This window comes from Bradyrhizobium sp. 154 (assembly GCF_023073875.1).
Lineage (GTDB): Bacteria > Pseudomonadota > Alphaproteobacteria > Rhizobiales > Xanthobacteraceae > Bradyrhizobium.
Genome location: NZ_JADPKG010000014.1, coordinates 1 through 57671, shown reverse-complemented (window position 1 = coordinate 57671; position 57671 = coordinate 1). Strand labels below are relative to the sequence as shown.

Below are 57671 nucleotides of genomic sequence, written 5' to 3'. Positions count from 1 at the left end.
AGGACGGCCCCGATATCGCCCGGCAATACGCGGACCGCCTCGCGCTGGCGGAGGCCTACGACCGGCTCGGTTTCTATGCCTATCATCTGGCGGAGCATCATTGCACCCCCCATGGACGCGGTCCATCGCCGAACTTGTTTCTGTCAAGCGTCATACAACGCACACGGCGACTTCGCGTTGGTCCATTGGTCATGCTGCTCAACCTCTACCACCCGTTGCGGGCATTCGAGGAGATCTGCATGTTGGATCACCTGAGCAGCGGCAGGGTCGAGGTCGGTCTTGGTCGCGGCTCCCTACCGATCGAACTGAGTTATTTTGGGGTTGGAGCCGATGTTGCCTCAAGCCGTTACGAGGAAGCTTCCCAAATCTTCGTTAACGCGATGAATGGCGGCCCGCTCTCGTACGAAGGGCAACATTTTGCGCTGAGCGACGTTCCTTTGACGCTTTCACCTCATCAGCGTCCTTGTCCCCCGACATGGATTGCCACAAATCGGCCAGAGTCCGCGCATTGGGCGGCGGCGAATGGCGCTAATCTGGCGTGCATGGGGCCCTCTTCTGCCGTTCGCAAGGTAACAGATCGCTATCGCGCTCATCAAAACGCCAAGCATGACGCCAACGGTTCAGCACCATTTCTCGCATTACTCCGCATGATCGTAATTGCCAGCTCTGAAGCAGCCGCCCGCTTCCTCGCCGCGCCAGCCTACGAAACATGGCTCAAGAGCTTTAAGTTCCTGTACGAGCTCAATGACATCCCGCCTCCATCCAACCTGCCCCTAACCTTGGATGCCGCAATTGAGAGTGAACTGTGCGTTGTCGGAACGCGCGCTTCGGTGCGCCAAACTCTTCTCGATCATGTGGAAGAGGCAGGCGCCAACTATCTCCTTTGCCAGCTCGCCTTTGGATCTCTGTCACTGGATGCCTGCCTCAGCACAGCAACTGCGATTCACTCCGAGCTCATAGCGGCAGAGCACTGACGGTGACCCAACATCGAATCCAATAAGTTCGTCCTTGACCAGGCAATAAATGGCAACACCGAGGGCCATGAGCACTGCAGCTGGATGCATTTGTCAAGCCGCTCTTATGGTTCAAATGGCTCTTACGCGCATGAGACCCTTTCGACTACATCACCAAACACTAGGCTCAACGGCAATAAATGCCCTGCCTCCCATTTTGGGTGCGTTGACATTGCCCGAGCAGTGGTTTGCCTGGACAGGTGAGTTGGCTCACGCTCATCCCGCTTTGGCGCGCCAGTTCGTCCATTGCATTCCACACGAATCCAAGGTTTGGCTTATCGCCCGGGGGGTTGTCGTGACGCGGTCCTGGCAGCGCTCCGACCAGACGGAGGAGATCGCGCGAGCTCGAGATCGTGCTGGCGGACTTGGCTTCGCTGCGCATTCTGCTGGCTGCGCACGGAATTAGCACCCCTCCACCTCTGCATGAGGACTACCTCACTGTTCAGCGATTCGCAGCGATGAACCACATAAGCTCCGAAGGCGTGCTCTCTCGGATCCGCCGCGGCAAGTTGCGCGCGGAGAAGCGCGGTGGTTGCTGGTGGGTGAAATGCACGGTTTGCACAGCATAGCCGTGCAGTGGCGAGGACAATAAGACAGACGAAATGAACCAATCCGAGATCGCAGCGGACATGTATCCCAGTCATTCGCCTGTTCAGGGTCGCCTAGGCGCCGCTGTCAAAGGGGACAGGTCTGATTTCGCTGGGATGGTCGCCAGAATCTGGCTGGAGAAGGAGATAGCCAATGATGTCACCAAGACTGATGTCAGTCCTCGGGTCGATGGTAGCAGTCGAGCGCATGTTTTGGAAACTTCGAGAATTGATCGATGGCGACAGCTCGATCTCACCTGAAGTTCGAGAGACGCTTCATGTAATACTAGATGCAAAGCTTCTTTCCGCAAAAGATAAGATTATGAGCGACGCGCGCGCTGCGATTGACGCAACTCCTGGTATGCCTCAGGCGGTCCGCGATCGAGCATACAGGTCGCTCGACTTTGCAATGAAAATGTTCATGACCAGAACCGCGCCGCCCTAAGGACCTTTTAAGGAAGTCGGTATCTGCAGCGCTCGTCCCAAGATGCATTGATCCATGCCCCGCTCCAGCGAGCGCTTGCCCGGACACTTTGCTGTGCAGCGTTGGTTAGCCGAGCGGCTTCGATTGAGCTCCTGAGCAGCTATGAAGCTGATGGGAATGGAGCAAGCTTGGGTGCGCAGCTGCCGAAATGCTGCAGGTTGTTTTTCTCGAGCATCCCGAACCAGGCTTCTCTGGCCATCTTTAATGGTCCGCTGCTTCAAGCCAATGTGCGAGTCCCCCTCAGCTCTGTAACTTGATCATCGAAAGGACCGGCCAGGTGTCGTCATTAGGCAGCGGCGTAGGCTCGACTCTGCTCGTGGGAAGCAGCGCTTGAGTTGATCCAGCTCAAGCATCATGATTCGCGTTCCCGAGATGGTTCGATGCCTGGACCTTCACCGAATGGACGGTCGCATGCTGAGCCATTCTTCGGCATGCGCCTGAGCAGTTGACTCAAGAGGATCGGCTCACGCAATCAGTGTTGATGGATCCCTCTTGGCCCATTCACAGCACGGATACCTCGCATCAAAACAATAGATTTTACCAATATTCTCCAAATCCACATAGCTAACCGCCAGCTTTCTGATCCCGGATGGCGGCGCTTGACGCGCATCTGGCCGGTGGCGCGCGTTGTCAATTGGCCCTTTAATTGCGGGTTGTTGTCAAGCTGCTTTCTTTCTCCCCAGTGGCACGCCGGTAGCGATTGCTCCGTCGGAGCTGGTCGGGTTGCGGAGACGGAGCGATCGCGGATGGCGAGACGATCGCCTAGTGGCATTGAATAATCGATGTCGTTGGCGGCTTCGGCGTAACTGGATTGATGTCGTAGCTGGGGTCATGGTCCTTTCCGAGGTCGTGAGCGCGCCTCATGATGATGCCCGGATCGAGCGCCTCAACGTTTGCAGCGGAGTGCGGACGAACCGCCACCAGCCGATTGACCGAGGTCGCCACGACCACCGTCCCAGCGGGACATCGCCGGTCCGGCGGAGCCGGACCAGGAGCTTGGAAAACAGGATTATGCGTCCATCGCCTGGCCCCAGTCGAACGATGTGCCATCGACCCAGATGCAGTGCAGGATTACGGCGATCTTCCGGGCAATCCTCAAGCCAATCCGCTTTGCGAGCTTCATGCCCCAGGCCTTGAGGCAAGACCATTTCTTTGTTCGGTACAGCAGAACTGTTGCGGGTTCGAATAGGTAAGTTCGTAGAAGTCGATCGCCCCAACGAGATATCTTGCCGTTGGTATCAGTTTCACCGGATTGGTTGCGTCGCGGCGTAAGCCCCAATAGGCGCCAACTGTCGAGGCCTGTCGGAAGCGCGAGGGATCATCGATCGTATGACGGAAAGTTAGGGCAGCACGACGCCAACGCCCCGGACCGTCATCAGAAGGCGCGTCGTCTCGTCCTGCTTTGCCAACCGGCGGACTTGATCATCGGACCTATCCTGTTGCTGACAGACGTTCTCATGGATCGACAAGAGCGGCGCTATCACGCTCAGGAGCTGATGATCATCGCCCAAGAGCTCGTGGACCTGGTGGCGGAACTGCAGGCCGATTGCGCGAGGGAACAATACTCCATACTCCTTGATCAGGCTGCGAACCTGGTTCTCGATATCCCGGCGAATGGTCACGAGGCGAGATCGCGCAACGCGTATCGCACGAATCTTCTGACTTTCTTTGCTCTTGACCTTCACCTCCCGGTACGAACCGACCCGCACCAGTTCGGCGAGGCCTCGCGCGTCGTTTTGATCACTCTTGTTCATGCGAACCGACAAGGGTGCGTGCGCATGCCGAGCGTCGATACAGACAACGGGAAGATCAACCCTGCGACGTTCGTGCCACAGCCAACTCGCCATCGCGCCAGTCTCGAATCCGATGAGCTCGGCATGGGGCGCATGCTTGCGAAGCAGGCTGGTCAACGCGCCCGGATCGCATTTGGCCTTTCCTCCGGAAGACATGTCTGGCACGCGAGTTAGCGCTTGAACTGAATGCGACGGCGAGCACGACAGCATCGACAAGGAGCACCTTTCACTCTCCCGCGGCATCTACGCCGCTTCGATGCCCGGGGCTATCTGCACTGGGCGAGAAGAGAGATCCAGAGTTATCGCACGACTTCGACTTTCATCTCGCGCAGGATCAGCACCGCATTGACCGTGACAAATGCTTCCTGGCCGAGTTCGATTCACCTGAACTCGCCTACCTAAACTGAGAGGTTTCGAAGGTGAGGCTTCCCTCCTAGAACTCGATCCGCGATAGTCAGTACAGCGGATGCATCATGAAACCTGACGAGCGCCTAGCCGAGGTCCTTGAGAATAGCGGGTGTTTTGATGATGAGGCAGGGGAGGTGTGGGCACAGTGCCTCTCACCCACTGAGCGGCTGGCGTATATTCGCAAGCATCGCTCTCACTTCCGGTTCGCAGATTACGATGAAGTGACAGCTGTTGTACGGGGTCGGCGCTTCACCGGTTGCTCATCGCAGCTCCTTCGATGGCGTCACAGGATCAGAGCAAGAGCGTTGCAAAGCGCTTTGCTCTTTTCGGTTGCGGTGTGGCTGGGCGTCATGTGGCTTGCGGTGCGCTTCATCCGCTGAGATCAGCAACCCGCTTTTCGCCCACGCTTACGCAATCTACGTTCGCACGCGAAGGAGCATAGCGAGGCAGTTGAAGATGATCCGCAACGCCGCAACCTGACGCAGGGTTCGGTTCAAGCATTCCTTTCGGCCCAAATGTTGCGATGCAGCTACAGCTATTCGCGCGGATGTTGTTAAGACGCGCGAGGCTCGGGGCACTCAAGACATGAGAGTAGAAATGAAGAACTTGTTGCTTGCGACTGTAAGCATTGTGGCGCTTGGCGCGGTGGCGCCCGCATTCGGTGCGGATCTGGCTGCGCAGCCCGTCCAGCCTCTCTATACCAAAGCTCCGCAGCCTGTTGCGGCTACGATCTACGACTGGAGCGGCTACTACGTCGGTATGAACGGCGGCTTGGGCTCAAGCTCGAATTGCTGGGACTTCAATGGCGGCACGCCTGAGGGCTGCCATGATGCGACCGGCGCTACTGTGGGTGGCCAGATCGGCTATCGAAGGCAGATGGGCCAGATCGTGCTTGGTGTTGAAGGCCAGGGGAACTGGGCTGATTTGACTGGCTCGAATGACAGCGTCGCGTTTGCGGATATCAACAAGACCAAGATTGATGCGTTCGGCGTGGTAACGGGGCAGTTCGGTTATGCCGTGGACAACGTATTATTTTACGCCAAAGCTGGTGCCGCAGTGACGAGCAATACCTATCAGATTAGCCCGACCCTCACGGGCGCGCAGCTTGGGAAGAGCGACCACATTTTTTGGGGTGGTGCATTGGGAGCTGGGATTGAGTACGGTTTCGCGCCGAACTGGTCGGTCAGTCTCGAGTACGACCACCTATTCATGCAGCCCGGAGCGGTGCACTTCCCCACGCCCGCAGGCGGAACCGATCGCATCCGCCAGGATCTCGATCTTCTGACTGCACGGCTCAACTATAAGTTCGGCGGCCCGTTTCTTCTGAAATATTGATCCGCAGTACGAACGGCGGAAGCCCCGGCCCATGGCCGGGGCTTGTTTTTTGCGAGGGCGGGTCCCAGGCGACTAGGTTGTCGCAATTCAAGCCCAAAAACTGCTCCCATATTGGACGAGTGGCGGCATCCACAACCAACCAGCTTGCGAAGATCACTGTCGCACGCGTGTCATCGATGCGGCGAATGGTGTCCCGTCATGGCCAGTCCACGTCGGATTTAGGCAATCGTGCGAACCTCTCACGCATCGAAGACACAAACAACCCTCGGCGGGATGCGCATCGAGGCTCCCGAAGACGATCGAGATGACAGGCTTGTCAGCTATTCGCGGCAACAGCATCTTCTGCACCTTGGGCTGAACGTCCTCGCTGCTATTGTCATATTGTCACGCTGGTCAGATCGCTCGCTCGTGACTCCGGCATAGCTCGATACGGGGCAGCGGCGCCGAAACGTCAGATAAGACCGAGGCGAATCGCCTTAGCAACGCAATGGGTACGGCTGTTCGTCTCTAGCTTTCGCATCGCGTTCTTCAGGTGAAAGTTCACGGTATTTTCACTTACTCTCAGGATGACTCCGATTTCCCAGGATGATTTCCCCTCTTCCACCCAGCGGAGGCAATCCTTTTCTCGTTCGGATAGGGCCACTTGGATTGGATATGGCATCTGCCCTCCGATGACGGCGCGATTTCTGCAAATGCATGATGAAACTGCTAAGCCAATGCGTTGAGACGACTGAGGCGATACTCAGGGTCGACATCGTCGAACCTGGATGCAAAGGATGCGACAGATAGTTGTCCAAATGGTCCGAACAGTGGTACGGTTACGCCGTGCTTCAGACCGGCCTCTTTGGCCTCGTTCAACACACGCATTTCGCCGGGTTGCAATTGATATTTGTGAGCAAGTTGATCCCATAGAAACGGAGCCGACTGCATCGTCGTACGCCGAACCACGGGATCGATGGCATTGTATCGGCGTTCAGCATTGCGCTCGCACCACGCGGAAGGAAAGTTCACTGTCACGGCGGCTGGCAGATACTCTGGCCGGCGGGTCGGCTCCGCGTCCGTCAGCGCCCCGTAAGCGACTTGACTGAAGCCCTGTTCGCTCGAACAGCTCACAAGCAGATTGAACAACACCTCGGGAGATCGACTCTGTTTTGCGCATTCGATGAAGCAAAATAGATCGATTTGGTGCCTCCGCCACCGACCTAGGCAACCGGTGCTGCGTCTTTTGAGTGGATCGATTTGGGCAGGGGCCCTGCGCCACTTCAGCCTCCTCTCTGCGAAGTGCCCGACCGAACGCGACAATCATACTTCTCGTCATGAGCTGCAATCGACTTGGCTGAGATCGGATAGTTGCTCGATAAAGAACATTGTGCATGCGCTTCTTCGGGAGGAGGCGGACCTGAAGCGTCCAGCAAATGTCGTACCAGCTGAGGCGCCAGGAGCAGTGCCGCAAAAGCACGAGTGCTGGAGAACTGGGGACGCAACGTTCACTGTTAGAATTCGGACATTCGTCGCAAGAGAGACAACCTTGTTCGCGCTAGCTGAAAAATATATGTTGCATCGGCAAGTACGCGAACGATCGTTTACGCGTTGGTCAGCCTCCCGCCCCTGCCCCGGGGGCCAGCCGAGCTAGCTAGGCCCAGCGCCCGCGTCATAGGGCGCAGAGGCAATTAGACGCAGAAATGGCATGCATCCGCTGCGATACCGGTCTGCCATGGCGGTCGCGCCGTACCGAACGCAACCCTGGAGATCCCCGGTTGCGCGATCGCGTATTGCCAAGCGCTCGTGTTCAAAAGCACCCGGACATGTTTGGGCGAGCGAATCATCCGAATACGGCAATGGCACCTGCGGCTTAAATGACATTCACCTGACCGCACATCATGGGCGTTCTGTTCACGCACATTGACAGACAGAAGCCGTGCGCATGGTCTTCCTGCACGGGGCTGGTGCTCCACCTCGGAGATGCACGGCCATAAATCCGCTTTACAAATGGTAGATCATCGGTCCGCTCGGCCAACATGCCCAGAACTCGCGACCGTCTGCACTACTGACATCTGCTCGGATTCCAGTTGCCGCGTTTCGGGCGGAGACGAGTTCGGGCGTGATCTCGCGACGATAGTGGCTCGTTGTGCGGTAAGCATAGCACCCCCAAGCGTCGCTTTTATCGGTCTCCTCCGCGCCATCAATACTGCCCTTGAAATCACCCGTCTCTGCTCTCATCCTGGTAAGCAGCGTCGCTCACGCAGTGTTCGCAGGCGGCTTGCAGCGCCTGATGCATGTCCGCAATGAGATCACTCGGCCCCTCGATGCCGGCGTGAATACGAATCAATGGTCCATCAAATGAAACCGTTGCTTCCGTTCGTTGAGGACCATCGACAGGCAGCACAAGGCTTTCGTACCCACCCCACGACAATCCGATTCCAAAAAGGCGCAGTTTCTGGAAGAAAACCGAAAGCTGGGCCTTGGAGATAGGCTTCAGAACGACGCCGAATAGGCCACTTGCACCCAAGAAATCCCGCTTCCAAATATTGTAGCCAGGATGGTTTTGGAGCGCAGGGTGTAGAACCCGGCCCACTGCCGGGTGGTCTTCCAGGCTTTGAGCCAGCTTGAGGCCATTTTCGTAATGCTGCCTCATGCGAACGGCTAGTGTGCGCAGTCCACGAAGAGCTAAATAGATGTCATCTGGCCCAGCAATCTCCCCGAAATGATGAGCGCTTTGCTGCAGGAGCGGCCACGCTTCCTTGTTAGCGGTAGCAATGCCCAGAAGGGCGTCGGAATGACCAACGATATACTTGGTCGCGGCATGGATCGAGATGTCGACGCCATGGAGAAAGGGTTTGAAATAGAGCGGCGTCGCCCAAGTATTGTCCATGAGCACGAGCGCACCCGATTGATGTGCGATCGCGCACAGCGCGGGCAGATCCTGTACCTCAAACGTCATGGACCCCGGGGATTCCAGGTACACAGCTCGCGTTTTTGTCCCAATCTTCGCGAGTAGATCCGAAGGCTGAGTGGGATGGAAGTACTCCACCTTGACCTCAAATCTAGTTAGAACCTGGTTCGCGAACATCCTCACCGGTTCATAGACGTTATCGCAGATCAAAACATGATCTCCGGCCTTCAGGATCCCGAGAAGTGCGTGGGAGCACGCAGAGAGCCCCGAAGGGAACAAGATCGAACGATACCCGCCCTCCAGTTCACAAATGGCAGCCTCGAGAGCACGGGACAACGGTGAGCCGAATCGTCCGTAGTTCGTCACTGGATTCTGCTTGCGCCTATCCCACTCTTCGAGGGTTTCCGAAACGATCGTGGAACCTCGATAGACAGGAACATTGACCATCCCGGCGTGTTTAGCGGGCGCGCGACCGAGATGAGACAATTGCGTGTTGGGCTCTGGCAAGAGTTTATCCCAAGCGATGCGATCCATACCTCTCCTATCTGGGATCGCGTCGCTTAAATGCGCGGCGAATGCCCACTACTATAAATCTGCAACTCGTCTCAGGCGCTACAACTCGAGAACTCTGTATCGTATCCCAACCTTGGAGCAGCTCTCTTCCCAGATCGAAAGCGCTGTCGACCGCACAGTGAGACCGCGCCGGACCGAGCTCCCCGAAAATCGGCGGTCAGCTTCATTCAGCTCTACAGTGGGTCCATCACTACAGCAAAGGGCGGGCCAGACGCGCCGGCTGCGCGCTGCAGGCGGATTAAGCCGGACTGGTCGCATGCCTCGGCCACCAGGCGGATTTCTTGTCGGACAAAAGACGCTGCATGTGGGCTCCTCGCCAAATCGGCTAAATCGGGACGATCTTGATGTGGGTTGACAATTGCACTTCTATGAACTCGCGCGTTGGCGTTTGTTTTTGCAGCTTCCCAATGAAGGCCTAGTTGCTGCACTGCTTATAGCCAAGCGCGGAGCATGATTTGCACCATTTAAGCCACGTTGCGATCGTTACGCCGCCGTCATGCAAGTTCGTGGTGCAAGAGAATTTCGCAGCCCCACTACGCTGAATGATCACAACTAACAAGAACCGACACCTGACTGAATCGAGAGCTGGCCCTTAGCGGACTTGAATCGTACCTGGCGTCAAGTTGTACCAACCAGCGGTTCGATTCTTCGAACCGAGACACATTCCGGGCTCAAGGTGCCGGCGCGGCACATTGAGGATCTGCGAGGCGCGCTTGAGATGATGGTGGCAGCTCTTATTGTCCTTTCGATTGTCGCCGCCGGTGGGGCCAGCTACGGCGTCCGCACTCGGCGTTTTCGCAGCCGACGAGAGCGCGCGCGGCTGCATATGGCTACGGCCCGCTCCGCAGAGAGCTGCAGCAGTCACGCGCCGTCGCGCAACTCGCTCGAGCAACCCGCCTGCTGGCAACCAGAACCACATCTTGCGGACCAGAAGCGCTCGACAATAGCCCGCGAGGGCTAAACAATTCACGCGCCTGGGATCTCTTCTCATCTGCAGAATTCGCGGCCGGCCCCCTCGGCAAGGTGCAGCTGATGCGCGAGTTCTTACGTTGTGCTGCGGCGTGTCGCGGCTCCAGAACTACGACAGATGCGTTTCTTCGGCGGGGACGTCCGAACGGAGCGGCGTCCCGCAAGCGGCACGCGTTTCGACGCGCTAAGTTCAAATAATTTGAAACGCAAGCGCGTCAGACTATACCGCGAAGACGAACCCCAATCCAAGATCGGATGATGGCTGAAGCCAGGCGTGTCTATTCGATTGCCTGCATGCTAACGAAGCTTATGCGCGGTGCGAGGCTTGGTCGCCGATCTTTGCGCTGTACGATCGTCGATCCGCTCTCGGAGGCCTTAACGTTCGGGCTCATCAGCCTCATACTATCAATGATCGTGGCAAACCCCGCTTTTTCAGAAAAGCAGGTGATCAGGAATGCAGCGAGGGCGCCGATCCCACACTCTGTCTGCCGGAATGCCGCACCGGTCTGACCAGCGCTTGCGCGACGTACAGCTCGATTTCAGTGAAGGAGCTTCCGGACGTCCTAGTCAAGGCGACCCTGGCAACTGGGGGATCGCCGCTTCTATAGCCATTTCGGGATTGACCTTACCGCGATCGCGCTCTCATTGCATGCCGGCCCGGGCACAAACGCCGTGCGCTCGTCCATTACCCAGCAGGTTGCGAAGATTCTATTCCCCTCAGATGAACGCAATTTGGAAGTCAGGATTCAGGAGGCGCTTGTCGCAATTTGGCTCGAATGGCGGCTCAGCAAGGATGAAATCTTGAAGGTCTACCTAAACCCTGTGCAGATCGGACGCGGCATCTTCGGCGTCAGTGAAGCTGCGCAGAGTTATTTCCACAAGCAGGTTCAGGATATCGAACTTGGCGAATCAGCCCTGCTTGCCCGCCTGATAAATGCGCCACTAGATCTACCTTCGCATGTTGCTCTTCCGGATGCGCGTGCGCGTGCAAACCTGGTTCTGGACACCCTCGTCGAGACCGGGCTCATCACTAATGATCAGCTGTTCGCGGCAAAGCAACATCCGGCGCGCCTGATCCTTCATGCATCAGGACGCGTTGCCGAATTGAAGAAATCGAGATGAGCGTGATCTCGCGGAAGATGATTGCCATTGCCGCCAAGGAGTGGAGGGTAGCACAGCTGATTGACTGCTTGGTATCGCACCCCGTAATGTAACTGGCGGACCGCGAACCATTCATCTTCGTTCTTGCGTTCAAGTACGAGCTCTCCACTGGCGGGGTCGGCCCTCAGACGAAACACGTCATGGCCAACTATTTGCTGCTCCTTCGTATCGATTCGTAGCGGTGCAATCGGTGCCGGACCGGGAAAGCCGGCATCGGCAAGCCAGTCGCAGTCCTCTATGGTCACGATCAATGCCTGATGTGTGCGTGGGCCACCTTCCGGAGCCCCCATGCGCCCCCTGCAAAGAATGGCCCGGACCGTGAAATCGAGTGCTTCGAGCGCCAAGCCAAACAACTTGTTCAATTCGAAGCAATAGCCGCCTCGCCGGGCATTGATCAGTTTGGCCCAGATCGACTTTCAGTCAGATCGGCGATATCGCCTAGCAGAACATCAAAGTTCTCGTAGGGGATCGCACGCATTTGAGCCTGCTGTAGCGAAATCATGTCGTCTCGCCTCGCCGCGAACGCTCCGCGTTTCCAGATCCACAGGGCGCCTGGTTGCCAGATACAGGCGTGGCGTTTACGAATTGCTTGCGTTGAGCTCATCAAATATCCTAGCCGGGCGCTTTGCTTCGCTCTTGCGCGAACAAGTTGATCTGCGGGCGCTTCTGCATTTCGGCAATCCACATGATGCCCCTGGCCGTCGGAACGGCCGCTTGTCGCCACCTGATCTGCGATTACCTGCCGCGCTGGGCTTGAGATCCTGGATGATTTCGAGATTTCCACCGTGTCGGCAATATGGCCGGTCGCGCGATGCCATCCATTGTGCTGCGTAGCGCCGCCAACGTTCGAAGAATGACGGAGTTGCTCGTTAGAATAGATAGCTTTCATCTAAACTCTTGAATCGTGACGGCGAGAGACCGCTGTTCTTGAAATGCGTCCTTCACCGTCGCTGCAATCAACATGCCGAAAACCGTTATGCTAGTCTTGCTGCAAGACAACAACACCATGTGCTTTGCGAGCGCGCGCGGAAACATTTTAGCCTGATGTCAGCGGCCGGACATGAACGTCTTCAAGACGACACGGCTGAAAACAAACATAGGGGAGTCAAAACATAATACGGTCCCCTTGCCGACCTCGCTCGCGTCTGCGCCATGTGCCTGAAACTACATTCTGTGAAGTCTAGCCCAATCGTGCGAGCTTCGTTCACAAACGCCTCCTCATTTATGTGACGCTTCAATAGCCTTCACTTTGCGCATCGATGCCGTCACGGAGCGTCTACCCCTTCAAAGCGGCAACAACGGCGGACAGCGCTGTTCGCTCCGTGACATCAAGGAGATCGGAGCGCGCACGAATTCAAACAGCAAACAGGGCCCGATGGTCCCTCGGTGGGGCGTCCAGTTCGCTGAACGTCTTCGTTCTTCAGCGTACGGTTGGGACTGGCCGCTTGAGGATTGGACAAAGACATTCCCGCCGCGGCAACAGTCGCGTAACCCTCTTTGCTGCGGCTTCTAGGCGGAGCATCGCGGGATAGCCCCCATCAGGCACCGTGCCCACCAAAGCTGACTTTTGGTGGCCGCCATCTCGGAAGTCCGGCAGCCGGATCAGGGCGGCCTTTTCGAATCACACACTTCGTTTGCCAATCTCGGCGAAGTCTCATGCGCGCGAAAGAGGGCTTGGTACGAGCCTTGCTTGCTGAGGCGCGAAACCATGTGCTTCGCGCGAGCCGACGGATTACCTCCGCTCGGTGTCGGTTCTAGACATTGGATGTCTGCAACCGGACAGGGTGGAAACCAACAACCGGGCGATAGCCATAATCGTCGATCAAGGAGACATAGCATGTCCGGTGTTGCAGGCGCATTTCTGCTGCCTTCAAGCCGCTCACAAAGGACGGTTTACGATCAGCTCAAGCACATGGTGCCGAGGCTTGAAAACCGTGGACAGGAGGGGTTCGGCGTTGCCGCGTTTATGCATGAAGAACGGTTTCAACATACAAAGTCATGCCGGCCAGCAGGCACACTAGCAGGTGTTGATTTCACTGAGCAGGACGCGCATTTCAGACCGCATGTAGCTATAGCACACGTTCGCACTCCCTCTCACAGAGAGAAGAGTGACGCCGACTTCCAGCCCTTTGACAATCATAAAACCTCCTGCCGCCGTTTGACGGTTTGTTTGAACGGGGCTCTGGTCAACGCTGATGAACTTAGGAAAGAACTGCACGCCGAAGGTCATTCCATCAGCGGCAACACCGATGCGGAGCTCTTGCTCAAGCTTATCGAGAACATTTGTCAAAGAGATTATTGGCAGCACGGTCTGCCGGTTAACTACGAGAAGGTTTTCCAAGACATTGACAAGGGTGTTGACGGAGCCGTCAGTGCACTCTTGTTGGATGGCCTAGGAAATCTGACCGCCTTCCGCAATCGCAGGGGTTTGCGGCCTTTGGAATTCATGCAAACCGAAGATGGTTTTCTACTTTTTGCCTCAGAAAACAGTGCTTTCTCTGGTCTACAAGGCCGAGTCGACGAAATTCGGCCAAGTCACATCAAGCATGTGAACGGCAGAACGGGAGACTGCCTTGATCACTTTGTGGGCCAGGCTCGGCACAGTCCCAAGCTTTGCGCCTACGAAACGCTTTATCTGGGAAATGCAAGAACGTTGGTGCAAGGGCAATCTCATCTAGCAACTCGTCATGATATAGGCATGACCTTGGGCCGAATTGTCTGGCCGCGATTAGCGGTCGAAACAAGCTCCGCTCCCATAATCGTTTCTTCCATGCCGCGCACCGGGACACCGTATGCCGACGGTCTATTTGCATCGCTGGCCAAGCAGCAAAGTGCGCTCGTCCAACGGCACGAGGTGATCGCAGTAAACCGCTCTCAGCGCACACTTATCGGGTCTCTTGGCGAGCGCAACTCGCTCATCTGGCAAAAGTACCGCGTCGCAACGAACGACGTCACGGATAGAATCATCGTCGTAGCCGATGAAGCTCTTATTCGTGGCGATACAAGCCGCGCAGTGACGGAGATGCTCCTTGCCGCTGGGGCAAAGGCTGTGCATTGGGCAATCGGTTCGCCGCCTATCGTTGCACCAAATTACTACGGCATGGGTATCGAGACCATAGATGAGCTAGCGTTTTGGAAAATATGGAAAAGCCTGGCACCCGAAACGCGGCAGGATAGCCTGCGCTTTCATAGGATCGCGCCGCAAACGCTTCGGGTGATCGAACGCACAATTGCTCTATCGATCAACGCTGCTACCATTACGTATTTGCCCTTTGAAGATCTGCTTTCCTTGCTGCCGCGGGGACATGAGGGAATCGATCTTTCTGCGTTTACGTTCGAGATGCCGACCCCTGGCGGGCAAAAACGCGCAGACGACAATTTGAATAGATTGATCGACGAGCTCACCTCAACGAAAACGTCTGCAGCATGAGGCCATAATGAAACCTGCTCTTGTATTCGACTGGAACGGCACTCTCCTCGACGACGCCGACGCCTTGCTACAAACGACGAACACCATTTTGGGTCGCTTAGGCCGCGCTGCCATTGATATGCAAACGTTTCGGGATCATTTCGATGTTCCACTTTCGGTTTTTTTCCGCAATCTAGGAATGTCGCAGAGTGAAATAGAAACGGTGGATAGCCATGACAGTGCTATTTTTCACGACACCTACGAACCACTGGCGAGCAAAGCCGATCTGCGCGACGGCGCGCGTTGCATTTTGGAAACGGCACGTCAACAACACGTTTCCAGCATTATTGTCAGTAACCATATAGTCGTCCCCCTTATTACCCAATTGCGAAGACATGGAATCGAAGATTGTGTCGCGGAGGTTCTGGCGTTTGAAAGCCGCGCTACTCAATATAAAGGCATAAGCAAAGGAGAGCGGCTTCGTCTGTATATGCGAGCATACAATCTGGACCCCAGCTCAACTTTCATCGTCGGGGACATGCCGGTCGAAACGGATATTGCACGCGAACTTGGCTTGATCAGCGTAGCCATTACGGGCGGATTTGTTTCCGAGACGCGTCTGCGAGCGGCGCAGCCGGATTATCTCATCGAGGACCATCATAAGCTGCTGCCCATTCTGCAGGAGCGTGGCCTTTTTCAGAACTCATAACGACGCAGAACATGACTGAAACTCCGTCAACTGAAACGCCTGGGAAAGTCGGACAACGAATCGGCCTGATCGGCGCGGGGCGCATGGGAACAGGCATAGGAATCAGTCTTTTGCGTCATGGCACTCAACTGCATATCAAAGTCAACAGAACCCGTGTTGGCGCGGAACGCTTGACTGGCATGGGTGCTCATGAGCACACCGCAATTTCCGAATTGGCCCGGCATGTAAGTGCCGTCGTTTTATCCCTGCCCTCAAGTTGCGAGGTCGAGGAAGTCTGCCTTGGGCAACATGGGCTATTTGCACATTTGCCCCGACAAAGTTTGATACTTGACTGCACCACGTCCTATCCTGCTTCAACCCTCACTCTAGCCGAACAGGCCAAAAAGCATGCATTGCACTTCATAGATGCCCCCGTAACACGAAGCCCTGAACAAGCAGAGCAAGGGCGTCTCAACGCCATCGTTGGATCTGATCAGAACACGTTTCCTATGGCGGCTCGTGTTCTTACCGCATTTTGCGAGAACATCGTCCATGTGGGTGATATTGGACAGGGCCATAAGCTCAAACTTGTCTATAATAGCATGACGATGGGCATGGCGGCAGTGGTAGCGGAAGCTTGCCAGCTTGCCGATGCCATTGACGTCGACCTTGCAATCTTACGCTCCTTGGTCAGTCGCGGCGCGACCAACAGCGGGATATTCCAAAACTTTGCGGCCTTTTTGTTGGACGAAAAGCCGGATGCTTTGGCAATATCGATCAGAAACGCCAAAAAGGATATTGACTGCAGCGTGCGATTAGCGAACGAAACCGCGTTGAAGGTGCCAGTTCTGACTGCCGCCGCGCAAAAGTTCCAAACCTGTCTCGCCGAAGGCAAAGGTGAATTGACCTTGCCTCATCTTGCGCTTTCGTCAAGGGATGACGACTCACGGCAGAATTAGCAGCGACGCACCCAAAACAAATCTCTACAATCCATGTCTTCCTGTTCTCCAGCGTCGCCTTCACACGGATGGCGAAAGCATCGGCTAGATGCTTTTGTACTTCATAGCGATGCTCGATCCCGGGCTGCTGTTTTGAGCACGCAGGCCCGGCCATCGTTCCCGCTTTCTCCAAGCTCTTTGAAGAATACCAGGCGATCACGAGAGACCGCGATTTGGCGCAACAGCCACATACGGAAGTGAAAGCGCTCGAGGACGTCACCGGCCACAAAGCGGTTGCATAACTTTCTGACGACGCCGGAGCGGAATGGCACCGCGAACGTGTCCTGGCTGATGAGGTTGTTGAGCGGGCGTTAGGAATATGTCGATGGACATGTTTAGCCGGATGCTCAAGGAGCTGAGCATCAGACATCTCCTCAACATACCGCAAAGCTTTAAGGAGTTGAGGGTTGTTTGACGTCAGACATTGTGCGCGGCAGCATTCGATGATCACTGATGGCACATCATCGATGCGTCAAGACCATGATTGCGCAGCTCGGTGGTCGTTCCGACAGGAAACCTTCGGAAGGGTCGATGCCTTCAACGCTTTCCGAAGTTAGTCGACGATGCCCAAGATCGGAACCCGCCGCTCACGGACCGTGGACGCGCATTTCGTTGTCGGGCGCTTTGCCGAGATCTGCACTAACTGCGCTCTTTGATGCGAGCCGCCTTCTCAAGTTTGGCAGCTAACTCCCACGTGCCTGAACCAATACGCGCATGACGCTAAAATTCTGGAAATGGCGGGATTCTAGCTCCAGTACCTAACGCAACGTGAGATTAGGGCGATTTCGTTTCTGAGGAATGTTGTGCTGAAGTTACAGCAATTCACGATGATGTTGCCAAGACGCGCAGAGCCGGGCTCAAGTGTGGAATAGCACTCCAATGAAGAATTTTCTGCTTCTGACTGCAAGCATCGTCGCAATCAACGCGGCGGTCCCGCACTTGGCGCGGATCTCGCTCCACAGCCTGTCCAAACCAACGCGCCGCAGCTGTCGGTCGCTCCCGCGATCTGTGACTGGACCGGTTACTATAGTGGGCATAACGGCGGCTGGATTCGAGCCATAACTGCTAGGATTTCGCAGGCGTTACTCCCGAAGGCTGCCATGGTACGACGGCCGGCACTATCGGTGGCCAGATTGGCTATCGCTGGCAGATCTTCAATGTGGTCTACGGCGTTGAAGGCCGGGGCAACTGGGCAAACTTCAGCGGCTCCAAATATCAGCACCGCTTTCCCGTCGAACATCAATCGAACCAAGACGGATGCGTTCGGCTTGCTCACCGGCTAGCTCGGCTACGCATTCCCGTGCTGCTTTAGGCCAGGCGGTCCTGTGATGACCAGCAAAACAGACCAGACCAACTCCGACGGTCACTGGGGCGGAGCTTGCTAAAAGCGATAATGTCCGTTGGGGGCGCGCCGTAGGGGCTGGCCTGGAAAGTTAACTTCGCGCCCAGCTGGTCAGTTGGCGTCGAGTATGACCACCTGTTCATGCCGGAGAGCAACGTGACCTTCCCCGCTGTCGGGACGGATCGCATTCACCAGGATGTCGATATGATGACCCTTCGGCTTTACTACAAGCTGTTTCCGGTGGTTGGAAATGGCGATCTCAACACGTTTGCGGCGGATCGAGGAGCCCCGACCTTCGGTCGGGGCTTTTTCTTCGGAGTGCTCTTTCGCGCAGCGCTAACTGGCCGCTTTTGCCGAAGCGCCGCCTTTCCAAGTTACGCAAGGGACATGATCTTCTGCACTGGCGCCGGCGACATGCGCCCCGTCGGCAGCGGCACACTGGGTGTACGCGCCAGATCCCAGCCTTCGACCTTTGACGGCGTGGTGTGTACGGTCAAGGCTAATGACGCGATTGTCAGGTTCGAGATATCGATGTTTCCAATCTGACGCGCCCGCGCAACATGAGGCGACTAGAGAACCTTCATTTTTCAACCGGCACGCTGCTTGCTTCATTTCGTACCGCCGTCACCGATGCCGGCTGCCCGGCGCTTGGCTAAAAACCGGATGCGCGCAATGCCCTCCAGAAGGAGCTTGTCGACTAGGTCTAGAAGCTGGTCTTTTGATCGATTCATACTTGTAAGATAGTCAAGGAAGTAGCAGTTTTAAACTCATGACAAAAATCAACTGAAGCAAACCGATCAGCTCGAATCAAACTACCGATCTTCATTGGCGCCTAGCTACGATCGACTGAAACCCTCACGTCCTACGAACACCTGCAAATGCTGGACTCCCTGGCCAGACCTATTCTAACTTGCCGCTCCAAAGAATGCCCGAGACTAAGCTCGGACTTGCCGTATACAACGTGCGCGCTAGCAGCAAGTGGCTTCCTAACATGGCAGGTCGAGCTTGCTCAATGCCTTGGCGAACGATTGCCCATAGGATCGCTTTTTGTCTTCACAGCAGTTTTCATACGCAAACTGGCTCCGATACAATCATCGTCCCATCAAGATGCTCACGCAACATGGACGTCAAAGATAAGGTTGAGGCGGATCGCCACAATGGCGGCTTGGATCCGGCTGGTCGCGCCCAGCTTTCGCATCGCGTTCTTAAGATGAAAGTTCACCGTATTCTCGCTGATTTGTAATATCCTCCCGATTTCCCATGAGGATTTGCCCTCTGCCACCCACCGTAGGCAATCTAGTTCCCGCTGCGATAGCGCAACTCTCATATTGCAGTTATCTTCGGCCGGACGTGTGATCTCCACACAAGCGGTGTGAAAGTGCCAGGCTAGTGCGTTGAGATGGCCTTTGGAATGTTGAGGATCGGCATCGTCGAACCGAGATGCAAACGATACGACGGATAACCGACCCAATGGCCCAAACAACGGTACACTCATGCCGTGCTTGAGACCGGCCTCTCTGGCCTCATCAAGTACGCGCCGTTCGTCGGGCTGTAGTTGATATTGCTCGGCGAGTTGATCCCACAGAAAGGGCCGCGAAAGCGTCGGTGTCCGCCGGACTACTGGATCGATTTTGTGGTACTTTCGCTTAAAATATCGTTCACACCATTCGGGCGGCCACTTTACGGCCACCGCCGGTGGCGGATACTCCGGTAGACGAAGTGGCTCCGCGAAATTGAGCGCTCCGTAAGAGACTTCGCTGAAGCCTTCGTCGCTCGCACAGCTAACGAGAAGCTCGAAAAGCGGTCTGAGGCATTGTGTTCGCGTCGCGCATTCGGTGAAGCTGAAAAGATCCATTTGTGGCGCCTCAGCAGGCTGGCCCGAAAGGTCGGTATTGCGCCGCTCAATTGAGCTGGTTTTGAGCGGAGGCAAGTTCCAATCCGTCGCCGAGCCGCTCCGTGATCCCGAGCTCAAGGAGGCCGGTGTCACCGCCGATCTTCGGCTTGCCGGCGAGCATGAAAATTCTGCTTGGTGCAGAGGGCACTTTGCATACGCATCTCCGGAAGGGCGAGAACCTGGCGATGAGAACAGCAAGTGTCGTACCAGTTGCACCGCCCAAAAAATCGTATTTAACGACAATGACTTGAGGATTTGGATAGATTCCGCGGGCGCGTGCGTTGAAGTATTCGCGACATCAGGAGGAAAGCCGACAGCGCCATTTGGCTTGGTTGTTCGTGATGATTGCCTGACTGAATTTTCTCTTGACGTCTGATCGGTACCCCTTGTGCAAGGCACCGCTGGATCGCTCATTATTGCTGTGGCTTGCCAAGAAACTTGAAACAAGCGGAAAAGTTCAAGGGCAGCGCAGTCAGGCTATCTGACTCATCTATGAGCCCATCCGCTCTGACCGACCAATACATGCAGTTCTGAGGCACCGACAGGAGATGAGGCGCAGACGCTCGTTGGTCCACTTGCGCGCCGACGCTTCAATCCGTCACTGCGGCTTTTAGCGGCTTAGCAACGTTTCTCAGGACAGCGGCGCGGCAGTTGACAAACATCTGCTTCGTGTAATTCCCGCCGAAGTAATCCAGCACGAAGGTGCCGGTATAATCCGGATCATCGCCCACGCTGCAGATTATGCTGTCGAGAATCTCGCCGATTTCGGGAATGCGCTCGCAGTAACGGGCACGGAGAACATTAACAGCGTTCATCGAGTGAACTGCCTCGTCGGCAATCACCTCTCTCAGGCAACGAAGGAAGCTGCTGCCAAGTCGGGCATAGAACTCTCTATCCGCAGCATAGGCGCGGCAAGTACACATCTCATCAAATGCGATCATAACGATCAGAGAGAATTCGTCCTTCAAGTATTCATTGATTGCAGAAAAACTATGCGATCGAGCTTCCAATCTGTCTCGAAGATCTTTTTCGGATTCACCAGCGACAAGCTCCATGATCCGGATGAAAGCATCGGTGTGGCGCTCTTCATCCGCGGCCCAGGCACTAAAGAACGCCTCAGCTTCGTTGGTGGCGATCAGATTTCGGTTGAACAATTCTTGTTTTAAGTGCCTCGCGTCGTATTCAGTATACAACTCAGGCCACAACTTGTCCCGACGTGCGCGCACAGTCGATGGTCCGGCCGTGAACATCGCCGGCGTCAACTCATCGAAGAAGTCTTTTGGATTCCAGTTACGTCGAATCGGCGCAATCATCCGACTGTCCTTCTCTGCAAGCGGCCTAGCAGAGGACGCTCGCAAAGCATACTTGCCCTACACCAAGTATGCTGTCGCCCCCTTGTTTTGGTGGGCAATTTCGAGACGCAACTCATCAAACGGTTTGACACTCGCGATCATCAACAGAAGCTCATAGGGGCCGTCAACGGTTTTGGAGTTCGCGTGCAGTGTAGGCTGCGGTATCCCATCGCTTTCTTTGCAAACTGCGCGGCGGGATGAACCGGGGGATCTACGATTTGGCTCAATACACATCCTATCAGATCGGCTGGACTCCATGTGGAGGGACTATCGAGTGAGTACCCTGAAAGAGGCGCGCTTAGCTCGCGGATACGACTGATGTCTGAAGTGACTTACTACTTGCTTTGTCCTTCGCCCCCTCTGACGAAGGCAACGCGCCCGGAAGGCGACGGAATGTTTCAGCGCCAAGCGAGTGTCAGGCACGCCGCAGCTCTCTCGCGCAAGCTAGGTCTGCCTGCACCCTCGCCTTCTCAAGGACGACCGATCCATCGAGCGTCGAGTTGGGGAACGCCAAGGTGATTCAGAAATTGGGAATATGGAAGGACCCTCCTCTCGGTTGTGTGTTGTAGCCGCCAACTTCCCGGCTGCCCTGTGTATTAGGACGCATGCTCGAGTCTGCCAGACACACCTTCGGGAATTGGCTCCGGGCGCTGAAAGATGCGAATGCCATTGCTCAATCGCCGCCCGCATGCGCCTTCTCGAACTCGGCAATCTTGGACAATGTGAGACCAGTTGAAGGCACTTCCGAATTGCGGTTCGACGACGGCCACGGTATTGACATTAATTCCTTCAGCAGGGCAACACCGGGTCGTGTTCCCGGTGGTGGTGTAGCTCGGTAGAGCAAAGCCGCCCGGACGCGCCCCCAATAGCGCCGTAGCGGGCGGGCGGTCGTGCGCTGGTCAACGGCAGTTCTCCGGTAAGATCGGGTTGCGACACGCCAACCCAACCGAGCAACCACCGATGACCGACGGCATGATGAACCTGCGCACACTCGTAGAGAAAACCCTGATGCCGATCTGCTGCGCGAGATGATCGGCTTTGCCGCCCAGCGTCTATGGAGTTGGAAGTCGGGGGCCAGACCGGGGCGAGCTACGGCGAGAAGAACCCCGAGCGCCTGGCCCAGCGCAACGGTTACCGGGAGCGGATCTGGGAGACCCGCGCCGGCGCGGTCGAACTGTGCATTCCAAAGCTGCGCAAAGGCTCCTACTTTCCGGGTTTCCTGGAGCCGCGCCGCATGGCCGAGAAGGCGCTCACCGCATGCAGGAAGCTTATGTGCAGGGCGTCTCGACCCGTTCGGCGGGCGATCTGGTGCAGGCGATGGGCATGACTGGCATCTCCAAAGCCAGGTCAGCCGGCTGTGTGGCGAGATCGACGACAAGGTGAAGGCCTTCCTCGCCCGCCCGATCGACCGCCGAATCTCCGGCTGAAGTAAACCGCGCCGTGCTTCCATGCCCCGAAGGAAGCGACTCCATAATACCCTCAGCGCGAACATCATCCCGATCCTCGAATTAAAGCTGGCTGAAGAGCTCTCTTCAAGTTCGGGGCACTGAGCCACCAATTTTCTCAGTATGCCACCGAGGCGTCTCCCGCCCCTAGAAAGCGACGGTCGCCATGGTATGCCGCCGCTGCGGGGATCAGAATTTGGCGCACTGCGCCCTCCCCAAACCTTAAAGGCGCGCGCGTCCACAATGAATTCGCGCCCTGACTTGCTTGAGCCCGCACTCTCTAGAATGCTATCGACTTCAGAAGCCTTCGCGCAGATCGTGCAGTCTCAAAACCGCGTGGACAAATGCAAGAGCGATGATGCCGTTGGTCGGCGCCTCGACCAGGGCACAACTGTGCTTTCAATTTGTGCCATCACTCAAATGATCGGCGGAGCTTAGCAGTGATCCTCGAGCACTGCGAGACGGAACAGGTTTGCGGGCCCGATCAACTACCAACCCTCGTAATTGATCTAGATGACAGAAGCATGTCACCTATCGATTGATGAAATCGGCCGGCCTCCACGTTACGCCGGTCATCACAAGGAATTGGCATGCAACACCGATTACCATCTGTTCTCGCCAACGGCCCTGATCAATCCGCCGGTTCCTCACGTGCTGAAATCCTGCGCGCCGAAATCTGCTCCCGCAGAGAGCTATCGTTCCTCATGGAAGCGCATGATGGTCTCTCCGCCGCGATCGCTGAGCGCGCAGGGTTCAAAGGCCTCTGGGCGTCTGGCCTGTCTATTGCCTGCTCCCTGGGCTACCGCGATGCCAACGAAGCGTCGTGGAGCCAACTCGTAGACGTAGTCGAGCGGATCGTGGAATCGAGCGAACTGCCTGTGCTCGTTGACGGAGATGGCGGCTTCGGGAATTTCAACAATGCACGCCTTGTCACACGCAGGCTCCGTCAGCGTGGAGCAGCCGGCGTCGCGCTCGAGGACAGCTGTTTTCCGAAGATGAACTCGTTTGTTGGGGATCGGCACCCCCTCGCCGACATCGACGAATTCTCTGGCCGCCTCCGGGCAGTGAAGGATACAGTCGCGGACGACTTGATCTTGGTGGCAAGGATCGAGGCATTGATCGCTGGGCATGAGATGGACGAAGCACTTTCGCGCGCTCACGCCTACGCCGACGCGGGAGCCGATGCGATCCTTATTCATTCGCGAAAGAGCACCGCGGACGAAATCCTTTCGTTCGCGCGCGCTTGGCAGAACAGATTGCCGGTCGTGATCGTTCCGACGAAATACTATCGAACACCGATCTCCGCATACCGCAAAGCCAACATCTCTACGGTGATCTGGGCCAACCACTCCATGCGAGCGGCAACGGCGGCAATGCGTCAAGTCTGCGGTCGCATCATCGCTGAGGAAAGCACCGCGAGCATTGAGCCGCATATTGCCACTCTCGAGGAAGTCTTCGAACTGTTCAAGTACGACGAACTGGCCCGTGCGGAAACGCGATATTTGCGGCCCGACGCTGAACTGCGCAAATAGGGTTTCGTCGACGTAGGAGCGCATAGTCATGGTCGAAGACCTCCTGTCCTGGACTTCCTCCTAGCTGGCCAGGTTCGACTGCAATCTCAAATCCCTAACCATTGCACTGAGATGTCCTTAGATGGCGTAGCACGCCTCACTCAACCGAAATGCGCACTTTGCCATCTCGGCAGCTCGAGGCACCGGATCCAGCGCCTTCCTTCTCTCTGGAGAAAGGACCGACGAGGACCATTTGCCTGTCTTCACGCTTGTGCTCCATTTTCAGATGGCTCCCGCAGACCTGATGTCGCTTCAGCATGCCTACGCTGGCGACGAAGACGCCGTCGGTGTTTCACCTTAGAGGCGCGACGAGAAAGGAACTAAACGGTGACCGATGCTCCCAAGAACGCCGTCATTCTCGCCGCTGGCTGCGGCTCTCGCCTGCGTCCTCTGACAGATCTGCGGCCGAAGTCGCTGGTCGAGGTCAACGGCACTTCGATTCTTCACAACGCTCTGCGCAATCTGGAATCTGTTGGCGTGGAAGAGGTGACGATCGTGGTGGGTTACCGCAAAGATGCCATTCAATATGCCTGCGGTAGCCACTTTGGCGAACTCAAAATCAAATATGTCGAGTCGACCGTCTTCGACCGCACCGGAAGCGCCTATTCTTTGTGGCTGGCGCGCGACGCTCTTCTCTCCGGAGACTGCTTTCTTCTCGAGGGCGACGTATTTTTCGAAGAGGATGCGCTGCGACACTTGATGGTCTGCCGGGGGACTGACGTAGCTGCAGTCGTTCCCTTCGGTGATTCAATGGAAGGGTCGGCCGTCCTGTTGTCGCAGAACGGCTTCATCTCAGGTTTTCGATTGAAGCAAACCGCGGCAAATCTTGTTGCGGATGGCCCAAAGCTTTTCAAGACAATGAACCTCCTACGGCTTTCGGCGCCGACACTCAAGGCAACGATCGTTCCGACACTGGACGATATCATCGCCGCTGGAGCTCGGCAGACCTACACCGAAGAACTTTTGGGTTATCTGATAGAGAGGCGAGGCCTCCAGCTCGCCGCGGCGCGATGCGATGGCCTCAGCTGGTACGAAATTGATAACGCTGACGATTTGGAGATTGCCGAGCGCATTTTCAAGGACCGAACGAAGGCCTACATGGCGAGACGTGATTTGCAAATGAGGTGAGAGTGCAATGCTAAAATACCTTTGGGATCCAGCGAACGCTATAACGATCACAGGTCTTCTCATCTCCTCCGTCAGCCTGTTTTTAGCTCTCTCTGACCGCCTTGAGCTATCCGTGGCAGCAGCGCTTTGGGCCGTTCTATCGGACCACCTCGACGGGGTTGTGGCAGGTCGCACGAAAGGTCGCGATCCAGATGTCGCAAAAATGGGAGCGAGCCTCGATGGGTTTGCAGATATCGTCTATGGAGCCGTCGTGCCTGCGGTAGTTGTGGTACAAGTCAGCCAAGCTTCACAACTCGCGCTTGCGACCGCAACCGCTCTACTGGTGACCGGAGCAATAAGGCTTAGCTACTTTGCGAACTTCGGCAGATCGCGCGATGGACGCTTCTTGGGCGTCCCCTTGTCATACGACGTGCCGCTCCTGGCGCTTCTATTTCTTTTTAAGCCTCTTATTCCTGCTGAAACATTTCCTGACGTCGTAAACATTGGCTTCTTGCTGCTCGCTACAGCGCATGTCGCGCCTGTTCGCGTGCCACCACTCGGCGCAACAATGTATACGGCAATAAGCATCTTCGCCGTCGTGTCGTCGGTGGTTTTAGCCAGTCGCTCCTTTTGATTGCGGATGGAAGTATGATCCAGCGACTACCTTCTTCGTGTTGCAGGCTTCCCTCCATGCAGGTCACATGATGACGTGTAGTCTCGCCAACCGCGGCGTGCACCAGACTTGTTGCCGAGAGCATTTCCGCACCCATCGGCACTGCTCGATGCTTGTTCGCCGTGAGCTTGTTGAGAGATGGCAACCATCTTGCAATTTTCGTTTGTCCTGAAATGTTGAGCTAGTCGCACGCATGAAGAGGGCAGCACAAATGGACCCACCCCTTAGGTCGGACGAGGTCTCTGACCTGATCAACCGATTCCCCGGCGGCTATTGGAAATATGACATCAAGGACTTCGTCCTTCTGGTAAACCCTTATTTTCCGCCGCAGGCGTTCCTTGACGAACTTAAGAACGCGCTACCGCGGCTTATTACCTGCTATCCCTCTCCTAATGCGCAGATGGTCCAGCTTCTTGCGGATGCGGTGAAGACGCCAGCGAATAAACTTGTCATTTGCAATGGCGTGGCTGAACTCATTCCCATCTTCCTTGGTCGACTGGGAATGAGGATTGCTGTCCCGGTCCCAACCTTCAATCCTTATGAAACCACCGCCTTGCCCGGGCGGTTGTCACGCTTTTTTCTGTCACCGCCAGATTTTGAACTCGATGTGCACCGCTACGCAGCATTTGCGCGTACAAATGGCGTCAATGGCGCAGTCGTGATATCGCCGAATAATCCCACTTCGCGGATGGTTCCCTATGCGGATTTACTATATCTCGCTTCCGCGCTTCGAGCTCAACAGCAACTGCTACTGATCGATGAGTCATTTATAGAGTTTAGTGAGCTCGGACGAAGTGCTAGCCTGGAAAATCACTTGCTCGAATTTCCCAATGTGATCGTTCTCAAAAGCCTCGGAAAGATTTACGGGACATGCGGTTTGCGGATGGGGTATGCGGCATCCGCAAATGAACAGATGATGAAGGAAATTAGAGCGGCGCTCCCCACGTGGAATGTCAATACGGTTGGCGAGTTTTTTCTGAGCAGGCTCCCTCACCTCGCGCACGCGGCACAGCAGAGTTGGATGAGGGTAGGCAGCGACAGAGACAAACTATACGCAGACCTGCGCAGCATCGACGGAATGAGAGTTCTAAAGCCCGACGCGAATTTCGTGTTCTGCGAACTGCCGCCCCACTGGCCGGATGGGGACGTGATCGCCTCAACGCTTTTAAAAGATAGACGCATATTGATCAGGCACAGTGGCGGAAAGACGCTTCAAAATGGCAAGCGGTTCTTGCGCATCGCATGCCGCACTGAAGAAGACAATAAACTCTTGGTGGAAGCATTGAAAGAAGTTGCTGATTAGCGCAACTTGTCTTCAGTCACCGAGCATTCGAGACTTGAGACATCCTTCGGCATTGAAAGGCACAGCCTCCGCTCCGAGGGAGCGAAGCTAGTGGCCTTCCGGCGCTCGCCCCTCAAAACAGCCAGACAGCGCTGAGGCTCTACATGAAGTACCGTAGACCGATAGCCCGCCAGCGGCCGCGGCAAGGCTTCGTTGAGCACCTCGACCGCTTACCGGATCGAGAAGGATCCCCGGCTTCCATCGCAGAGAAGGCTCCCCGCGGCCGTCGCCGGCTGAGCCCGTTGGCCAGCGTGTTTGAGACAGAGATGGTGCCGATGCTGAAGGCCGCTCCCGGGCTGCGGCCCGTCGGGATCTTCGAGGAGATGTTTCGGCGCCATGCCGAACTCCGAGCCGGCACCCGTCGCACACTAGAGCGTCGGATCCGAGCCGAGATCGAACGCGTGTGGCCAATCCGACCTCAGAAACGCTTCACAAAATCGGACCCGCGTTCGGATTCCAGATCGGCTTCGTGCTGATCACGCCCTCCGCATCCGCGAAGAATACGGAGGCGTAACCAGTATCCGCGCCATAATGCCGTTCGACGCTTAGAGCAAGGAGCAAGCAGTTCAGTCAAACTTGTAGGAGACCTGTAAGAACGTGCCCCATCGTTCCATGCGATAGTCCCCCGGAAGGGGCCCAGAGGTAGCAGGAGGGCGGTTCTCCTGGTTGGCTCCGGTAGCGAGCGTCTTACGTTGGTTTGGCGTCCACATAGCCGAATAGCGGCCACCGAAGCCAACGCTGACGTTCTTAGTGATAAAGTAGGATAGGGCTGCCTCAACCTGCACACCACCGCCACCACTCCCGCGTTGATCAAGGAAGGTCGTGAATTGGCGCATCAGGTGGTTGTCGCGCCCTCGGAAGTCCGTCCACGGCAAGTAAGCAACGTCGGCACTTACGCGCCAGCGATCGAACAACATGGTCTCAGCGCTAAGGCCGATGCGCAGCGCATTCCAATCAGTGTCTTGGCTGCCGACAATCCTTCTATCGCCCGGCACAAGGCAAGGTGCAACGTTGGGGGAGGCGGTCTGCACACATCCGACCGTGTCAGACTTCTGGCCGTAGTAGCTCCAGCCCATGAACCCACCAACCTTGTAGGTGCTGCCATGCAGGAAATCGTAACCGGCATCCGCGGTGAAGTACGTGAACCTTCCGTTGCCCTGGCCCGATAGTGTGTTTTGATAAGCGAGCGGGTCCACGCCCCAATCTTCATCGTTCATCTTTCCATTGCTGAAGCGCCCAAACCCGATATTGCCCTTCAGGAAGATTCCCCAGGGGCTGTCCAGCCGTTCGAACAACTCACCGGAAATCCCATCCTGCCCATGGTAGGTGAGCTTTGATACTAGATCAGTACTCCCGTGGTCCCATTGAAAGCTTCCGCGGCTTAACCACAGCCGTGTGCCGCTTTCCAGCGACCACCCATCAGCGAAGCCAATCGGCGAGGCGCTGACGGTCGGCTTCGTTGCGTATAGCGGCGTATCTGACCATCCTGGCGTCCGTGGGTGTGCGTCAAAATGGTAGTTCAGACCGAGCTTACCGATGTGATAGCTGCTGGACAGGCTGGTGGTGTTGGCGGGGATGGTTGCCAAGGGCGGCCTCTGTAGGGTCGGAGGGGTCGCGACACTTGGACCGGTGAATCCCAGATAATCGTACTCAAACGTCACGGACCATGCGTTCGCGAGTGCTTGCTCGACGCCCAGGCCGATCGTGCCACCGACACGACCATAATCGAAATCGGTGGCATTCTGTGGCGCCAAGCCAAATGGGTGACTTCTGCTACGGAATTCGCTATTGTTGGCGGCAACGCCGCTATTGTGCTGCCAGGCCACGCCCCCCTTGAGATAAACAAGTGTTTGGCCATGCGGGCCGAACGCATACCCAAGGCGACCCGTCCCGGTCGCAAAGACGCTTGGACCAGCGCTGCAGTTTGCGCTGATGACAGAGCTGGAGGCGGCAAGACAGGTGTTTCTGCCGTCTGAGACAGCGCGACTGGCGTCCAGTTCAACGCCAACAACCCAGCGTTCCCTCTGCCAGTTGTAGCCGATCTGACCTCCGGCCAGGAACACAGGGGTGTCGACAACGTCACCATAGAGTGACTGGCCATAGGGGTCGCTGAATGATGTTCGCCCGTAGCCCCCACCGACGTGCCCGCCGATATATCCTCCGGTCCAGCTCCAGACGGCGAGTGGGACCTTTACTGCCGGCTTGAGATCGGCCGAATTGACAGCGCCGCCTGCAATGAGCGCAGCTGTTGCGACAGCGTAAAAAAGAAGTTGGGACCGCATTTCACCTCACGAACACAGACGCGCGCCACCTGTTTGTTCGCATCAGGCTCGCGAACGCAAGCAGCACGATCATGAAGCCCAGCATGATAGCCGCGCTGTTGGCGGCGCTTCTGCTGTCCTCTTTTAACGCAGTATAGACAATAGCTGCGGCGGCACCGACGCCTGCAACGCCTATCGCGCACGGAACCGGACGGTACCTCTTCACAGCCTCCAACAGCAGACTCGGCAGATCTGAAACTAGAAATACCCTCGTCCATCAGCAGCGTCCGAGGTAAGACGCTATTTTCGCGATCGTCTTTGCAGCGGGACACGCAACGCCCTCTTCTGCCGAACGTAACGAGAGACCCAGCTGCGATCGGCCGTCCTACTTGCCGTTCCAAGCGGCCAACGCCTTCAGGTAGGCATCTGTTTGGTCAACGCTGAACTCGCACCACATGATCAGGTGGTCCGACATCTGGAAGGTGCGCCACTGCCTGAACATGTTAGCGGTCGGCGCGCCTTTACCGCCTCTGAATTCCTTCGGATCGTCGAAGACATAGTCGAAGAAATTGAAAACGCCTGCGTTAGTGCTTTTTACACCTACCTTCTGCTTGAAAAATGCGATTTGGTCGTAGAACTTGTTCTGGTCCACGTTACTCCCTGGCAGCTTTTGCAGCTCGGCCGGGACCTCGAACCTGTTTCTGGTGATCGCCTCGTAAGTCTTATCTGTGCGGGAAAAGATATTGAAGTCGCCGAGCAGTACGAGGTGTTCGGGCGAGAGTCGGCCGGGGCGCTTGTGTTGATGTAATCCTTGGCCTTGGTGGCAAGCAGCTTGGCAAGCGCGTTGATCTCGTCGACACGCCGCAGATCCTCCGCTTTGGCGGTACCGTAGTAGATGTGGACCGTACATAGGTTGAACTTGGCCCAGCCCACCTGGAAACCGCAGACGAAGGGGGTACGGGCGACCTGGCTCATTCGCTCGGTGGCGGTCTTGCTCGGCAGAACCAGTTCGCCGGCAAGTCCGGTGAAGCTGACCTTGGCCGTGTTGTAGACAAAAGCGAGCCGCTCGAAATTGCCGCCGTCGGCGAAACTGACGTCTGTGAAGATGACGTCCCACTGCCGGCCAAGCAGGCGTAGAATTTCCTTGAGCGCCTTGAGGTCGGCCCGTACCTCCTGCACCGCGATCAAGTCGAAGCGGCTTATGCACTCCGCGATGTAGTACATTGCGTCGGTCGTTCGGCCGCCATACTTGGTCCCGCCGAACTCGCGGATATTCCAGGTTGCCAGCAGCAGCGTACCGTCACTCTTGGCAGGCACCTTCTTCTTAAGCCCGGTGCGCAGTTTGCTGAGCCCCGCAACAATCCTCTGGCGCTGCTTGTCGTCCTTGATCCACCTCAGGCCTGTGTAATTCATCGATAACTCCAAAAAGCGATAGAGCGACCGCGGTCGCTGAAATGACCGTATACAACCACTGATTTTATCGATTTGAAATAGAGGAAGGCCAACGGGGCGGGCAAATACCCTGCGGCGCTCTGACACAACTTGGATCGCTCGCGGAAGATTGCTGCATAGCGCTGGCTTGGCGCCCTGAGCGCCGGGCGTACCGTTGGCGGCCACCGGCCCGGTGTCGTTCCGCCGCGTCCCAAGGCAGCGATGACTTCACCGGCGGCTTGATCGAGGCAGCCAAGCTGCTGCATACAGCTTTTCTACGCTAGACGGCGGCCGCGACTGGCACTCCTGCCCGTCTTCTTGCGTACACTGTCAGCGCATGATCCGCCGTGGCTCTCCGCTTGCGCTGCCCTTCCCCGACGCCACTTTCTTGCGCGTCTGTGACATGGCGACACCTGCGCGCCACGCTTGCGCATGGCTGCCGATCACGTTCGACCGATGCGCTTACGCAGCAAAAAGAAAGATTTCTGCGTGTTATCGCCTTGATGAGGCCTACAGATCGACGCTCAGTTTATGTGAGATTGTTGGGACGACCCACCACGTCAGCAGAATCAAGATAGACTGCCTCACCGACTTGCACATGACGGAGGTGCTGGTGGTATGCGCCGCTGCTGGTCTCGTAGACCTTTTCGATCGTCCGAGGCACGTCCCCTCCCTCGTCGATGAAGACCTCAGTGAGGCCGCGGCCGGTCATCGTTGCTGGCCGCGAGATGCCCAGAAGACCGAGCACTGTGGGCGCAAAATCGCAAATACTTGAGGGGACTTTTGAGACGAAGCCGCCTTTGACGAGCGGTCCTGCCAAAATGCCGACAGACGACATCTCCTTGGCATGCAACCCGCCGTGCACTCCTAAGCCGACTGGCCCATCCGCACTCCAACTGCGACCGATAAGACCAAAACGATCAAGGCCGCCATCGGATCGAAACGTGAACAGGATATCTGCCGATCGGGCATGGTCGGCGAACACGAGATGACGGGCGAAGGTGCCGGGTGCAATGCCATCGACCGCGCCGCCAGCGGTGAACACCGGACCGCACCAGGGCCTTTCGATCATTGCCCCGACGGCGCGGCGGATAACGGTCTGCGAGGGCTCGGCGAGGTAAATTGCTCCGACCTGCCCAGGTATGACGATGGCGTCGATCCCAGCCGCCGGTGCCGGGCCGCAGCGCAGCCCCGCAGCCTCAAGCGTCTGCAAGAGATCGGCCCGCGCATGCACCGTCACGTGCCCGTGATCGGAGGCTGCGATCAGGTGCACGCCCTGGCACACGCCTTCAGCTTCCCACCAATCGAGCACCCGGCCAAACTGCCGATCGACAAAGCTGATCGCTTCCAGAGTTCTTGGCGCGCCGGTTCCACAATCGTGGGAGGAACTATCGGGTTCGCCGAACGAGAGGATTGCGACGTCGGGCCGAATTTGAGGCCAGATGACGTCGAGGAACGCTGAAGTCAGAAAGGCTTGAGAGGCAAGATCCGGGGTGCCGGGGGGTGACGTCGCAGGCGTCGGCCCAAGCAGGCTCTCCACCTGTCTGAGCATCTCGGCCGAGGTCGCGATAGAAGGGAAGTGGCCCGAGAGCGTCACCTGGCCGAACTTTCGGGCCTTATGGTTCAGCAGACGGGTTGCCCCCGCCGAGTTGGATGCCAGGACTGACAATGTCCTGCCGTTCGCCGCGAGGATCTCGCCAAGTGACGCCACACCGAGTAGATGGCCGTCGCTCGCGGCATCGAGGTCCTCGATCAGACGCGCATTACTTGTGTCAACCAAGCGCGGTGCCGGAAAGTGCCGGTCGAGATACTGATTGCCAACAATGCCGTGGCGATCCGGCGTTGCGCCCGTGATGAGGCTCGTGAGCGCTATCCGTGTTTCGCTGGGATAAACGGTGCGCTGCCGGGCCAGCACCGCACCGCGGCGCTGAAGCCTGACCAGATTCGGCGTCAGCGATGGTTTGATGAGATCCGGCCGAAGCCCATCAAATAGCACGATGAGAACCCGATACCGGTCCGGTCGGTTGAACATGATCGTAAGCTTTCGTCTAGCTGGGACGTAGCGGACGGCCGGGGCTTGGCTGACCTGACGCAGCCTAGCGCCATTGTCTTCGGGATGGACGCTGATCGCTTGCGCGAGGGTGATGCCGGTATGGAGCTCCCAGTCATGCCGACCAACGCCTGGCCGGCGTGCCGACCGGCACCGTGCCGGGATCAGTGGCGTGCGAGCGCCAGCAGCTCTCCTCAGTCTTAGACTGCGCCGGGTGAGATTGGACAGCGACTGCATCGCTAGCGGCTTCTGAGCGAGGACGTCAGGTGAGACATCCAACAAGCCAAGGGCAGCCTTGCCTCGCAAACAAAAATAACAAATGCTTCGTCGAATCAAGCTCGCTCGGCGCAGTAGCCGATCCTGATCTGGTCGACATTGCGGTTGAGCCCGGCGTTGTGACTGCTGCTGCCGCGGATTGTGTGGCAGCTTGATTCCGGCGATTGCGATATATCGCGGGTGCTTGGCAGGAATTCCGCGGCTGCGGAGCTCGCAGTCAACGGCCGGCGTCTGGAAAGTCGATATGCCCTGATTGAGAGTCATCGCGTCAGCGCGTTTTGCATGTGGCTACCTGTCACAGCAACGCTTTCGAAGGGAAAACCCGTCGAGCCATTCTGTCGGGGGTAACAAGTTGGAAAGCTCGCGAATTGCGAAGGACGCCTTGAGGAGTCCTACTAGCTCCCGAACGAGCTAACCACTTTGCGTATCGCTTTTTGGAACGGAATGATCGAATAACGCGATGCGCTAGGCGTCTCTTTACGCTTGCAGTCGCGCCATCAGGAGCAACGTCCAATTTTCAGCCAATCTCGAGTTTCGGCCCGCTCGTATCGGCCAGTGCAAGTATCCTGGCATATCGTCGCCGCTTGGCATCAGCGATACGCCCGCATCAGTGAGCGCGGCTTGTCAAGTTGCGGAATCGCAGGACGAGAAGCGCCGCATAGATTGTCGTTCCGGTCGACAAGCCGATCCATATACCAGTGGCGCCAAGACAGACCTTCAAGCCGAGCCAATAGCTGAGGGAAAAGCCGATCAGCCACCAACCAATGATCGCAAACAGAAGCGGCATTCGCGAGTCCTTTAGTCCGCGCAGGCCGCCCGCCGCAATGCACTGGACAGCGTCAGTGATAAACAGCGTTGCGCCGACCACGAGGAGCTCTGCAGCAAGGCTAATCGTTGCCGCCGAACCGGCCGATCTGCCAAGAAACAGCTCGACGATCTCAAAGCGCGCAGCGATCAGTGCGAGCGTTAACGATGCAGCTATGACAATACCGATCAGCATCGCTGCCAGATATGCCTGCTTGGCCCTCGCAATGTCGTTGCGGCCGGCCGCATAGCCAACGCGCACGGCTGCGGCCGTGCCAACGCCCACATAAATCATGAACAGGATCGCGGCGAGCTGTACAGCGATCTGATGAGCGGCCAGTGCACTGGTGCTGATCAAGCCCGCCAGAATCGATGTGGCCCAAAATAGTCCCGACTCGATCCATGAAGCCATTGATATCGGCACTCCGATTGCGATGAGCTGTCGCATTGTGCGCCAATCGAAACGCCAGAGATGTGCAAGTACATGGTAGTGACGGAACGGACGACGCAGTGCAGCGAACCACAAGCCGGCTAAAAACATGCTGCAGTTCACCAGCGTGGTCGCAAGACCTGCCCCCAGCAGCTCCAGCCGAGGCAGTCCAAGCTTTCCGTAGGCCAGCATATAGACCAGCAAAGCATTCAGGGGAGTCGCTGATAGCGTAATCCACAAGACCGGCTGTGGCCGATTGACCGCGCCCATGAAACTGCGGATGGCCAAGAACGAAAGTGCCGGCGCGGCGCCGAATCCTAATCCAAAGAGGTATTGCTGGGCGAGCCGCGCAACATCTGGGGCTTGGCCCAACGCAAGCAGTATTTGCTCTGCTCGCAGCGCCACAGCAATAATTGGGAAAGACAAGATCATGGCGGCCCATAACCCCATGCGCAGCGCACCCCGTACTGCGGCTAGATTATTTGCCCCAAACGCCCGCGCCGCCATGGGCGCGATGGCACTTAGTAGCCCCGCGCCGAAGGCGAAGCTAATGAGATAGAACCGGCCTGCCAGCGCGGCCGCAGCAAGCGCCTCGGCGCTGATCCGACCGATCAAGGCAAGATCAGTCGACATCATCGCGATCTGCCCAACCTGCGTCAGCACCATTGGCCACGCGAGTTTCGCGATTTCGCCGAGCTCGACAGCGAGACAATGCATGGCCGCCCGTCTCGTCACTTCCGGGCGCAAATTTGATGTCGGCTTTGTCTCGGCTATTTTGTCCATGTCATCATGGCGCCGCTTGGCTCGGCGAGCGAAGCACTGCCTCTTTCTCGAAAGCATCCACCTACTGACGTGAACTCGTGGGTCAGTCGACGATACGTTCGCGCTGGGCTTCGACCAGCGCGGCCAGCGATTGTCGCATGCGATAAGTAGAGGAGCTTGCAGATGCCGTCTCAAACTGATTGGCCGATTACCACTCGCGCAATGGTGACGGCGCGCATCGGAGTCGAGCGAGCTCGATCAGGGAGGCGAATTCATGCGCGAGCTCCTGAGTTGATGCCAAAGGTTGGAGGACCGAACTTGGACCTGATCAACCCGATGAACTGAAGGCTCATCATCCCGTAAGCCATTCCTGCATTCCTGAGCGATCGATGAGATCCCAATCCTTCAAAGCTCGTGCCAACTGCGGCAGCTGGATGCTTGCATTCATCCCAAACCGACCTGTCGGGGGATCGACAGCATGTCGCGAATAAGACGATCGGCATCGCACGTTCAGCCCGAGTGGGCGCCAATGCGACCACAGTGAGTGGCGATTTTCACCGGTTATGAAGACCTGCCGGGATGATCATCACGAGCTCTGAATGTTCGCGCTTGCTCGCCTGGATCACAGATATCGATATGCAGTCATATCGATGAGCTGCGCGGCCTCGATGACGGCCCGGCGAAGGCGAGCACGGCACGGGTCTTGTCTGGGGCCAATCAGACCGGCACCTTCCTGTCGTCAATCCCATCGTATTGGCTTAAAGCTCGCGAACGGCATGAGCCACCGGTGCTCCTGACCAAGTCAGCGCCTCCAATGCGCGCTGTTGACGCTAAATTGGTGGCCACTGTCCGGGCCTATGCGAAGCAGTTGCTCGGGATCGACTGTCTTGCCGTTCGCGATCTTCTATTTCTGAGTGGCGTCCAGTAGCGATTGGTGCAATGGCGGCATGCTCCATCGCGCCACGACGATCTCGCGCCCGTCGGCGATGCCATGCGCCAGCTTCCGGATCGACCGCCGAGGCCATGAGAACAAATTATGAACGAAGAGTCAGGTCTCCGATCGGCAGTCTCGTGAGGCGACGCGCAACTCGGCTCCGACAAGCAGCACGATTCCGAGCTGCAAGGGAACATGAACGCTCGAAAGCTGCACATGAAATGCGGTACTCTGGCCTAGCCGGCAAGGTTTCCGTTTGAAAACCGATGATGTGCGCTACGTGCCTCTGGTAACGCCGGCATTGTCTCGCTTTCGTTGAATCATTACGTGCCCACATGAGCTTTCAGCTGTCCATTCTGAAGATACTTGCCGGGCAACCGGAAGGCCGAGCCAGTCTTGAACTCGTCAAACAGCACTTGGCGATCTTTTACACCAGTGGGCCCGAGTGGCCAGCGCGCATGAAGCGCATCGCGAGCCGCGAGCCGAACCTCGAGATCTTTGGACAAAGGCTGATCGAGCGGGAGGAAGGATATTGGATCATCACTGCGCATGGACGAAAGATCCTCAAGAGGCTTGAGGTCCTTGACGCCGCTGAGAAGCTCAATGAATCTGTGACGAAAGGACAGCCCCAGGGACAGGCCGAGGGGACAGCTGGGCGATGAGAGACTGCCGTTCCCGGCTGCGCCGCCACGACCGATCGTTGGAGAAAGCGTCCATGGCGTACCTGCCGATGAACTTCGTCAAAGGCAACGGTCCTGCTGAAGCGGCGACACTTTACTTCGCAATTGTCGACGCCGCGCTAAAGGTGTTGATCAAGCGCGAAAAGTGGAAGGGCTTTGAGGAAAAGGACAGCCAAGCCAACTGCGGAGACTCTTGCCAAAATTGGTAAGGCCTTCGGCCTCCAAATCGGCTTTGTCCCGATGGCATCAGCTCAAGCTTATGCAAGCGAGAGCGATGATCATTTGCCCCGAGCCAAACGAAGCTGAGGTACCGAGTTCTGCCGCCGCGATAAGCAGGAAAAAATTACGAGGGACCGTCACGCGCGGTTTGGTCGGATGCTTGAGCTGAACCTGGCTGCCTTTCTGGGCTACCTGCGTCCAACCGTCGGCTTTTAGGGCTGCAATGATGTCCATCGACTTCATTGGTGCATAGCGTTTGAGTGCCTTGGACGAGTGTCAGGGTTCCGATTTGCTCTCCATACAGCAGAACGTCGAGGACGGAAACATCAGGCATCGTCCTCCTCCTCGTCGAGTGCGTAAGCCGGGCGCGGCGCTTCCGGCAACGCGTGGGCGATGCGGTTGCGCAACTCTCTCAGTTGTTTTGAGGCGCTCTGGACCATAGGTAGCCCGTTCGGACCCGTCGGCAACTTCATCAACCGGTCGGTGATGCGCCGGATCGCTTCAAGTTCTGAGCTTCCGAGTTGCAAATTTGCGAGCTCGCGTAAGGCTTGGTTCAGGCCTTCTAGGCCCGTCGCATTTTGATGCAGTCGATTTAGCCTGGTTACGGCTGCCTGCGCGCGGCTCAGCACGCTGGAGCGCAGCGCGCGTCATCGGAAAGTGCAGACGAAGCGTTCCGGACGATAGCCTCGACCGCCCGCAAAAGCTTGCGCGGCACCAGAACCACTTCATGGTCGAGCGCGCGCGAGCTCGACGAGGCTGGAGAGCCTCAGATCGGCGCCGCCGCTCTCGATTTTGGAAATGTGGCTGTGCGGTACTGTGATCCGGGCACTCAGATCGCGTTGACTCAAGCCGATGGCCTCCCGGGCCGTTCGGAGGTGTAAAAACAGATCGCGACTGGCATTTGATCTGCTAAAACAGATCACCCTGTAAGCCCGATTTGAGGCAATAGAGGTTTGGAATTCCCGATATATCTGCGCTGCCCAGAAGCGCTATGCGCCGGCTACGGGACATGCGCCGGCTGGCTTCGCCGCCCAGGCAAATCTGGCCAAGCATGGTCTGCAGGGCTCAAGGAATGTATCGGGCCGGAACTGGAAAGAGGACAAGGAGGCGATGTCGGACGCCCCAAAGCCGAGGACTGGCTCGAACCTATCTCCCCTGGCCCGGCCAGCGCGCTCGAATAGCTTAAGCGCAGAGGGTTTTCGGGTCGGCAGCACTCATTTTGGCGGCCGGAGCCTTCCAGCCAACTAAGCCGCGCTTAGGACCTCCCGCGGCCGCCGGCAGCCCGTCCCGGCGCCTTGCTGGGCGTGTCCGCGACCTCACCGGTCGCAATCCTGCCGATGTACGGTGTCGGCGTGGCGCTTCTCGCCTTTTGGGCCTTCATTCGTCGGTTCCATAGTTGAATTATTCGTTATAGTCTTATTTACATCGAACCTTGATCCTCCTGTCGATACAATGTATCTACACTATCTAGTTGCACAGCAACTTTATTAGTGTATCTTCGTTGTTGATACCTGCCGGGTATCTCGTTTGGAGGTAGCGATGGTCGTTCAGTTTGCAATGTGGGGCAATAGCTTGGCTCTCCGCATTCCGAGCGCCTACGCAAAGGAAATCCATGCGTTCGCGGGTCGGGAAGCCGAAATCACGGTTCAAAACGGCAGATTAGTCGTAGAACCGCGCAAGACTCCCGTTTACACGTTAGACGGGCTTCTAGCTGGCATGACTCCCGAGAACTTGCATGAGGAATATAACACGACTGCTGCAGTCGGCGAAGAGTTCGGCTCCTAAAGAGCCGTATTGCCCAGACGTGGGTGATATTATCTGGCTCAACTTCGATCCGCAGGCTGGTCGTGAAATGGCGCGACGACACTCCGCGTTAGTGGTGTCGCCCCGCAAATATAATCAATTCTCCCGCCTTTGCCTTCTTTTCCCGATCACTAGCAAGGTAAAGGGCTATCCATTCGAGTCGCTTTTCCCGGAGGAATTTGAAATTCCTGGCGGCACGGAGCGCGGCGGCTGCGTTGTGGCCGATCAGCTCAAAAGTATGTCTTGGCTTGAAAGAAAGTCGGACTACGCGTGCCGGGCCCCCGATGGCGTTCTGGAAGATGCCATCGCAAAGTGCAGGACATTGCTCCCCCTCGGAGATTAACGCCCGTTTAGAACGTGCATTTTGTTTGTCCTGCGGCGGCAATATAAGAGGTCCGGAGAGACAGTGAGGAGTAACCGCAATGGAAGCAGCAGTACTGGAGCGCCCTAAGGCGCGGAAGGCCGCGCCGCGTCCGGAGCGAAACCAATATCCATATTCGCGCTACCGCACACGTGAAGCATCGGATCGATGCTGCCGCCGTTGCAGTGAAGACGCTTAGCGAATTTATGCTGGATAGCGCGCGGAACATGCCATTGATGTGCTTTTGGCTCAAAGATTGTTTATTCTCGATCCAGAGAAGCACGCCGCCTTCTTGAATGCGCTTGATAATCCGCCTCCGGCCGGAACCAAGCTGAAGGCGCTGATGAAGCGTAAGCCGCTTTGGCAGAAGTAATCCAAGGTCCGGGGAAGCGTGCGGGCATGACAGCCCCCACGCTTCTCAAGCCTACGCACGACTTCAGCAGTTTTGGCTGTGGCAATGAAGCGCTGAACGATTGGCTCAAAAACCGCTCTCTCGAAAGCGAGGGCAAAACTGCTCGCACATACGTGGTGTGTGAGGACAATGTAATCATTGGCTATACTGCATAGCATCTGGCAGCGTTCAACGGGCAGCGATCCCAAAGCCTCCGATGAAAAGACATGGCCTGCCAAATCCAGTGCCAGTCGCCATCATAGGACGGTTGGCTCGCGACCTTACCTATAAGGGTAAAGGTCTTGGCCAAGACCTGCTTCAGCACGCGCTACATCAAATCGTACACGCATCAGAAACGATCGGCATCCGCGCTATTCTGGTGCATGCCATCGATGAAAAGGCCGCCGCCTTTTGGACGGATGCCGAATTTATCGAGAGTCCGATGGGATCAAGAACGTTTTTTCTCCCGATAGAAACAGCAATTGACGTCATGCCCTCGTAAGGGCTGCGTCATATTAAAACTGACCCATTACCTCCCATTCAGCCATTGAGGAGGGCCTCAATGAAAAGCAACGCAAAGGCGCCCGGCCAGAATACCGAGTGAGCACGATGAGCGCCACGAATCGCGTGGCACGCGCCAAGCCTTAAGAAGGCTGGTATTGTGCAGGTCTCGACCGGCAATTTGCGCAAGCCTTTACTGGTTCTTTCGCGTCGAGCCCCACTCATAATGCGAAAAGCTTGTTGAAAGAACAGGACCGACGCACCTTGTGAAGGTTGCCAAAAAGCACGCCCTGCGCATAGGGACCACCGCTCCTTTCGGAGGTTTGCGACGTCTTACGAATTCTGAATAACCTTCAACATCGCCTTACTACGCTTCCCCGCATCCTGTGGGAGAGGGGATTGCTCGACTGGAATAAGTATCCCGCGAAGTACCTGGACGGCTCGTGCGGGCACCCGCGCACAGCAAGCCGCTTTACAGCATCCAACATCAGCTTGAGCCAAACTGTGCGCTCGAGGCCGCGGCGTGCGACCCCTATCAGGCTACAACAGCATGTAAATCGAGATCGAGGTCGGCACAAAGCAAACTCGCATTGCCGCACGTCCAACCCGTCTGAGCGGTATTGTTGTTGACGATCATTGTCGAACAAGCCCCGCTGGTGAGACACGCGTCTTGGGGTTTGCCAGTCAGGAAACTCCAAGCCGAACCGGGCTCCCGGCGCTTCTCTTGCCTTGCCATTGCAAGAACAGATCACCTTGAGACGTGAAAGGTCCGAAAGGCATGAACTTGTCTGCTATGGTGCCGAAAGAGTACGATCGTCTCCCCTGCGAGCAATGAGATATCTTCGATCTCGCTTTTCAAAGTCTCACGACAATGTTTTGTCGATCCGGTCGCGCAGCCAGTCGCCGACCAGCGAAATCGACAAGGTCGTAAGCGAGATGACCAGCGAAGGCAGAACAAGGATCCAGGGAGCACGGGTCAGATAGTCACGACCATAGCTGACCATATTGCCAAGGGAAGTCAGCGGCGGCTGCACTCCGAGTCCAAGAAAGCTAAGGCCGCTCTCGAGCAGAATGATATCTGGAAAGGCAAGTGTCATAGTGACGATCAACGTCGAAGCGATGTTCGGCATGATGTGGCGCAGGTAGAGACGCCATGGACTTGCGCCAAGCTGCCGTACGGCGATCACATAGGCTTGCTCGTTGGCACTCATCGCAAGCGCGCGGGTGACGCGGGCGTAGCGTTCCCATCCGTGGAGACCGATGAGCCCAACGAAGAGGAGCAGAGAGTTGCCGAAGAAAGCAAGCACCGCGAGGGCCAAAACGAGAAACGGCATGCTTGCCTGAAAATCGACACAGCCGAGGATGATCTGCTCTACCCAGCCGCGGAAGTGAGCGGCCAAAAAGCCGAGCGTGATGCCAAGGATGGCGCCGATCAACGTCGCCCCGAAAGCAATAAGGAGGCTGATGCGGATGGATATGACGAGGCGTGCCAGTACGTCCCGGCCGAGCTCATCTGAACCGAAAGGATGCGCGATGGTTCCACCGAGGCCAAGAGGTGCAGCGAGGCGATGATGAAGGTCAAGCGCTGCATAGTCATAAGGAGCGAGGTGATCTGCAAATATCGCGACAAGAAGCATCAGAACCAGCCAGGTGACCCCTATTCCGATCGCGCGGTCCCGCCACCACCACACCTTTCGCATCTTTGAAGACGGCAGAACCTGGTCTGCGAAAATGCTCAATTATCGCCTCCCAGAGTGCAACTGGCGCAAACGTGGATCGAGCATGCCATAGAGCAGATCGATCGTAAGATTGGTGGTGATCATGGCGGCGGCCACGACGAGCAGGATGCACTGGACGACAGCCAAATCGCGACTGGCGACTGACACGACCAGCAGACTGCCAATGCCTGGCCACGAATACACGCTTTCAACCAGCACCGTTCCCGCGATGAGATTGCCGACCATGAAGCCGACGATGGTCAGCACCGCTATCGCGGCGTTGGGCAGAGCGTGACCGGTCACGACCCTGGCCCAAGGCACGCCCTTGGCGCTGGCCGCACGAATATAGGGCTGTCCAAGCACCTCGAGCATGGCGCTGCGGCTGAAGCGGGCCAGAACGGCCGCGCCGCCCAGACCGAGCGTGATGACCGGCAGCATCACATGGTGCCAAGTGCCGGCGCCGCCCGAGGGGAACCAGGGGAGCTCGACTGCGAAAGCGAGTATGAACAGGAGGCCAAGCACGAAAGATGGCACGGTGAAGCCGATGACGGCGACCATCATCACCAAGCGATCCGCCAGACTATCCCGCTTGAGGGCCGCGTAGACGCCGGCCGGAATGCCGATCATCAGCTTGAGGATCAGCGCCGGCGCAGTCAGCATCAGCGTGATAGGAATGCGCTCGGCAACGACGGTGATCGCGGCACGTCCGTCACGCATCGATTGGCCAAGATCTCCATGAACAACGGCAAAGAGGTATCTGACGTACTGCACCCAGAGTGGCGCATCGAGCCCCCAGGCCTTTCGGAAGGCCTCGACCGCTTCCGCCGGCGTTTCCGGCGACAACAACGCCAGGGCGGGATCGCCAGAGGCGCGCAGCACCACGAATGCGAATGTAACCACAATTGCGATGGTCAGGAACGCGCGCGCCAAGCGGACCAGAACAAAACGAGCCATCATGTCTCCTTGTCGAGTTCGGCACCATGATCGCCGATCAGATGGCAGGCGACGCGCCGCCTGTCAGGAGCGTATCTGAGCTCTGGAGCGAGCCGCGCGCAAAGCGGAAGAGCGACCGGGCAGCGGGGATGAAATGCACAGCCGTCCGGTCGCGCAGCCGGATTGGGCGGATCTCCTTGAAGGATGGTGCGAGAGCGATGTCGTCCTGGCCTCGGCACCGCGGAAACAAGCGCCCGCGAATAAGGATGCAAAGGATTCAGAAGAACCGCCTCAGACGATCCTTCCTCGACGATGCTGCCGAGATACATCACAGCAATCCGATTGCTGATCAGCCGGACCACTCGCAAATCATGGCTGATGAAGATCATCGCCATGCGCCGCCGCTCCTGCAGGTCCCGCAGAAGATTGATCACTTGCGCCTGGATCGAGACGTCGAGTGCCGATACTGGCTCGTCGCAGACAAGGAGATCCGGATCGGTGGCCAGCGCACGAGCCAGGACGGCACGCTGGCGCTGGCCGCCTGAAAGCTCGTGCGGAAAGCGCCCGAGGTGGTCGGTCCTGAGCTCCACATCTGTAAGAAGCGCATTGACCCGCTCCTCTCGTTCAGACTTGCTGCCAAGCCGATGAATTTCGAGCGGCTCGGCCATTTGCGCGCCGATCGTCAGGCGCGGATCGAGCGCAGCCAGCGGATCCTGGAACACCATTTGGATTCGCATCCTGAGCCGGCGCCATCGACTATCGCCAATAGCGGGCAAAGCTTCTCCGCCGAAGGTCACCTTGCCGGCATCCGGCCGGTCCAGGCCGATCAGGAGCCGGCCCGCAGTCGACTTACCGCAGCCGGATTCGCCAACCAGTCCGAGAGTTTCGCCGGGAGCCAGCTGCAGAGAGAGCCCATTGACCGCGTGGACCACCGCTGGAGGTTGGAAAAGGCCCTGCCGCAATGGATAATTTCGGACAAGCCCGTCTGCTTGGAGGATCGACGGAGCAGCCCCGGTCATGCAGCCACGACCTCGCCCGCGGGCCGTTCGCTCGTGACATGCAAGCAGGCAGCCCTGTGTCTGATGTCGCCATCCAGCGAGGCGAGCTCAATCGCCCATTCACGACAGCGTCCGATCCGCCGATCGCATCGAGGGGCGAAAGGACAGCCTGGCGGAAACGCGGCTGCGTTTGGCACGACACCGGGAATGGCGAAGAGGCGTTGCCGCGGCCCGTCCAGGCTTGGAAGAGCCGCAAGAAGACCTTTCGTATAAGGGTGAGCAGGTTGGTTCAAGAGACGGTCGACGGGCAATTCTTCGACGATGTGCCCCCCGTAAAGCACCATGACACGTTCACAGATCTCGCTGACGACACCGAGATCGTGCGAGATCAAGACCAGCGCCATGCCCGTCTCGCGCTGGATTTGCCGCAGAAGCTCAAGGATCTGCGCTTGAATTGTGACATCCAGGGCGGTGGTAGGCTCATCAGCGATCAAGATATCGGGCTGTCCTGCAAGCGCCATGGCGATCATGACGCGCTGGTTCTGCCCACCGGAGAGTTCGTGCGGATAGGCGCCAAGCCGGCGCACTGCATCGGGTATGCCGACCTGGTCGAGCAGACGTCGCGCTTCGGCCAGGGCCGTGCGGTGATCCATGTCACGATGGAGCCGCAAGGATTCTATGATCTGATCGCCCACCCTGTGCACAGGATTAAGCGCGCTCGCCGGGTCCTGGAAAATCATGGCGATCTGCCCACCTCGCATCTTGTCCAGGCGAGATGCTGGTGCATGGAGCAGCTCCTCTCCGGCCAAGCGTACGCTGCCCGTTACTTTAGCGCGCCGCGTCAACAGTCCAAGCGCAGCAAGCCATGTCACCGATTTGCCGCAACCGCTTTCACCGACCATGCCCAGCGACTCGCCGCGCGCGAGCGTGAGATTGATTCCGCGCAGGGTCGGCACACCGTCGAACGCGACACGTAAACCTGCGATATGAAGAAGCGCCTCCATGCGAGGCCCCTGCTCGTCCATCATATTGGCCGCATCCGCTTTAATCCGATTCAAGGTATGCGTCATCGCGATTCTGTCCGGATCAGAGCTCTGTTGAATCGGCCGAAATTGAGGTCGAGCGTCAGTCCCGGCAGCCATAGGACATCGCGGCGCTTGCCATAGAACTGGCCTGAGACGTGCAGGATCACGCAAGGGGGATCGACCTCGTTGATGATCTCGAGCATGCGACGGATGATCGGCCGGCGCTGTTCGCTTTGCACGGTGTCCAGGAGCTTGGCGCCGAGCGCAAAATATTCCTCGTTCCTCCAGACTCCGATCGACCTTGGCAGAGTGCCGCTGGGTCCGAATTCACGCCAGGGATGGCCGAGATGATCGAGGAACAGCGCCGTATTCGACGTATCGAAGATGGCACGGACCGGCTGGCGCTGAACTTGCGCGAAGTTTTCCATCATCTGGATTTTGACGTTCAGGCCAACCGCGCGCCACATCTCGATCATCGTTTGCGCGCCAGAGACCTGATTGGGGTAGTAATTGTTGAGCAGACGATAGGTGATCTGCTCTCCTTTGTAGCCCGCATCAGCCAGCAACTCTTTGGCTTTGCCGGGATCGCAGGCAAGCGAGGGGAATTCGTGGATGTAGCCTTCGCCGTAGCTCGGCAGCTGGTAGCCGTTCGGAATCGGGACCCGGTTCTCCCACAAGCTTTGCACGATCAGCTTGCGGTCAAGCGCAAGGCTCATCGCACGGCGAACACGCGCATCCTTCAGAATGGGATCAGTCTGATCGAGGGCGAGCGAGCGGATATTCTGCACGGCACCACCCACGACCTCGAGATCAGCACGCTTCTGGATGCCCGCGAACTGATCCGGCGGAATGTCAGTGGCAATGTCGAGCTCGCTGGCGAGCAGGCCGTTCACGCGCGCGGAAAGCTCGGGAATGATACGGTATTCGATGCCATCGAATGGCGGCCGCCCGCCCCAATACGCATCGTGGGCGCTCAATGAGACACGAATATCAAGCTTGTGATCGACGAGCTTATAGGGACCGCTTCCGACAGGGGCAGTGGTCCAGCGCTCCCACGAGCCCGCCGCCAAAAAGGCGCGCTGGCTCACGATCTCAGATCCCCAAGCAGCCAGACGCTGCTCGAGGAGGGCGTCGCTACCCTTTGCATGCACCACGACGGTGTAAGGATCGACGATTTCGACCTTCTCGAGCCGATCAAGCGACTGAAGCGCCTCGGACATGCCGCTGCGTCCAAGTCCCAGCAGATGGTCAGGACCAAGGCTAAAGGCAACATCTTCAGCCGTCAAAGGCGCCCCATCGTGGAAAACGACTTCCTTGCGCAAGAACAGCCGCAACGACTGCGCGTTGATCCGCTCCCAACGCTCGGCCAAGCCCGGCCGTAGCGTCATGTCGTGAGCATGGTCTACTCTGATCAGCGTATCAAAAAGCTGCGGCACGACCCGACGAATGGCAGTATCGGTCGCGATAACCGGGTCGAACGATCGCGGAAATCCGGACATGCCGACTTTGAGGCGGCGACGCGGCAATGTCTTAGGCTCACTCTCCACAGCGCCGGCGCCTGTGCTGGCTACCACGCTCGCGGCAAGGCTACCTGCGATGGCTTGCCGTCGCGTCAGATCGATACGGGTCATCACCGCCTCCGCTTCCACGTCCATTGATGCGAATGCCAGCCCGCGAATTGTTCGACCGGCACAAAGTCTCGATCCCCGAAATCGAGCCCTTGTGTTGCTCAATTTCGCGATTGTGCGCGAGCTTAAAAGCCTGAACTGCTACGCCAGAATGACACACATCGAATAAGTCGATGTGTGCTTGCAATTATCCGATGATCGGCAGGCCGATGATGAGGAGGAGCTGAGACGCAAAGGCCTCATGCGAGCGCCAACAGAGCCGCACGAAGAAGCGATACAATTATCGTAATCTTCGATGATTATATCCAAAGCCGCGATCACCTGGCTCGTCTGGCCGTTCGAGTTCGGATAGATCCCCAATCGGTCATTCGAACGCGTAGGGTATCGTGTCTTGTCTCTCGTTTCAGAACGGCTCAAGGTCGTCAGTCCCTCTCAAACCAAGGTCATGACGGCTCGCGCCGCCGAGCTGCGAGATCAGGGAACCGATATGATCACGCTTAGCCAAGGCGAGCCGGATTTCGATACGCTGTGCGTCATCTGTGACAGCTGGCATCCGGGCCATCCGTGCCGGGCAGACGAAGTACACGGCGGTCGCCGGAATCAAGCAATTGCGGGCAGCAATTGGCGAGAGCCTCCGTCGCGATCATGGCCTCAACTACGGTATCGACCAGATCACGGTGGGCTGCGGCGCCATGCAGGTTGTGTTCAACGCACTATTTGCCAGCCTCGACGCTGGCGACGAGGTTGTGATCCCGACGCCATGCTGCGTCTCCTACCCCGACATGGTGGCCCTGGCCGGCGGCAAGCCGGTGCTCGTCGCCTGCAGTGAACGCGATGGCTTCAAGCTGCGCCCCGAGGCACTGGACCAGGTGATCACGCCGCGCACGAAATGGTTGATGTTGAATTCGCCATGCAATCCGACCGGTGCGGTCTACAGCCGAAGTGATTTGCTCGCGCTCGCTGCGGTGTTGCGCCGGCATGTCCATGTGCATGTGCTATCCGACGACATCTATGAAAAATTCACCTATCACGCCGACTTTGCAACAATGGCCGCAATCGCGCCGGACCTGTGCGAGCGTACCTTAACGGTCAACGGGGTGTCCAAGGCAGACGCGATGACCGGCTGGCGCGTCGGCTACGGCGCCGGGCCTTTGGCGCTGATCAAGGCCATGAACCTCATCCAGGGCCAGACCTCTTCGCACACCAGCTCGGTTTCCCAATATGCCGCGCTGGAGGCGCTGTCAGGGAGACGGGACGATATCACAGAGTTCGCGCGCGCGTTTATGCAGCGACGCGATCTTGTTATCGCCAAGCTGAACCAGGCCAAGGGGCTTGCTTGCCGTGTGCCGGATGGTGCCTTTTATGTTTTCCCTTCCTGCGCGGGTGTCATTGGCAAGCGCACGCCCGACGGCAAGATGATCGAGACCGACAGTGATTTTGCCATGTATCTGCTCGACGCTTTTGCCATGGCTGTCGTGCCTGGCAGCGGCTTCATGGCTTCGCCCTATATCCGCATCTCCTATGCTTCCTCGCTCGAGGACCTCACGCGCGCCTGCGACCGGATCATCGCCGCCTGCGCGAGCCTGTCCTAAAAGGATTCTCCGATGTCCTCTGCCAAACGCCTCCGGGCCCGCTTGGCCGAGACTGGCCTTCTCCATATCATGGCCGCCCACAGCCCATTCTCAGCGATGCTCGCTGAAGAAGCCGGATTCGACGGAGTGTGGGCGTCCGGCTTCGAGCTATCTGCGCTTTATGGGCTGCCGGATATGAGCCTGATCTCAATGACACAGCATCTCGACATGCTGCGGGCGATCGCCGGGCGCACGAGGCTTGCGATCGTCGCGGACATTGATACAGGCTATGGCAATGCGATTAACGTCATTCACGCTATCACGGAATATGAGCGGGCCGGCGCCAGTTCCGTTGTCATCGAGGACAAGACCTTTCCAAAAGTAACGAGCCTTGCTGCCGAGGGCCGCCAAGACCTGTTGCGCATTGAAGAATTCCAGGGAAAGATCGAGGCAGCCATCTCGGCAAGATCAGATCCGGATTTCCTCGTCATCGCCCGCACGGAAGCCTTGATCGCCGGCCTCGGCGAATTGGAGGCACTGCATCGGGCACACGCCTATGTAGAGGCTGGCGCGGACATGATCCTGATCCATTCGAAAAGCAAGACTCCTTGCGAGATCGAAAGCTTTGCGCGCGCCTGGACCGGAACGGTGCCGCTGGTCATCGTGCCGAACGCCTACCCTGACCTCGATGCCAAACGGGTTAAAATGCTCGGCAACATCCGCATGATGATTTATGGGAATTACGGCATTCGTGCTGCTGCAACCGCCATGCAGGAGACCTTCCGCCGGATCATCGCGGATGGTGGCGTCCAGAATGTCCACAAGGATATTCTGCCGGTGGATGAGATCTTCAGAATCCAGAAGATGGAAGAGGCCAAGGCGGCTGAAGCTCGCTTCCTTCGCTAAACGCTGAACCGATGCCTGCCAGCGAGATTTTGAGACGGCACTCAGCAGCGAGCTCTGATTCGCACGCAATCCTGAACGCACCTAAGAAGTCTCGGGCCTGTCATCTCGACGGCCCTCGATGTCGATCGCGATATCAGCAGTCATCCCCCTTGCCGGCACCTGGAGATCACCTCCTAGAAAGCCGTCGACAGCAATCGAAGTCGCCGAGCCAGATCGCACGATACATCGAGAAGGCAGATTTTGTGCGCGAGATATCACTTATAAGCGGCAATCCGGCTATAGACATCGAATAATGTGATGGAGCTTCTGGCAATGGCCCGCCGTGACAATCAGCGAGAGCCCAGAAGCTACCGGAGCAGAAAATGGCTGCCGAACACAATGAAGTGCCCCTCAATGCTATCCGGGTCTTTGTGACCATTGCGCGCGAGGGAAGCGTCACGCGTGCGGCGAGCACATTGGGAACGACACAGAGCTCGGTCAGCCGCTATTTGGCTGTGTTGCAAGACTACTTTGGCACGGATCTCGTTCAACGGCGGGGCCGACGCAGTGAATTGACAGAATTTGGAAGGCTCTTTGCGAACGCCGTGGCCGAACCGCTTGATACTGTGTGTTTCACCGCGAAGAGAATGCGGCGGAGGAACCGAACGGACGCCAATCGAATCGTAGTCCACACCTCTCTTTCCACCTTCGCCTACTCCTTCCTGATACCCAATCTCCAGGCGTTCTCTGCCGAGATGGGCGGCGTCGTCGTCGACGTGATCAGTTCATTGTCTCCACCGAGATCCTCCGACAATTTCGACATCCTGCTTACTCGCGATCTTTGTGTCGCTGAACCGGCCGACGATTGGGCGATCTACAATGAGATGCTCGTATGCGTAGGCGCTCCAAATCACGTCGTGGGAAAAACGCTCTTCACTGCCCGCTCAATGCCGATTCTGAATATCACATCGAGGCCCGACATACTGCCCACCTGGCTCAGAGCCATGAACCTGACCGCGAATGACATCAAGTCGGGGGCGCGATACGATCATAATTACCTTGCTTTGCCGGCTGTCATAACCGGGAAATGCCTCCTGGTGGCGCCGGAAATCATTGTCAGCGATCTCGTGCGTACAGGGGCGCTCCATGTCATACCGGGATCGCGTACTTCAAGCGGCATGCAATATCGGGCCTATGCGGTGGACCGAAGTGACAATCTCGAAGTCGCTCGCGCCTTTTGCCGATGGGTGGCGCGGCTCTGTAAGAAGGCCGCGATTCCGGAAGCCGCCTAATCGCGTATTTGGGTGATGGCAGACGTTTGATCAATCTTTCTTAGCGTGTCCATTTGCACATGCTGACTGTTCCGATTGCCGGCGAGCTCGTCATTTTGCGAGCACCGCGGCCAGCCTGCAAGTGAAGACGTTACCCGCGCCCTGCCAAAACGCGTTCAAACCGGCCGACTACGATGTTTTTTGTAAGATAAGGGCTAGCCGATCAGCCAAAGCTCAGGACGGGTCGCCCTCGCCTTTACGCTTGCGCTTGCGACGGAGCAAGGCGCGATAGCCGCCTCGCACCAGAAGCAGCCCGGTCTTGACCAGGCGAATGGTCCGGCTGCGCAGATCGTGCGTTTTCCAGCCGCGATCGGGAATGCGATGCTTGCCGAACAAGCCTTGCGCGATTTCGCGATAGCTGTGTCCCTCCAACGACCCATCGACCGCACGCAAGGCGAGGATGAGCCGACGGCGGGTCAAGATTGGCAGCGTCAGAGGCGGTGGTCCGATGGGGCGCCGTTCGAGCGCCAGCCAAAAACGATGTGCTGCCCACAAACGAACCTCGAAACTGCCGTCGAACGGCAGGTCGACGGCAAGCGAGGAGCCGCTCGGTGGAAGTTCTGTTAGCCACAGGCGATGCTTTGCTCCTCCGAGCGCCACGATGGCATGCCATCCATCCGGCGCATGGCGAAGCTCGCTACCCGCCAATTTTCTGAAATCCAGATCGTACGACGCTACCGAGCGGACAGCCGCGCGCAAGGGCAGCACGGTCGCGAGCACCTCGGGCGCCCAGAAAATGGCTTGTTGGTCGAACGTCTTTTGCGGATCAGCTGCGAAAAGACAGTCCCCACTGCTGCCGGAAATGGTTCGGCATCGCGTCGGATCGTTCGCTCATGGCGAGAGCCAAATAGTCTCGTTGGTACTCGCCGTTGCGGCGTAGCCACTCCCAAGCTATGTCCGCGGCCCCTGCTTTGTTGGCATCGGGATAGGCCTTCTCTGATCTCCAGTCAGCACCTGGCATCGCACCACTTTCCCCGTATGTTGATAACGCACATGCAGGGAATTGCAGCCCGACGAATGTGACTATTTCTGGTTGCCCCAATGCAGGTCTTCGCGATTGATGCAGTTTGCGCGATATGACGATCTAATTTTGCGATCGGTCATCACCAGAAGGGACGTCCGTTTCGAACGCACTTATTCCTCACTCTTCGGCCAAACGCGCTGTAGGAGCTGCCGAAAGCCATGACGTGCCGCCCACTTGGCGCGAGCCAGATGGCTTTCAAAGGTACATCGGGCGCGATCCGGATCCAGGGTGGCATCAATACCAAGCACAATGCGCGCAACTTCTCGCCAATCAGCGTTATCGGCCTCGGCATCCAGCAGACGCATATACGTGACGGCATGTTGCTCGTCATAGGGCGTGAGCTGCGGCGCGTTAGGCGCGAAATCTGCGATCTTGGGATCGGACGGCACGGCCTGAAAGTCCTAACAGATTGAGAAGCCTCGATTTTAGGGACGGTAGCCGTATTCAGAACCTTTTCGTAGAGAGCCGATTGTCGCGGCCTGCAGGAGCATTCTTTCCAAAGTCAATGAATACCTAACACCGCTGACTGCCGTCGTTCCCTTCAATCTGTTCGCTCCGACCATCGTCCGAATGCATTTGATCGCAGTCCGTTCCGCTCGATCAGCAGAACTGTCGTCCAGCCTTTCGGATCAAGAGGCCGAAATGGGACGCAGCTCTTCGTAGCTCGTCAGCACAGGCTGATTCGGCGCGCCATCTGAATTCAGTACCGCTCCTTCATTCGGATTACGCGCGGACTCTGCTCATCTGCATTCTGGGCGAACGTACCGCAATAGTATGGTTATAGCCAGTGGTTTGATGGCCGTCGGAATGGCTGCTTTAGCGCATGAAAGCTCGTGCGCTTGTCGCCTGGAATGTGCGCCGGATCCGCGTAGATCGCGGTGTTTCGCAAGAGCGATTGGCATACGATGCCAGGATCGACCGTTCCTATATGGGCGGTATCGAGCAGCAATCGGAGAACCCGACGATCGATCTTCTCGACCGTATCGCGGAAACGCTTGGGGTTCATTTGTCTGAATTCTTTCTTCAGCCGCCCAAAGGGGCGACGGCTCCCAAGCCGTTGCGTAAGGGTCGAAAGCCCTTACCCTCACGTAGCAGAAAGAAATAACACTCCTCACGCACGAGCTTTGTACTTGCCGTCCAAGCCGCTCACATCAATTTCGCAACTGCCGCAAACCTCACCGGGGGGCGGACATGGATCCACCGCGGTCACCGCTTGAGGAGTTCAGGTTGTCCTTGTGTATCCTGATGAGCTCCACCAGGTCTCGCTGCCGTAGTCGGTAAACGCCATGATGTCGTGGTCACCGAGACCGAAGACCAGATGAGGCCGTCCTCGGGGTCCATTCTAAAAGCGGCATCTGACAGCCGGTCCTCGACTTCGCAGAGACCCGCTCCGGAGATCGATGATCTGTCATCGCGTCGCTGCCGCCCTCCCGGTAACACTCATACCGGTGAGAGAATGTGGCCCGTGCGATACCAAGCCGTCCCGCCTGGCCAGAAATGCGATTGCTCCACCAGCTAGAGGATTCGGTCTTCCTGGGGCGCAGGAGATCTCATGCCTCGTTCTCCCCATCCCCGTTCACGTTTTTGAGCGACCGCTTTTCCGAAAAGTCGGCCACCATTTCTTTCAGCGCCGTCGTCTCACGACGCAGATCCTTCACCGCGCCAGAAGTTGCCACACGCGCCGTATCGCCGCCAGGCGATGTCTATCGGTCCCGAGGAAGTCCTTGGACCCGCCATGTACATTGAGGCGGCAATACCGGGGCCGGCTGAGCTCTAAAGATACCCTCGTCGCCCTGCAGTCCTTATTGGACGACAGCATCTTCTCTGCCGACGGATATTCCGGCATGTTCTGGCGCCGAATGTCCTTTCGTACTCGTTCTGGTGGCACTTGCCCGGTCCGGATTTCTGTTTCATCGATGCTTCTGGCGGATGAACCAGAAATCCCTCATCGGCCAAACCGTCAATTTGTCTCAGACGCTGTGACGGCGAGGCCTGATGAACCAGAGCCTCGCTTCTCGAAAACGCTGATCAGTCCTCAAATCCTGGCGCCGTACAATTGGGGTCGGCTATACAGAAAATCAGGTCGCAGAAGCCTTCCAAGGGCATCTCATCGCATTGAGGGTAGTGTGTATTGGCTACCGGCGCCTTGGTGTCGACCGGTTGCGCGGCAACGTCAGGGACGAAAGTGGGAACCGCCGTTGCAAGCGCCACGACGCTCGCAGTTACAAAAGTCAATTTTTTCATTCGAGAGTCGCTCCCTTAGATTGGCCCCAGCCGCCCTCAACGTGTCTTATGTGCGACCCCACGAGCTGTAAAATGCATAGTTTTGATGGAATGCATATACAGTATGGATGAATATCGCGCGGAACACCCCGGCGGCTGGCTATAGCCGATCCTGCAACTCTACCGGGGTGGAGCGAGATGATCTCGCCGTGTGCGCCAGGCGCATGGGCCTGGAGAGAAGCTGTTCTTCGGCTTCGCGGGCACAAGGTGCCGGTGTTCGAGGCCCGGGACCGGCCCGCTGCGGCTGGCCCATGTCTTCGTCGCCTGCTGGAGCATCCAACCGCACGCTTGCCACGGCGCGCTGGTCGCAAGCGGTGGCTGACTGGATTGCGATGCACGTCAATGCTTGGCGGGCGATCGGCGGCGGGCCGACGGCGATCGGACACTCTGAGATCCGGCGTGATCGCCATCTGTCGCTATGAGCTCGCCAACCTAACGAGGAGCTGGCCAAGATCACGCCACCCCTATCCTGCCTATGCGTCCGCGCAAGCCGCGCGATAAGGCGAAGGTGAAAGTGGCGATGCAAACTCATCCCGCGGTTTTCTGGCAGCCTGCGGAACTTGACAGACTCGCCGACCTCAAAGCCAAGGTGATGCGCAAGCTGCGTGAGCCGTAACGAGCCGTTCGCTCACAGATCGCCACGTCAGGCTTAAAACCCTGCGGCTAGAGCATTATCACAACCATCCGGTGACGATTCGCAGCTTCTCGTCATCCGACCAGCACCGCCGCGACGAGTCTCGATCACCTCAAGCGGTTCGAGGTGAGTACTGCGCTACGGCTCTCCGAGGCGTATCAACACCTTGAGCAGCCGGCGCTCCATGACCTTGAACGTCTCGGACTGCTTCGAGCCGATTTCGGCCTCGCAGTGATAGACGAACAGCCGCGGCAGATAGAGCATGCCGGCCATCTAGGAGATGACGGCGATCACGTGCAACGCCTTGATCCAGAGATAGACGTCTTCGAACATGAGCTAAGCCCTGCAGTTCGAGAAGCCGAGGTCGATGATCCAAACGCTCTCGCGAATAGATATCGAGAGCTGGCTTTCCGGACGTCGTGGGCCGCCTAAATGCGATCGTCCTGAAGCCTAGAGAAGAACCTGACTCATTCAAGGGAGCAATTTCCTCGTTCACCGCAGCTTCAGGTTATAGTTCGCATGGTGACAGCCAATCGTCGCTACGCCAGGGGCGGCCAGTTCCCATTACGGAGCCCACCAAGTCCCCACGTCCGTCCGTAAAGGCGACTTCGACGGCTTGATGAAGAATGAGATGCATCCCGCATTGTCCTTGTAGAGCCACTGATACTGTCGCGGGAGGCGAGGACTGCATCGTTCACGTAAGAGAACAGCTCCCTGTCACCTTGGGCCTGACGTAAGCGGACGTGTTCTTTACGCGCCCGCCCGCGCAGGCTCAAGGAAGTCCACTTCGCTGCCGAGCAGCCCGTAGCGCGCCACCGGCTGGAACCAAGAGTGGAATAGGTAGCGCCGAAGTGGCAATATGAGGATGTGAACAGTTCTCTCGCCAGGAGAGCTGGGTGCCGTCACCGTGATGGTAAAAGGTTCTAGTACCCTCTTGCGTCCGTCTCAACGCCACCGTTCGCTACAATCGAGGGTGTGGTCGCCGCGGTGACTTTGCAGGTGTCCTTGCTGGTCGCATAATCCTTGTACTGCCTGGCAAGGCTGCCGATCGGGATTGGTCCAGACATAGTATCGCTCAAGACGAGCGACCTTGTAGCCCGTGGCACAGCAAATATTGGAGGTCTCAAACGAGACCAGCGCACCTGCATCCGGGACGGATTCGAGGTTCTTCGTCGGCTTGCAAAAAAGGCCAGCTTGATCCACGGCTGTGAACACACGGCGGTTGCCCACGGTGATTCCTAGATAAGCGATGGCAACGACCGGAAGCGCTGGACACATGTAATGGCGCCATCCCGAACGAAATCCCCTCAGGCTGAGGTTACGTCTATTGACGCTGAGCTTCGAGCAATATTGAGTGCGCGAGGCGCTGGCGCGACGGCTCTGCGCCAAAGCGCTGTCATTCTGTCATCAATTGCATGAGCGACGCGCTTGCCGCTGATGATCAAACCTCCCATGATGCCCGCCAGCAATAGGCACGTCGCGGCATATTGAGCATAGGCGCCTAATGACTGAGACACCCACGATGGCAGAAAGAAGCCCAACGTCGAATGCATTAAAGCGCATTTGCACTTTCCCCAAACCTATCGCGCCTGCCGGTTAAAGGCGACGACACCATGTGGCTGCCAAGCGGCATATTGAGTTCATTTGTTCTTGAGAGGAGGAACAGCCAAGATATCTCGTGCTGCTTATTGCACGAGCACTAGACGTACCTGTTAACCCTCCGCCTTCGCAGGCGCGTGGAGGTGGACTCGGAGCCGCTGGACGATTGGCTCAGACCGCTGATCAGCAACTCAATCCTAGCTCTGACGACGGAACACTCAGCCATCTTGGCTACAAACAGAATTCAACAACACAATTCCTCCAGTCGTAAGGAGCCATCGCAATGCCGGTCGGCGACTGCAATATCCTCTCAAATTCCCTGTCAAACGCTCTTAGCAGCCACTGGGCGGGTAGAACGAGCCCGTCAGGCGATCCCAGGACGCCGAGAGTCTTTGAAGATGCACCATGCAGTTTGAGCTGCTGCGGGTTTGATGGACACCAGGTTAAGCTAATCCCACCTTGCGCTCGAACTCAACCGGGCTGAGATACCCGATGGTCGAGTGTCTGCGGATCGTGTTATAAAATCTTTCGATATAGTCGAACACATCGGCTCGTGCCTCGTCTCTGGTTCGGTAGATCTTGTTGGCGGTCCGTTCGGTCTTGAGCGACGAGAAGAAGCTCTCCATCGCCGCGTTGTCCCAGACGTTGCCGGAACGGCTCATGCTGCAGAGAATGCCGTGGTCGGCCATCAAACGCTGGAACTGCTCGCTGGTGTACTGACTGCCCTGGTCGGAGTGGTGCAACAGGGCGTCCGGCTTGCCGCGTCGCCAGACGGCCATCAGCAGGGCATCGGTTACCAACTGAGCTGTCATGGCGGCGCTCATCGACCAACCCACCACCCGGCGTGAGAACAGGTCGATCACCGCTGCGACGTAGAGCCAGCCCTCGGCCGTCCAGAGATACGTAAAGTCGGCGATCCACTTCTGGTTCGGCCGCTCGGCGGCGAACTGCCGGTCAAGGAGGTTCGCCGGCACGGTCTCGATCTGTCGATCGCCGCTGTCCTTCGGCAAGCGCCGGCGTCGCGGCCGCGCCCGCAAGCCTTGCAGGCGCATCAGCCGTTCGATTTGGTGCAGGCCACAGTCCGCCCCATCGGCGAGCAGATCACGCCACACCCGGCGCGCACCATAGGTGCGGTCGCTCGCCATGAAGCTGGCCTTCACCTTGCCGCCGAGCTCTTCGTCGCTGCGGGATCTGGCGCTGGGCGAGCGATTCAGCCAGGCATGGAAGCCCGACCGCGACACCCCCAGCGCATCGCATAGCCATGCCACCGGCCAGATCGCCCGGTGCTTCGCGATGAAGACGAACTTCATGTCGCTTCCTTCGCGAAGAAGGCTGCGGCCTTCCTAAGAAACAGCCGGATTGGCGTCCCCCGGAATGGCCTGCAACAGGAAGCCTAGCGATTTTGCCCTCCGCTGAAGGTTGGCGACGACGCGGCTGCGATATTGTTGCTCATATTGGTTGGCACCCGGATCGCTGTAGCTCATGCCGTGCCGGAGCGTGTTGTAGAATAAAACCGCAATCTTGCGGGCGGTCGCCGTTACGGCCTTCGACTTACCCGCCCGTGAGGACAGCCGACGATAGAATGCTCCCAGCGCTGTATCACTTCGACCGACCGTTGTGGCCGCCAACCGCAACAGTGCGGCTGCCCGACTGGAGGATCGTCGCGTACGCGAAGACAGCACCTTGCCGCCGGAAATCTTGTTGCCCGGTGCGAGGCAGAGCCAGGAGGTGAAGTGCTTGGCGCTCGGCCATGCCCTCAGATCTGTGCCGCACTCGCCGATGAGCTTCAAGGCGAGCGACGGACCCAACCCATGGATCTCGGTCAGATCGACGCCGAGCACACCATACAGCGCGGTCCTGACATCGAACGTGGGTGTGTTGACCTGCTTGGTCTTTATGCGTGGCCTGGGTAACTTTCTGCCCGGTTTTGTCCCTCTGTTGCCCAACGCAGCGATCAAGACTTCGAGCTTGCGATCGCAGTCCAGCATCTTCGCCTGGTAGACGTCGTAGAGTTCCAGCGATTGGGTCAGGGCGAAGACATGTTCATGTCGGTTGTTGCCCACCAGTGCGGCGCGGATCGTCTCCATGGAAGAATGGCAGCG

Annotated in this window: 46 protein-coding genes and 6 pseudogenes (1 of these 52 running past the window's edge); 24 read left to right on the top strand and 28 right to left on the bottom strand. The window is 57.5% G+C overall.

What is annotated here, in order from left to right:
• On the top strand, positions 1-974 hold the 3' portion of the coding sequence (locus tag IVA92_RS01030; protein ID WP_247281306.1) for an LLM class flavin-dependent oxidoreductase. It extends 55 nt beyond the left edge of the window; 974 of the gene's 1029 nt are visible here — the last part of the coding sequence; the start codon falls outside the window, past its left edge; the stop codon is at positions 972-974.
• A gap of 780 nt (positions 975-1754) precedes the next feature.
• A complete protein-coding gene (locus tag IVA92_RS01025; RefSeq protein WP_247281305.1) occupies positions 1755-2045 on the top strand; it encodes a hypothetical protein in 291 nt (96 codons plus the stop codon).
• A gap of 801 nt (positions 2046-2846) precedes the next feature.
• Here the strand turns inward: IVA92_RS01025 and IVA92_RS01020 are convergent.
• The 3 genes from IVA92_RS01020 to IVA92_RS01010 form a co-directional block, all read right to left on the bottom strand.
• A complete protein-coding gene (locus tag IVA92_RS01020) occupies positions 2847-3029 on the bottom strand; it encodes a hypothetical protein (protein WP_247281304.1) in 183 nt (60 codons plus the stop codon).
• Between the two features lie 64 nt (positions 3030-3093).
• Positions 3094-3363 carry a transposase gene (locus IVA92_RS01015; RefSeq protein ID WP_247281303.1) on the bottom strand — a complete coding sequence of 90 codons (270 nt, stop codon included), beginning with the start codon at positions 3361-3363 and terminating at the stop codon, positions 3094-3096.
• 61 nt (positions 3364-3424) lie between these two features.
• Positions 3425-4087, bottom strand: a complete 663-nt coding sequence (locus tag IVA92_RS01010) for a transposase (protein ID WP_247281336.1) — start codon at positions 4085-4087, stop codon at positions 3425-3427.
• Between the two features lie 795 nt (positions 4088-4882).
• Here IVA92_RS01010 and IVA92_RS01005 point away from each other — a divergent pair.
• Entirely contained in the window at positions 4883-5620 is a 738-nt protein-coding gene (locus IVA92_RS01005) for an outer membrane beta-barrel protein (RefSeq protein ID WP_247281302.1), read from the top strand.
• Positions 5621-6071: 451 nt separating this feature from the next.
• On the opposite strand, the gene IVA92_RS01000 is transcribed toward IVA92_RS01005, so the two are convergent.
• From IVA92_RS01000 to metC, 3 genes are all read right to left on the bottom strand, one after another.
• Entirely contained in the window at positions 6072-6281 is a 210-nt protein-coding gene (locus tag IVA92_RS01000) for a helix-turn-helix domain-containing protein (protein WP_247281301.1), read from the bottom strand.
• A 47-nt stretch (positions 6282-6328) separates the two neighbouring features.
• Entirely contained in the window at positions 6329-6751 is a 423-nt protein-coding gene (locus IVA92_RS00995; RefSeq protein ID WP_247281300.1) for an autoinducer binding domain-containing protein, read from the bottom strand.
• A gap of 1069 nt (positions 6752-7820) precedes the next feature.
• Complete coding sequence (gene metC, locus IVA92_RS00990; RefSeq protein WP_247281299.1) at positions 7821-9047, bottom strand: cystathionine beta-lyase; 1227 nt, start codon at positions 9045-9047, stop codon at positions 7821-7823.
• 1593 nt (positions 9048-10640) lie between these two features.
• Here metC and IVA92_RS00985 point away from each other — a divergent pair.
• Positions 10641-11177 (top strand): transglycosylase domain-containing protein, encoded by a 537-nt coding sequence (locus tag IVA92_RS00985; protein WP_256464989.1) that lies wholly within the window; start codon positions 10641-10643, stop codon positions 11175-11177.
• On the opposite strand, the gene IVA92_RS00980 is transcribed toward IVA92_RS00985, so the two are convergent.
• The gene (locus tag IVA92_RS00980) at positions 11135-11578 is read right to left on the bottom strand and encodes an arylamine N-acetyltransferase (protein ID WP_247281297.1); all 444 of its coding nucleotides are present in this window, start codon (positions 11576-11578) and stop codon (positions 11135-11137) included. The genes IVA92_RS00985 and IVA92_RS00980 overlap by 43 nt on opposite strands.
• Positions 11579-11610: 32 nt before the next feature.
• Entirely contained in the window at positions 11611-12105 is a 495-nt protein-coding gene (locus tag IVA92_RS00975) for a hypothetical protein (protein WP_247281296.1), read from the bottom strand.
• 948 nt (positions 12106-13053) lie between these two features.
• Here IVA92_RS00975 and IVA92_RS00970 point away from each other — a divergent pair.
• The 4 genes and pseudogenes from IVA92_RS00970 to IVA92_RS00955 form a co-directional block, all read left to right on the top strand.
• A complete protein-coding gene (locus IVA92_RS00970) occupies positions 13054-14646 on the top strand; it encodes a class II glutamine amidotransferase (RefSeq protein WP_247281295.1) in 1593 nt (530 codons plus the stop codon).
• A 7-nt stretch (positions 14647-14653) separates the two neighbouring features.
• Entirely contained in the window at positions 14654-15334 is a 681-nt protein-coding gene (locus IVA92_RS00965) for an HAD hydrolase-like protein (RefSeq protein WP_247281294.1), read from the top strand.
• Positions 15335-15345: 11 nt separating this feature from the next.
• The gene (locus IVA92_RS00960; RefSeq protein ID WP_247281293.1) at positions 15346-16272 is read left to right on the top strand and encodes an NAD(P)-dependent oxidoreductase; all 927 of its coding nucleotides are present in this window, start codon (positions 15346-15348) and stop codon (positions 16270-16272) included.
• Between the two features lie 918 nt (positions 16273-17190).
• Positions 17191-17884 (top strand): annotated as a pseudogene (locus tag IVA92_RS00955) (outer membrane beta-barrel protein); the annotation flags it as partial.
• Between the two features lie 880 nt (positions 17885-18764).
• Here the strand turns inward: IVA92_RS00955 and IVA92_RS00950 are convergent.
• Positions 18765-19508, bottom strand: a complete 744-nt coding sequence (locus IVA92_RS00950; protein WP_247281335.1) for a LuxR family transcriptional regulator — start codon at positions 19506-19508, stop codon at positions 18765-18767.
• A gap of 629 nt (positions 19509-20137) precedes the next feature.
• Positions 20138-20860 carry a hypothetical protein gene (locus IVA92_RS00945; RefSeq protein ID WP_247281292.1) on the bottom strand — a complete coding sequence of 241 codons (723 nt, stop codon included), beginning with the start codon at positions 20858-20860 and terminating at the stop codon, positions 20138-20140.
• Positions 20861-21859: 999 nt separating this feature from the next.
• Here IVA92_RS00945 and IVA92_RS00940 point away from each other — a divergent pair.
• From IVA92_RS00940 to IVA92_RS00915, 6 genes and pseudogenes are all read left to right on the top strand, one after another.
• A pseudogene (locus tag IVA92_RS00940) lies at positions 21860-22308 on the top strand (transposase); the annotation flags it as partial.
• A gap of 695 nt (positions 22309-23003) precedes the next feature.
• The gene (gene aepX, locus IVA92_RS00935) at positions 23004-23876 is read left to right on the top strand and encodes a phosphoenolpyruvate mutase (RefSeq protein ID WP_247281334.1); all 873 of its coding nucleotides are present in this window, start codon (positions 23004-23006) and stop codon (positions 23874-23876) included.
• Positions 23877-24242: 366 nt separating this feature from the next.
• Positions 24243-25043: a phosphocholine cytidylyltransferase family protein gene (locus tag IVA92_RS00930; protein WP_247281291.1), complete on the top strand. Its 801-nt coding sequence runs from the start codon at positions 24243-24245 to the stop codon at positions 25041-25043.
• Between the two features lie 7 nt (positions 25044-25050).
• Positions 25051-25656, top strand: coding sequence for a CDP-alcohol phosphatidyltransferase family protein (locus tag IVA92_RS00925; RefSeq protein ID WP_247281290.1), 606 nt, complete (start codon positions 25051-25053; stop codon positions 25654-25656).
• A gap of 250 nt (positions 25657-25906) precedes the next feature.
• Entirely contained in the window at positions 25907-26998 is a 1092-nt protein-coding gene (locus IVA92_RS00920) for a histidinol-phosphate transaminase (protein WP_247281289.1), read from the top strand.
• 131 nt (positions 26999-27129) lie between these two features.
• Positions 27130-27426: pseudogene (locus IVA92_RS00915) on the top strand (IS21 family transposase); the annotation flags it as partial.
• A 177-nt stretch (positions 27427-27603) separates the two neighbouring features.
• Here the strand turns inward: IVA92_RS00915 and IVA92_RS00910 are convergent.
• From IVA92_RS00910 to IVA92_RS00890, 5 genes are all read right to left on the bottom strand, one after another.
• Positions 27604-29319, bottom strand: coding sequence for an outer membrane beta-barrel protein (locus tag IVA92_RS00910; protein WP_247281288.1), 1716 nt, complete (start codon positions 29317-29319; stop codon positions 27604-27606).
• Positions 29320-29683: 364 nt separating this feature from the next.
• On the bottom strand, positions 29684-29950 hold the full coding sequence (locus IVA92_RS00905) for a hypothetical protein (RefSeq protein ID WP_247281287.1): 267 nt from the start codon (positions 29948-29950) through the stop codon (positions 29684-29686).
• The gene (locus IVA92_RS00900) at positions 29899-30711 is read right to left on the bottom strand and encodes a hypothetical protein (RefSeq protein ID WP_247281286.1); all 813 of its coding nucleotides are present in this window, start codon (positions 30709-30711) and stop codon (positions 29899-29901) included. The genes IVA92_RS00905 and IVA92_RS00900 overlap by 52 nt, the downstream gene beginning before the upstream one ends.
• A 547-nt stretch (positions 30712-31258) precedes the next feature.
• On the bottom strand, positions 31259-32761 hold the full coding sequence (locus IVA92_RS00895; RefSeq protein ID WP_247281285.1) for an alkaline phosphatase family protein: 1503 nt from the start codon (positions 32759-32761) through the stop codon (positions 31259-31261).
• A gap of 901 nt (positions 32762-33662) precedes the next feature.
• On the bottom strand, positions 33663-35072 hold the full coding sequence (locus tag IVA92_RS00890) for an MATE family efflux transporter (RefSeq protein WP_247281284.1): 1410 nt from the start codon (positions 35070-35072) through the stop codon (positions 33663-33665).
• 1248 nt (positions 35073-36320) lie between these two features.
• On the opposite strand from IVA92_RS00890, the gene IVA92_RS00885 reads away from it, so the two are divergent.
• Positions 36321-36647: a hypothetical protein gene (locus tag IVA92_RS00885; protein ID WP_247281283.1), complete on the top strand. Its 327-nt coding sequence runs from the start codon at positions 36321-36323 to the stop codon at positions 36645-36647.
• 53 nt (positions 36648-36700) lie between these two features.
• Positions 36701-36874: a hypothetical protein gene (locus IVA92_RS00880; protein ID WP_247281282.1), complete on the top strand. Its 174-nt coding sequence runs from the start codon at positions 36701-36703 to the stop codon at positions 36872-36874.
• Between the two features lie 37 nt (positions 36875-36911).
• Here IVA92_RS00880 and IVA92_RS00875 read toward each other — a convergent pair whose 3' ends face one another.
• The 3 genes from IVA92_RS00875 to IVA92_RS35900 all read right to left on the bottom strand — a co-directional run bounded on the left by IVA92_RS00875 (position 36912) and on the right by IVA92_RS35900 (position 37807).
• Complete coding sequence (locus IVA92_RS00875; RefSeq protein WP_247281281.1) at positions 36912-37127, bottom strand: type II toxin-antitoxin system HicA family toxin; 216 nt, start codon at positions 37125-37127, stop codon at positions 36912-36914.
• A gap of 83 nt (positions 37128-37210) precedes the next feature.
• Positions 37211-37513, bottom strand: a complete 303-nt coding sequence (locus IVA92_RS00870) for a hypothetical protein (RefSeq protein WP_247281280.1) — start codon at positions 37511-37513, stop codon at positions 37211-37213.
• Between the two features lie 96 nt (positions 37514-37609).
• Positions 37610-37807 (bottom strand): helix-turn-helix transcriptional regulator, encoded by a 198-nt coding sequence (locus IVA92_RS35900; protein WP_346658108.1) that lies wholly within the window; start codon positions 37805-37807, stop codon positions 37610-37612.
• A gap of 616 nt (positions 37808-38423) precedes the next feature.
• Here IVA92_RS35900 and IVA92_RS00865 point away from each other — a divergent pair.
• From IVA92_RS00865 to IVA92_RS00850, 4 genes are all read left to right on the top strand, one after another.
• Entirely contained in the window at positions 38424-38669 is a 246-nt protein-coding gene (locus tag IVA92_RS00865) for an AbrB/MazE/SpoVT family DNA-binding domain-containing protein (protein ID WP_247281279.1), read from the top strand.
• A 19-nt stretch (positions 38670-38688) separates the two neighbouring features.
• Positions 38689-39030 carry a type II toxin-antitoxin system PemK/MazF family toxin gene (locus IVA92_RS00860; protein WP_247281278.1) on the top strand — a complete coding sequence of 114 codons (342 nt, stop codon included), beginning with the start codon at positions 38689-38691 and terminating at the stop codon, positions 39028-39030.
• A gap of 256 nt (positions 39031-39286) precedes the next feature.
• Positions 39287-39421 (top strand): DUF1778 domain-containing protein, encoded by a 135-nt coding sequence (locus IVA92_RS00855; protein WP_247281277.1) that lies wholly within the window; start codon positions 39287-39289, stop codon positions 39419-39421.
• Positions 39422-39656: 235 nt separating this feature from the next.
• The gene (locus IVA92_RS00850) at positions 39657-39941 is read left to right on the top strand and encodes a hypothetical protein (RefSeq protein ID WP_247281276.1); all 285 of its coding nucleotides are present in this window, start codon (positions 39657-39659) and stop codon (positions 39939-39941) included.
• An 862-nt stretch (positions 39942-40803) separates the two neighbouring features.
• On the opposite strand, the gene IVA92_RS00845 is transcribed toward IVA92_RS00850, so the two are convergent.
• From IVA92_RS00845 to IVA92_RS00825, 5 genes are all read right to left on the bottom strand, one after another.
• A complete protein-coding gene (locus tag IVA92_RS00845; RefSeq protein ID WP_247281333.1) occupies positions 40804-41640 on the bottom strand; it encodes an ABC transporter permease in 837 nt (278 codons plus the stop codon).
• 39 nt (positions 41641-41679) lie between these two features.
• Positions 41680-42612 (bottom strand): ABC transporter permease, encoded by a 933-nt coding sequence (locus IVA92_RS00840; protein WP_247281332.1) that lies wholly within the window; start codon positions 42610-42612, stop codon positions 41680-41682.
• Positions 42612-43610, bottom strand: coding sequence for an oligopeptide/dipeptide ABC transporter ATP-binding protein (locus IVA92_RS00835; protein WP_247281275.1), 999 nt, complete (start codon positions 43608-43610; stop codon positions 42612-42614). Before IVA92_RS00835 ends, IVA92_RS00840 begins: the two co-directional genes overlap by 1 nt.
• Positions 43607-44593: an ABC transporter ATP-binding protein gene (locus IVA92_RS00830; RefSeq protein WP_247281331.1), complete on the bottom strand. Its 987-nt coding sequence runs from the start codon at positions 44591-44593 to the stop codon at positions 43607-43609. The genes IVA92_RS00835 and IVA92_RS00830 overlap by 4 nt, the downstream gene beginning before the upstream one ends.
• 62 nt (positions 44594-44655) lie before the next feature.
• Positions 44656-46245, bottom strand: coding sequence for an ABC transporter substrate-binding protein (locus IVA92_RS00825; RefSeq protein WP_247281274.1), 1590 nt, complete (start codon positions 46243-46245; stop codon positions 44656-44658).
• A gap of 388 nt (positions 46246-46633) precedes the next feature.
• Between IVA92_RS00825 and IVA92_RS00820 the strand changes: the two are divergent.
• From IVA92_RS00820 to IVA92_RS00810, 3 genes and pseudogenes are all read left to right on the top strand, one after another.
• Positions 46634-47834, top strand: a pseudogene (locus IVA92_RS00820) (pyridoxal phosphate-dependent aminotransferase).
• Positions 47835-47846: 12 nt separating this feature from the next.
• Positions 47847-48719: an isocitrate lyase/phosphoenolpyruvate mutase family protein gene (locus tag IVA92_RS00815; protein WP_247281273.1), complete on the top strand. Its 873-nt coding sequence runs from the start codon at positions 47847-47849 to the stop codon at positions 48717-48719.
• Positions 48720-49081: 362 nt separating this feature from the next.
• Entirely contained in the window at positions 49082-49990 is a 909-nt protein-coding gene (locus IVA92_RS00810) for a LysR family transcriptional regulator (protein WP_247281272.1), read from the top strand.
• A 213-nt stretch (positions 49991-50203) separates the two neighbouring features.
• Here the strand turns inward: IVA92_RS00810 and IVA92_RS00805 are convergent, their stop codons facing one another.
• Both IVA92_RS00805 and IVA92_RS00800 read right to left on the bottom strand, forming a co-directional pair.
• Positions 50204-50749, bottom strand: a complete 546-nt coding sequence (locus IVA92_RS00805; RefSeq protein ID WP_247281271.1) for a DUF2285 domain-containing protein — start codon at positions 50747-50749, stop codon at positions 50204-50206.
• A 414-nt stretch (positions 50750-51163) separates the two neighbouring features.
• Positions 51164-51442 (bottom strand): DUF2285 domain-containing protein, encoded by a 279-nt coding sequence (locus tag IVA92_RS00800; RefSeq protein WP_247281270.1) that lies wholly within the window; start codon positions 51440-51442, stop codon positions 51164-51166.
• 434 nt (positions 51443-51876) lie between these two features.
• Here IVA92_RS00800 and IVA92_RS00795 point away from each other — a divergent pair, with 434 nt between their 5' ends.
• The gene (locus IVA92_RS00795) at positions 51877-52158 is read left to right on the top strand and encodes a helix-turn-helix transcriptional regulator (RefSeq protein ID WP_247281269.1); all 282 of its coding nucleotides are present in this window, start codon (positions 51877-51879) and stop codon (positions 52156-52158) included.
• A gap of 1968 nt (positions 52159-54126) precedes the next feature.
• On the opposite strand, the pseudogene IVA92_RS00790 reads toward IVA92_RS00795, so the two are convergent.
• The 3 genes and pseudogenes from IVA92_RS00790 to IVA92_RS00780 form a co-directional block, all read right to left on the bottom strand.
• A pseudogene (locus IVA92_RS00790) lies at positions 54127-54303 on the bottom strand (CopD family protein); the annotation flags it as partial.
• Between the two features lie 1709 nt (positions 54304-56012).
• Positions 56013-56912: pseudogene (locus IVA92_RS00785) on the bottom strand (IS3 family transposase); the annotation flags it as partial.
• The coding region (locus IVA92_RS00780) for a transposase (protein WP_247281268.1) at positions 56913-57671 on the bottom strand (759 nt) is incomplete at its 5' end.

Bases quoted from the DNA above. Each gene is read 5' to 3' on its own strand.
- IVA92_RS00920 (WP_247281289.1), top strand. From the start codon at position 25,907: ATGGACCCACCCCTTAGGTCGGACGAGGTCTCTGACCTGATCAACCGA.
- IVA92_RS00965 (WP_247281294.1), top strand. From the start codon at position 14,654: ATGAAACCTGCTCTTGTATTCGACTGGAACGGCACTCTCCTCGACGAC.
- IVA92_RS00975 (WP_247281296.1), bottom strand. From the start codon at position 12,105: ATGAAAGCTATCTATTCTAACGAGCAACTCCGTCATTCTTCGAACGTT.
- metC (WP_247281299.1), bottom strand. From the start codon at position 9,047: ATGGATCGCATCGCTTGGGATAAACTCTTGCCAGAGCCCAACACGCAA.
- IVA92_RS00895 (WP_247281285.1), bottom strand. From the start codon at position 32,761: ATGTTCAACCGACCGGACCGGTATCGGGTTCTCATCGTGCTATTTGAT.
- IVA92_RS00880 (WP_247281282.1), top strand. From the start codon at position 36,701: ATGGCGTACCTGCCGATGAACTTCGTCAAAGGCAACGGTCCTGCTGAA.
- IVA92_RS01005 (WP_247281302.1), top strand. From the start codon at position 4,883: ATGAAGAACTTGTTGCTTGCGACTGTAAGCATTGTGGCGCTTGGCGCG.
- IVA92_RS00950 (WP_247281335.1), bottom strand. From the start codon at position 19,508: ATGGATCTTTTCAGCTTCACCGAATGCGCGACGCGAACACAATGCCTC.
- IVA92_RS00845 (WP_247281333.1), bottom strand. From the start codon at position 41,640: ATGCGAAAGGTGTGGTGGTGGCGGGACCGCGCGATCGGAATAGGGGTC.
- IVA92_RS00850 (WP_247281276.1), top strand. From the start codon at position 39,657: ATGAAAAGACATGGCCTGCCAAATCCAGTGCCAGTCGCCATCATAGGA.
- IVA92_RS00970 (WP_247281295.1), top strand. From the start codon at position 13,054: ATGTCCGGTGTTGCAGGCGCATTTCTGCTGCCTTCAAGCCGCTCACAA.
- IVA92_RS00830 (WP_247281331.1), bottom strand. From the start codon at position 44,593: ATGGAGGCGCTTCTTCATATCGCAGGTTTACGTGTCGCGTTCGACGGT.
- IVA92_RS00885 (WP_247281283.1), top strand. From the start codon at position 36,321: ATGAGCTTTCAGCTGTCCATTCTGAAGATACTTGCCGGGCAACCGGAA.
- IVA92_RS01010 (WP_247281336.1), bottom strand. From the start codon at position 4,087: ATGCTGTCGTGCTCGCCGTCGCATTCAGTTCAAGCGCTAACTCGCGTG.
- IVA92_RS01000 (WP_247281301.1), bottom strand. From the start codon at position 6,281: ATGCCATATCCAATCCAAGTGGCCCTATCCGAACGAGAAAAGGATTGC.
- IVA92_RS00865 (WP_247281279.1), top strand. From the start codon at position 38,424: ATGGTCGTTCAGTTTGCAATGTGGGGCAATAGCTTGGCTCTCCGCATT.
- IVA92_RS00890 (WP_247281284.1), bottom strand. From the start codon at position 35,072: ATGGACAAAATAGCCGAGACAAAGCCGACATCAAATTTGCGCCCGGAA.
- IVA92_RS00945 (WP_247281292.1), bottom strand. From the start codon at position 20,860: ATGATTGCGCCGATTCGACGTAACTGGAATCCAAAAGACTTCTTCGAT.
- IVA92_RS00925 (WP_247281290.1), top strand. From the start codon at position 25,051: ATGCTAAAATACCTTTGGGATCCAGCGAACGCTATAACGATCACAGGT.
- IVA92_RS00815 (WP_247281273.1), top strand. From the start codon at position 47,847: ATGTCCTCTGCCAAACGCCTCCGGGCCCGCTTGGCCGAGACTGGCCTT.
- IVA92_RS00960 (WP_247281293.1), top strand. From the start codon at position 15,346: ATGACTGAAACTCCGTCAACTGAAACGCCTGGGAAAGTCGGACAACGA.
- IVA92_RS01025 (WP_247281305.1), top strand. From the start codon at position 1,755: ATGATGTCACCAAGACTGATGTCAGTCCTCGGGTCGATGGTAGCAGTC.
- IVA92_RS00825 (WP_247281274.1), bottom strand. From the start codon at position 46,245: ATGACCCGTATCGATCTGACGCGACGGCAAGCCATCGCAGGTAGCCTT.
- IVA92_RS00795 (WP_247281269.1), top strand. From the start codon at position 51,877: ATGAAAGCTCGTGCGCTTGTCGCCTGGAATGTGCGCCGGATCCGCGTA.
- IVA92_RS00900 (WP_247281286.1), bottom strand. From the start codon at position 30,711: ATGAATTACACAGGCCTGAGGTGGATCAAGGACGACAAGCAGCGCCAG.
- IVA92_RS00910 (WP_247281288.1), bottom strand. From the start codon at position 29,319: ATGCGGTCCCAACTTCTTTTTTACGCTGTCGCAACAGCTGCGCTCATT.
- IVA92_RS00835 (WP_247281275.1), bottom strand. From the start codon at position 43,610: ATGACCGGGGCTGCTCCGTCGATCCTCCAAGCAGACGGGCTTGTCCGA.
- IVA92_RS00810 (WP_247281272.1), top strand. From the start codon at position 49,082: ATGGCTGCCGAACACAATGAAGTGCCCCTCAATGCTATCCGGGTCTTT.
- IVA92_RS00840 (WP_247281332.1), bottom strand. From the start codon at position 42,612: ATGGCTCGTTTTGTTCTGGTCCGCTTGGCGCGCGCGTTCCTGACCATC.
- IVA92_RS00875 (WP_247281281.1), bottom strand. From the start codon at position 37,127: ATGAAGTCGATGGACATCATTGCAGCCCTAAAAGCCGACGGTTGGACG.